Raw genomic sequence first — 57,671 nt, forward strand, 5'->3', positions numbered from 1 at the left:
GTACTTCGCGAACTCGGCGTCGTCGTCGAAGGTCTGGCCGGCGACCGGGTACGGATAGAAGTAGTCGTCCCAGTGGACGCCGTCGATGGCGTACTTCCGCACCGCGTCGAGCATCGCGTCCTGGACGAAGGCGCGGACCTCCGGCAGACCCGGGTTGTAGTACAGCTTGCCGCCGTACGGCACGACCCAGTCCGGATGCCTGCGCGCCGGGTGGGAGGCGATGAGCTTGGCGGGGTCGGTGTTGTTGGCGACGCGGTACGGGTTGAACCAGGCGTGCAGTTCGAGGCCGCGGGCGTGCGCCTCCTGGACCGCCGTGCCCAGCGGGTCCCAGCCGGGGTCCTTGCCCTGCGTTCCGGTGAGGACCTGGGACCAGGGCTCGTACGGCGAGGGCCACAGGGCGTCGGCGGTCGGGCGGACCTGGAAGAACACCGCGTTGAGGCGGCGGCTAACCGCCGTGTCGAGGTGGGTGATCAGCTCGGCGCGCTGCTGGGCGGCGGTCAGCCCCTGCTTCGACGGCCAGTCCCGGTTGGCGACCGTCGCCAGCCACATGCCCCGCAGCTCGCGGGTCGCGCGCTTGCCCTTGCCGTTCGACCGGCTCGGCTCCGCGCCGGCCAGTGCGGCCCCCGCCACCGCCCCGCCCGCCACGAGGGTCGACAGGGCCGTCACCGCGAACGCCCGCCGTGACATGCGCGCGTGCCGCGCCTTCCCACTCATTCCCGTACCTCCGCTGTGCGCTGTGTCGGACAAGTCACAGACCGTCCTCACCCGTCCCGGGCCACACTCCCATGGGAGGCCCGGAGAATTGGGCAATGGCCGCCGCAGGTAACGTGCAGGTTTGGCGCAGGCCCCGGACGGACGGAAGACCCCGGACAACGGCAGGCCCGCGAAGGCCGAACGGCCACTGAGGAAGATCAGTGAAAGGGACGATGTGACGGACAGCCCAGCGGGAGAGATCTCGCGCGTCGGAGTTGTGGGCTGCGGCCAGATGGGAGCGGGCATCGCCGAGGTGTGCGCCCGCTCCGGGCTGGACGTGAAGGTCGCCGAGACCACCGGCGAAGCCCTGGAGTTCGGCCGCACCCGGCTGTTCAACTCCCTTTCCAAGGCGGCCGAGCGCGGCAAGATCTCCGAGGCGGAGCGGGACGAGACGCTGGCGCGGCTCAGCTTCACCACCGACCTCGGCGAGTTCGCCGACCGCGACCTGGTGATCGAGGCCGTCGTCGAGAACGAGCAGGTGAAGACCGAGATCTTCCAGGTGCTCGACCAGGTGGTGACCCGCCCGGACGCGATCCTCGCCTCCAACACCTCCTCGATCCCCCTGGTGAAGCTGGCCGTTGCCACCTCCCGGCCCGACCAGGTCGTCGGCATCCACTTCTTCAACCCGGCCCCGGTGCAGAAGCTCGTCGAGCTGATCCCGGCGCTCACCACCTCCGAGGGCACCCTCGCCCGCGCCCAGCTGTTCGCGGAGAAGGCTCTCGGCAAGCACGCGATCCGTGCCCAGGACCGCTCGGGCTTCGTGGTGAACGCCCTGCTGATCCCGTACCTGCTCTCCGCGATCCGGATGTTCGAGTCGGGCATGGCCAGCCGCGAGGACATCGACAACGGCATGGAGATGGGCTGCGCCCACCCGATGGGCCCCCTGAAGCTCTCCGACCTGATCGGCCTGGACACGGTCGCCTCGGTCGCCTTCAGCATGTACGAGGAGTACAAGGAGCCCCTGTACGCCGCTCCCCCGCTGCTCCAGCGCATGGTCGACGCGGGCCGGCTGGGCCGGAAGTCGGGCTCGGGCTTCTACACCTACCCGTAAGGACATCACCCAGCGTCACGCTCGGGCATTACGTGGGCCCGGCACTCTTCGGAGTGCCGGGCCCACGGCATTCACACACCGTGTGCGCGCCGGACACGCATATGCCGCTCGCACACTCTCCCCGCGCGCCCACCAGGCGAGTTGACTCATCATGCGCATTCAAGGGATGTGACGACTACGGAAAGGAGCGGCAAAGTGACCGCCGACCCCGAACATCCCACGGCCCATGGAGAACTCGCAGAGTTACGCCGCCGCCTCGATGTCGCGTACGCACGCGTCGAGGGAGGGCTGGCCCTGCTCAGCCATCGCACGAAGGAGACGGACAAGGAAGTCGACGACCTGAGCACACGCGTCGTCCACCTCGAACACGGCCGATGGCCCCTGCCGGCCGTCGCGGCCCTCACCGCCCTCGGGGCGCTGGCCGTGACGGTCTGGCAGGCCCTCGGACGCTGAGCGTGCCCCAGGTGCCAGGTGCTCTAGGCGTCTTCGCCGAGCCTGAGATGGTGCAACAGCAGTAGCGCGGCCGCCATGTTGGCGGCCGGGACCTCCCCGCGGGCGACCATGTCGGGGACGAGTTTGAGGGGGATCCACTCCCGGCGGTCCGACTCGAAGTCGTCCACGGGGTGGCCGATGTACTCGCCCTCCTCGGCCCAGTAGATGTGGTGCCGGGCGTCGGTGAGCCCGTTGGACGGCTCGACGCTCATGAGATGCCGCAGCGGTCCCGGTCGCCAGCCCGTTTCCTCCTCCAGTTCCCTGGCCGCCGCGAAAGCGATGTCCTCGCCGTCCTCCACGATCCCGGCCGCGAGTTCCCACCCCCAGCTGTCCGTGATGAACCGGTGCCGCCAGAGCAGGAGCACCTCGTTGGCCTCGTTCACCACCGTGGCCACGGCAACGGGCCTCAGCCGTATCAGGAAGTGGTCGAGGTGCCGCCCGTCGGGCAACTCGACATCCGCGAGATTGACCCTGAACCAGCGGTTTTCATACACAGTTTGTTCGTTCTGTTTCGTCCACTGCACGGTTCTGCCACCTTCCGCCGAGTAGATGGCAATATGGCAGCAGGAGCGTTCTGACAGCAGGCGCACAGAATGCGATTCACCGCGCGGGTACCCGAGAATCCGCGCGCCAAAGGTGCCTGCCGAAAGGTGTCTAGAGCGGTACGCGCAGGGCCCCGTCGATCAGTTCGGCTGCCTCGGCCGTGCCCGCGCAGCCGTTGCGCACCAGGTGTTCGCGTACCGCCCGGAGTCTGTCACGCAGCCGCTGGGACTCCATTCCGCGCGCCTGCTCGGCCATCTGCACCGCGGTGGCCACGGCCTTGTCGGCGTCGCCCCGGCGCAGCTCGATCTGGCTGAGCATGGCGAGCCTGTGCACTCTGCCCCGGTCGTGCGCCGGGGTGTCCACCGCGGCCGTCGCATGCTCCCCCGCTGCCGCCAGATCACCGAGGAACAGCAGCGCCTCCGCCACCTGCACGTTGACCAGCCCCGGCTGGACATAGCCGGTCTCGTCGGGCTCGTAACCGCGCCGGATGCGTTCGGCGGCCTGCTCGGCCCGCCGGATGCAGGACAGCGCGCTGCTGCCGTCGCCCAGGTGCGCGTACGCCTTGGCCTGCATCGCGTAGAGGTCGGAGGCGAGCGCCGGTGTGATGTGCTTGCCCGCGGCCCGCAGCGCGGCCTCCGCGAAGGCGACCGCCTGCCGGAACTCCCGCATGAACAGGGCCTGGTTGACCAGCAGCCCGATGACGTACGCCCCGAGTCCCTGGTCCCCACTGGCCTTTGCCAGCCGCAGCGCCTGGTGGAAATAGCGCTGGGCGAGCCCATGGGCGTCGGAGTCGTACGCGCAGATGCCGGCGATCGCCACCAACCCGCCGGTGGCCCGGTGCAGTTGGCGGCCGGTGGCGTCGGTGTAGCTGCCTCGCAGCAGGGGCGCGGTCTCGGCGTTCAGGAAGCCGACGATCCGGGTGCGGGTCGCGACACCGCCGGCCTTGCGGTACATCTGCTCGTAGTGCGCGCGGGCCGAGCGGAGCATCTCGATGTCCGCCATGCTGACCTGGTGTCTGCCGCCGCGCGACACGTCGACGTCCTCGGGCGGGTTCTCCCACTCCCACACCGGCATCACGGCGGGCGTGCCGGTGACGGCGGGGGCGCCGAGGATGTGCGGGCGCTGCTGTTCGTCGGAGCGCCACAGCGCGGTCGCCCGCTCGACGAACCCGGACAGCGAGGTACCCGCCGAGCCGGTCGGACCGGCGGTGTCGCCCGGCACCCCGAGACCGATGTCGTCGAGTCTGACCGGGCGGTGCAGCCGGGTGGCGAGCACCTCGCAGATCAGGTCGGGCACCTGGCCACGCGGGCGCTGCCCCTTCAACCACCGCGCCACAGCCGTGTGTTCGTATCTCAGGGCCAGGCCCCGTGCCCGGCCCGCCTGATTGACATGGGCGGCGAGTCCCGCGTGCGAGATGCCCGCCTCGTCGAGGATCGCGTCGAGCAGGGTGTTGGGCTGCATGGATGCCCTCCGGTGGCTCGGTGCCGACGGTGCACCTACCGTGACCGTCAGCGTAGTGTGTCCGGGTTCACACGGGGTGTGATCGAAGTGCGCGAATTCGTAGCGTGCGCGCACTGTCGCGGAGAGTTGTCGTCCGGTTGACTGAAATGCCTCGCAAGAGGTCGCCGGGCCGCCGGCTCCCCCTCGTACAGTGCGGCGGCCTGGCTCCACCGGTTCAGCAGGATGGGTGCGGCTCGAATGTCGGCCGCAGGGTGCCACGCGACTGGTCGCGCCCACGCGGCGGAGCCGCAGATCGACACGGCCACGCGCCGCTGAAGGGCTGCAGCTCACGTGACTTGATGGGCAACCGGGGGTTCCTGTTGCCGGCTCAGGATGTGATGGCGGTCGTTGCGCAGCACAAGTACCGCTACGTCGTCCGCCGGGGAGCCGTTGGTGTGACGCAGCAAGCGGGAGAAGACCGCCCCCAACACCGCCTGTGGCGAGACCGGTTGGGTACGGACGGCGTCCGCCAGTACAGCCGGCAGGGGAAAGAACCGGCCATGGGTGTCGCGGGCGTCCTCGACGCCGTCCGTGTGGAGCAGCAGGGCCTCGCCGGGCAGGAGTCGGCCGCAGTGTTCGGCGGAGAGTTCGGCCGGCAGGGGGAACGGGCCCAGCGGAGGCATGGGTTCACCTGTCGTGAGTACGTCGGCACGGCCGCCGCCGAGCAGATACGGCGACGGATGCCCGCAGTTGAAGGCGCGCACCTCGCCGTCCCCGCGGATCTCCAGGAGCAGCACGGTGACGAACTCCTCGGAGACCGGACTGTCGGGATCCAGCGAGGCCGAGGGTCCCGCCGAGGGGTGTTCGCCGCGTGCCCGCTCCCTCAGGTGCCGGGCCAGCGCCCGCTCCAACCGCCGCAGGACGCTGCCCAGTTCGGCCTCGTCGTGCACGGCCTCGCGGAAGCTGCCGAGAACGGCGGCGACGGTCCCGATGGCGCCGATGCCGTGTCCGCGCACATCACCCATCACGACCCGTACACCGTGCTCGGTGGCGATGACCTCGTACAGGTCCCCGCCCACCACGGCACCCCGGTCGGCGGACAGCTGGGCGGCGGCGACCCGCAGCCCGTCGATGCGCTGCGGCAGCGGACGCAGCAGCACGCTCTGCGCGGCCCCGGCGACCTGCCGGGCCAGCCTCAACTCGCGCAGGAGGGTTCTGCGGACGTGGAGTACGAGCCCGGTCCCGACGGCGAAGAAGACGGCACTGGTGATGATGCGCGCCCCCAGCCCGTGCTGCTGGGCGACCGGACAGGCCAGTTTGTACGTGATCGCGGTGGCACCCCACACCGTGGGCAGCGCGATCGAAAGCACCCGCCGCAGAGGCCACCGCTCGACGCGCCGGACGACCTGCCGTTCGGGTGGCTTGCGCCGCTTCCGGCACCTCGCCCCCGCTCCCCCGATCCGGAACCCGCACCCCCGCCCCACCAACGCGGCCCGCAGCCGCCCCGACCGGAGCCGAACCCCGCAGGAAACCCCAGCCTTGATACGGATCATGCCGATGGCCCCCCAGTCAGGCCCTGACAACGCAAATCGGACCGGCCTCGAAAGACCGGTCCGATTCTGTCGACCACATGCCCCGAAGGGACCAGATCGCCCGAACTTGTCACTCAAATGAGTGAGGTGACGCATGGGGGGTGCGGGGCGCAGCCCCCACCCCCCATGGGCGCGGGGAACTGCGCGACCAGCCACAGCGCACCCGCAGCCGACATCCCCACAATCGGACCTAGCTCCTCAACACCGCCCCGGTCCGCTCACCCGCGAGAGCAACAGCCGCGTCCCGAGCGGCCGACGCCTCGTCAACGGTCAGCGTCCGATCAGCCGCCCGGAACCGCAACGCATAGGCAAGAGACTTCCGTCCCTCCCCCAACTGCTCGCCGCTCTCGTACACGTCGAACAGGCGGATGGACTCCAGAAGAGCCCCCGCCCCCTCCCGCAGCGCCGCCTCGACGTCCGCGTGCGGAATCTCGCGCGCGACGACCAGGGCGACATCCTGGGTGGCGACCGGGAACGTCGAGATCTTGGGGCCCTTGGGCACACCCGAACTCGCCGCCTCCAGCCTGTCCAGGTTCAGCTCCATCGCACAGGTGCGCGCGGGCAGATGCAGGGCCTTCAGGACGCGCGGGTGCAGCTCACCGGCGTACCCGATGACCTCCTCGGTGCCGTCGGCCACGACGACCAGCTCGGCGCAGCGGCCGGGGTGCCACGGGCCGTACTGGCCCGCGCGGACGAGGAGTTCGGTGCCGGCCTCGTGGGCCAGGCTCCGCGCCGCCTCGATCGCGTCGGCCCAGTCGGCCGGGCGGCCCTTGCCCCACCAGCCGGCCTGCTCGCGGGCGCCCGCGAGGACGACGGCGGCGTGCCGGGGCTGGACGGGAAGCGCGGCCGTGAGGGACGCGATCTCCTCGTCCGTGGGACGGCGGTCGACCGGAAGACGGCCCGCGACCAGCAGTTCGTCCTGCGGATGGAACACCAGCCCCGTCTCGAACAGCGCGAGGTCGTGGCTGCCTCGCCCGTCGTTCCGCCGCAGCGCGCCGAGCAGGCCCGGCAGCAGCGTCGTACGGAGTGCGGGCTCCTCGTCGGAGAGCGGGTTGGCCAGCTTGACGACCCTGCGCTTCGGGTCGTCGGCGGCGAGCCCCAGCTGGTCGAAGGCGTGCTCGCCGATGAACGGGTAGTTCAGCGCCTCCACGTAACCCGCTCCGGCCAGTGCCCGGCCGACCCTGCGGTGCAGGCGCTGCCGGTCGGTCAGGCCGCGGCCCGCCGGGGGCTTGGGCAGCGTGGAGGGCAGGTTCTCGTAGCCCTCCAGGCGGATGACCTCTTCGGCGAGGTCGTTCGGGTCCGTCAGGTCGGGGCGCCAGGACGGGACGGTGACGATCAGCTCGTCCTGCCCGTAGACGTCGCAGCCGACCTCCTGGAGACGGCGTACGACGGTCTCGCGGCCGTACTCGACGCCCGCGACCTTGTCCGGGTGGTTCGCCGGGATGGAGATCGTGCGCGGTGCGGACGGCGAGATGACCTCGGTGACGCCCGCGTCGGCGGTGCCGCCGGCGAGGAGGACCAGGAGGTCGACCGTGCGCTGGGCGGCGGCGGACGCGGCCTGCGGGTCGACACCGCGCTCGAAGCGCTTGGACGCCTCGGAGGCCAGCTTGTGACGGCGGGCCGTGCGCGCGATGGTGATCGCGTCGAAGTGGGCGGCCTCGATGACGACCTCGGTGGTGGTGCCCTCGGTGTCGTCGATCTCCGTGTTGGCGCCGCCCATGACGCCCGCGAGGCCGATGGCACCCCGGTCGTCGGTGATGAGCAGGTCCTCGGCGTCCAGCTTGCGCGTGACGCCGTCGAGGGTGGTGAGCTTCTCGCCCGGCTCGGCCCGGCGCACGCCGATGGCGCCCTGGACGCGGGAGCGGTCGTACGCGTGCAGGGGCTGGCCCAGCTCCAGCATCACGTAGTTGGTGACGTCGACGGCGAGCGAGATCGGGCGCATGCCCGCCTTCTGGAGGCGGCGCCTGAGCCAGATCGGGGACTTCGCGTCGGGGTCGAGCCCGGTCACCGTGCGGGCGGTGAAGCGGTCGCAGGCGAACGGGTCGGAGACCTCGACCGGGTAGCCGTACGCGTTCGGGGCCGGTACGTCGAGCAGCGCCGGGTCGCGCAGCGGCAGACCGTAGGCGATGGCGGTCTCGCGGGCGATGCCGCGCAGCGAGAGCGCGTATCCGCGGTCGGGCGTGACGGCGATGTCGAGGACCTCGTCGACGAGCTGGAGCAGCTCGATCGCGTCGGTGCCGACCTCGTGCTCCGGCGACAGGACGATGATGCCGCCGCTGCCGTCGTCGCCCATGCCCAGCTCGTCGCCGGAGCAGATCATGCCGTGCGAGGTGTGGCCGTACGTCTTGCGCGCGGCGATCGCGAAGTCGCCGGGCAGGACGGCGCCCGGGAGGACCACGACGACCTTGTCGCCGACGGCGAAGTTGCGCGCGCCGCAGACGATCTCCTGGGGCTCACCGGTGCCGTTGGCGGTGCCGACGTCGACCGTGCAGAAGCGGATCGGCTTCTTGAAGCCCTCCAGCTCCTCGATGGTCAGCACCTGGCCGACGACCAGGGGGCCCTTGAGACCGGCGCCGACCTGCTCGACGGTCTCGACCTCGAGGCCGACCGTGATGAGCTTCTCCTGGACGTCCCGGCCGGTCTGAGTCGCCGGCAGGTCGACGTACTCCCGCAGCCAAGAAAGCGGGACCCGCATCAGATCTCCATCCCGAACGGCCGGGTGAACCGGACGTCGCCCTCGACCATGTCTCGCATGTCCTCGACGTTGTGGCGGAACATCAGCATCCGCTCGATACCGAACCCGAAGGCGAATCCGCTGTACTTCTCGGGGTCGACACCGCACGCGACCAGCACGCGCGGGTTGACCATTCCGCAGCCGCCGAGCTCGATCCAGCCCTCGCTGGAGCAGGTCCGGCAGGGCCGGTCGGGGTTGCCGACGGACGCGCCCTTGCAGACGTAGCAGAGCATGTCCATCTCGGCGGACGGCTCGGTGAAGGGGAAGTAGTTGGGCCGCAGCCGCGTCTTCATGTCCGATCCGAAGAGCGACTGGACCATGTGGTCCATGGTGCCCTTGAGGTCGGCCATGGTCAGGCCCTCGTCGATGGCGAGGAGCTCGATCTGGTGGAAGACGGGGGTGTGCGTGGCGTCCAGCTCGTCCGTGCGGTACACGCGGCCGGGGCACACGATGTAGACCGGCGGCTCGCGGTCGAGCATGGAGCGGGCCTGCACGGGCGAGGTGTGCGTCCGCAGCACCACACCGGACTCGTCGCCGGTGGTCCCCTTGGGGCCCTCGACGAAGAAGGTGTCCTGCATCTGCCGGGCCGGGTGGTCCGGGGTGAAGTTGAGGGCGTCGAAGTTGAACCACTCCGCCTCAACCTCGGGGCCCTCGGCGACCTCGTACCCCATGGAGACGAAGACGTCCGCGACGCGCTCCATGAAGGTGGTCAGCGGGTGGCGGGCGCCGGCCTGCGCGCGGTCGTACGGCAGGGTGACGTCCACCGCCTCCTCGACCAGCACGCGGGTGTCCCGCTCGGCCTCCAGCTCGGTCTGGCGGCCGGCGAGCGCCTTGCTGACGGCGCCCCTCGCCTGGCCGACGAGCTTGCCGGCTGCGGCCTTGGCCTGCGGGGGCAGCGCGCCGATCTCGCGGTTGGCGAGGGCCAGCGGCGAGGTCCCGCCGGTGTGGGCGACCTTGGCCTCCTGGAGGGCGTCGAGGGAGTCCGCGGCGGCGAAGGCGGCGAGCGCCTCGTCCCGCATGCGCTCGATCGCTTCCGGTTTCAGGGCCTCGACCTCTACAGGGTCGTACGACTTGTTCGGTGCCGACATCTCTTCCCGTGCTTCCGGTTGGCTGGCGGATGGTCCCCGTCGTCTACGGCTCGGAGACGAATCGTCCACAGAGAGGGACGCAAAGGTGCCAAAGGCCGAGTCTAACGGGGGTGAGGTGTTCGAACGCGCCCGTGGGCCCTCGTCGGCGTTACTGAAGGTACGCCGGGGTGCTCACGGGCAGCATAAATCGGAACTCGGCGCCGCCGCCGGGGGCACGGCCGACCGTGATGGAGCCGCCGTGGGCCTCGACGATGCCCTTGACGATGTACAGCCCGAGGCCGGTGCCGCCGCGCTTGCTGCCCCGCCAGAAGCGGGTGAAGACGCGGTTCATGGACTCCTCCGGGATGCCGGGCCCTTCGTCGCTCACCGTGACCGACGTGGCGGTGTTCTGGTCGGCGTCCTCCTCGCGAAGGGACAGCGCGGCCGTGACCTCGATGGTGACGGTTCCCTCGCCGTGGCGCACCGCATTTTCCAGCAGGTTGCTGAGCACCTGGTCGACCTTGTCGGGATCCGCCCAGAGCGCCGGCAGCGGCTGTTCTATCCGGAGCAGGAACCGGTCGGCGGGCTGGCCCGCGGCCACGTACGCCTGGATGTGCCGTCCGACGGCGGCGCCCATGTCGACGGGCTGGCGGCGCAGTTCGAGCCGTCCGGAGTCGATGCGCGAGATGTCGAGCAGTTCGGCGATGAGCCGGGTGACGCGGTTGGCGTCGGCGTCGACGGTCTCCAGCATCAGCTTCTTCTGGTCGTCGGTGAACCGTTCCCACTTCGCGAGCAGGGTCGCTGTGAAGCCCTTGACGGAGGTGAGCGGCGAGCGCAGCTCATGGGCGACGATCGCGATCAGTTCGGCGTGGCTGCGCTCGGTGCGGCGACGGGCCTCGGTGTCACGCAGGGAGACGACGACCCGGCGGATCGGTCCGGTGGGGTGCGTACGGAGGTAGCGCGCCGAGACGAGCACTTCGCGTCCGCCGGGCAGCAGCAGGTTGCGCTCGGGCTGGCCGTTCCGGATCGCGAGCCCGCCGTACGGGTCGGTGAGCTGCCACCAGCGGCGGCCTTCCAGGTCTTCTAACGGCAGGGCCCGTTCGAGCCGCAGGCCGAGAGCGTCGGCGGCGGGGACGGTGGTGATGCGCTGGGCGGCGGCGTTGAAGCAGATCACGCGGCCGTGCTCGTCGGCGACGACGAGTCCGTCGGGCAGGTCGTCGGGGTCGATGCCCAGCTCGGCTCCGAGTCCGGCTCCGGGCCCGGCGGGATCACCGTGCGGGGAGGCGGGTTGGCTCCGCAATTCCCATGCCCCCAGTGTTCCGCTCGTGCCGACAGTCATCCCCGAACCCCACCTCTCGGACTGGCGCAGTGGGCCCCCGAGCCCGTCACCCTACTAGCTCTCGGTGACGGAGCGGCACCCTCCGGAGGCGCGCTGTGCACGGGCGGACGCGTAGAGACATACGGCGGCGGCGGTCGCCAGGTTCAGGCTTTCCGCCTTTCCGTGGATCGGGACGCGCACGACGGCGTCGGTCAGCGCGCGCGTCTCCTCCGGAAGCCCCCAGGCCTCGTTCCCGAACACCCAGGCGGTGGGGCCTCCCATGGTCCCCTTGTCCAGCTCGTCGTCGAGGTCGTCCGGGCCGGCGCCGTCGGCGGCGACAATCCGTACGCCGATGCCCTTGAGCCCGGCCACGGCCTCCTCGACGGGCACCCCGACAGCCACCGGCAGATGGAACAGGGAGCCCACGGAGGCCCGTACGGCCTTGGGGTTGTACAGGTCCACGGAGGCGTCGGTGAGGACGACCGCCTCGGCGCCCGCGGCGTCCGCGCACCGCAGCACGGTGCCGGCGTTCCCGGGGTCGCGCACGTTCGCGAGGACGGCGACGAGGCGGGGCCTCGCCCTGAGGATGTCCTCGAACGGGGTGTCGAGGAACCGGCAGATCCCGACGAGCCCCTGTGGCGTGACGGTGGTGGAGATGTCGGCGATGACGTCCTCGTCGGCGAGGTGGACACGGGCACCGGCGGCGCGGGCCTCCCCGACGATGTCGGCGTACCGCTCCGCGGCGTCGAGGGTGGCGAACAACTCGACGAGCGTCTCCTTGCCGTACACCGCGGCCTCCCGCACGGCCTGCGGCCCCTCGGCGAGGAACAGCCGGTCCTTGCCACGGAAGTTCCGCCTGGCGAGCCGTCGCGCGGCGGAGACGCGGGGAGAGCGAGGGGAGATCAGCTCGGGGGCGGCGGGCATGGGCACCTTTTCGAGGGTTCGGTTCATTGTCGGGTGCGGGTGGGTGGGGGCCGGTCGCGCAGTTCCCCGCGCCCCTGAAAAGCAGGGGCTGCGCCCCATGCTTCTCGGCCCGCAGGGGCCGTGTCTTTTAGGGGCGCGGGGAACTGCGCGAGAAGCCCCCACCGGCCGCAAGCCGACAACGCACCCAAAAACGCCCGGGCCCACAGGCGGCGAACACCTGTGGGCCCGGGATCACATCACACGCGGCTCAAAGCCAGCGCCAGCGTCACGCCGCCTTGGGCGCGTTGACGTCCGACGGCAGGGCCTTCTGCGCGACCTCGACGAGCGCGGCGAACGCGGGGGCGTCGTTGACGGCGAGCTCGGCCAGGATCTTGCGGTCGACCTCGATGTTCGCGGCGTTCAGACCCTGGATGAAGCGGTTGTAGGTGATGCCGTTGGCGCGGGCAGCGGCGTTGATGCGCTGGATCCACAGCCGACGGAAGTCGCCCTTGCGCTTCTTGCGGTCGTTGTAGTTGTAGACCAGGGAGTGGGTGACCTGCTCCTTGGCCTTGCGGTACAGGCGCGACCGCTGACCGCGGTAACCCTTGGCGGCCTCGAGGATCGCCCGGCGCTTCTTGTGTGCGTTTACTGCCCGCTTGACGCGTGCCACTTGTTACTCCTTGCAGCGGGGCCGTGGGTGTCGTCACACGGCCCGGTTTCGATGGGGTCCCGGTCTTCAGACGTACTTACGGCGCACAGACGCCGGTACGTCACTTGCCGAGAAGCTTCTTGATCTTCTTGGCGTCGCCCGGGGCCATCTCGGCGGTGCCGGTGAGGCGGCGCGTCACGCGGGACGACTTGTGCTCGAGCAGGTGGCGCTTGCCGGCACGCTCGCGGAGCACCTTGCCGGAGCCGGTGATCTTGAAGCGCTTGCTGGCACCGCTGTGCGACTTGTTCTTCGGCATAGCGCCGTTCTCTCCTCGTCAGTGGCGTCCCGGTGCCCGGTCGTGAAACCGGGCACGGTGGAACGTCATGTGTATGGGCTGGCATCCCCGGGCGTGAGCCCCGGGATCAGACCTCGGCGGACGCCGAAGCCGGAGCCTCGGCGGTCTCCTCGGCAATGTCCACGTCGTCGGCGGCGTCCACGTCGTCAACGACGTCCCCGTCGACTCCGTCGATCTCCGCGGCGTTCTGCGACTTGCCCGGGTTGGCCTTCGCTTCCGCCTTGCGGACCGCCTGGGCCTCACGGGCCTCGGCCATCGCCTCGGTCTTCTTCTTGTGCGGACCGAGAACCATGATCATGTTCCGGCCGTCCTGCTTCGGGTTCGACTCGATGAACCCGAGGTCCTCGACGTCCGTTGCGAGCCGCTGCAGCAGTCGGTAGCCCAGCTCGGGCCGGGACTGCTCGCGACCACGGAACATGATCGTGATCTTGACCTTGTCGCCCTGCTTGAGGAACCGGACGACGTGACCCTTTTTGGTGTCGTAGTCGTGCGGGTCGATCTTCGGCCGGAGCTTCATTTCCTTGATGACCGTGTGCGCCTGGTTCTTGCGCGCCTCACGGGCCTTCATGGCCGACTCGTACTTGAACTTCCCGTAGTCCATGAGCTTGCAGACCGGCGGGCGTGCGCTCGCCGCCACCTCGACCAGGTCGAGGTCGTACTCCTGCGCAAGCTCCAGGGCCTTGGCAAGCGGAACAATCCCGACCTGCTCGCCGCTGGGACCGACAAGTCGCACTTCGGGAACGCGAATCCGGTCGTTGATGCGGGGCTCGGTGCTGATGGATCCTCCTCGGTAGCACCACACGGCGGTCTGGCGGACAGCCGCGTATGTCTCTGATGACAGTGGGACCAACCACCGAGGCAGATGAAAAATGCCCCGTCGGGACACAGGCGGGGCTCCTGGCATACCGGAACACCGCCGCGGTCAACCGCGGGGCGCACATCGGGCGACTCCATCGTCCGTACGGAACGATGGTGGCCGCCTGACCGGGTGACCCGCCATCCGTGAGGACGGTCGGGTGGGAGATCGGAGCCTCCACTTGTGGGCCGGGCACGCAAGTGTCCAGCCGGTCGTTACAAAAGGTTAGCACCAAGTAGGAGGTGGTGCTAACCGTCGGGCAGCGGGCGCCCGCACAAGGCGGTCGGATTCCCGGGGCCTATCGTGTGGGTCATGAGTGAGACCCCTCCCCAGAGCGCTTCCCAGAATGCCGACTTCGACGCCATGACCCGCGACATCGCCGAGGTCCCGGCGGTCGAGGTGATCGTGACGGTCGCCGTGAACCTGATGAGCGCAGCCGCCGTGAAGCTCGGTCTGACCGACGAGGGCGACAAGTACAAGGACCTGGACGAGGCCCGCAAGCTGGTGCACGCCCTCGCCGGTCTGCTCGACGCGAGCACGACGGAGATCAGCTCCTTCCACGCGGCACCGCTGCGCGACGGCCTGAAGTCGCTGCAGCTGGCGTTCCGCGAGGCGTCCCTCGTCCCGGACGACCCGGGCCAGGGCCCCGGCGAGAAGTACACGGGCCCGGTCTACGGCTAGGACGGCCCGGAGTCCGGTCAGGACCGCACGTAGAGGGGCTCGCCGGGTGGCGTCGCTCCGGCCGGCAGGAGTGCCAGGTCGAGGCCGCGCACCAGGCGGGCCCTGAGCGTCTCGTCGGCGGCGAGGCGACCGGCGACCGCACGGGCGGCGTCGGTCGGTGGCGCGGCCGGGTCCAGTACGAGCGCGAGGGTGCCGTCGGCCTGTCCCGGCCCCAGATGGGCACGCAGGACAGTGGGCTCGGCGGCCACGACGGCCCGTACGGCGGCTACCACGGCGGGATCGGCGAGCGGATCGGCGGTCGTACGCCCCTCGGCGAGCGCGAGCAGAGCGGAGCCGCTCAGCTCGTAGGGCACGGGTCCGGCCAGGTCGAGGACGATCGTGTCCGCCTTCTCGTGCACGGCGGCCTGGATGGCCTGGTGCAGGGGTACGGCGACGGGGCGGGCGGCCGGGTCCCAGCGGGCGAGCGAGTCGGTGGACGTGAAGGCCGGCAGGGCGGTCCGGTCGCCGGCCTTGAGGGTCGGTACGGCCATGTCGCTGGTCTTCTCGTGGCGCAGCCCGTTCTCGTCCTCCTCGACCTCCCCGAGCACGGCGACGACGGGGACGAGCAGCCGGGCCCCCTTGAGGGCCGCCAGCACCGGTCCGACAGCACCGCGGTCCTCGGCCCAGGCGGCCAGCGCGGCGCTCAGCCGGGGGTCGGCGCTGCCGTCGTCGTCGGGGAAGCCGGAGTCGGGAATGTTCTTGTTCGCCACGGTGACCGACCCTATCGGGGGATCGCTCCTGGGCTTTCGCCGCCCCGGAAACCCGCCGTTCACCGGATTCACGGGATTCTCAGCCATCGCTGACACACATCTAACATTCGCCTAATCATCCGCACAGTCACGGCCGCCAGCATCACGGCATGGCCTCTGAGAGAGCTCCCCGCCGTCGGTCGCTCGTCCACATCGTCCTCACCTCCGTGGTCGTCATGGGCGGCACGGGCGTGGGCACCGCGTATGTGAAGGCACAGGCTCACGCGGACGTGGGCCGCGTAACGTCGGCGGCTGCAGCGCCTGTGGCGGCCGGAGCGAGCGAGGAGGCGTCGGTGGAACCCGTCGCGAATCCCACGGTGGAGGCGGAACCCGCGGTGGAGCCGGACACGCTGCTGTCCGCCGCGATGAAGCCGGTGACCGCGGCGGCCGAGGACGGGGCCGAGGTGTCCGTGGCCGTGCTCGACATCGCGTCGGGCGACAGCGCCGCCTACGGGGACGGCACGTTCGACACGGCGAGCATCGTCAAGGTGGACATCCTGGCGACGCTGCTGCTCCAGGCACAGGACGAGAACCGGAGCCTCACCGCACAGGAGAAGCGGTACGCCACCTCGATGATCGAGGTCAGCGACAACGCCTCGGCGTCGGCGCTGTGGACGGCGATCGGGAAGGCGGAGGGTCTCGCCGCCGCCAACAAGCGCTTCGGGCTGACGGACACCGAGGGCGGCGCGGGCATGCTGTGGGGCCTGACCCAGACCACGGCGGCCGATCAACTCACCCTGCTCCGGCAGGTGTTCGCGGAGAAGGGGGACAGCGGGGCGGCGTCGGAGCTCAACGAGGCGTCCCGGACGTATCTCCAGGGTCTGATGGGCTCGATAGCCGAGGACCAGGACTGGGGGGTGTCGGCCGCGGCTGCCACGAGTACCGCCGATCGCCGGTTCGCCCTGAAGAACGGGTGGTTGCCGCGTACGGCGACCGGACTGTGGGACATCAACAGCATCGGGCGGGTGACGACGGCGGACGGGCGGGAGTTCCTGGTCGCGGTGGTGTCGAACGGCAACACGACGAAGGCGAAGGGGATTTCGCTGGTGGAGTCGGCAGCGCGGGCGGCGGTGTCGGTGTTCGCCGCGGAGTCCGGTACCACCGACCAGTCCTGACGGGCGGTCAAGTCAGCTCAGCCAGCTCAGCTCAGTCGGATCACCGCCCGTGAACGCTCAGAAGCTGTCGTCGTACGAGTCGTAGGTGGGGTGGTCGACCGTCCTGCGGCGACCGCGCCACAGCGGGACCGCCGCGACCAGGAGCACGACGCCCAGGCCGCCGGCGACGGTGCCGGCCCAGTTGAAGCTGTCGTCCTCCACGGGAACCGGGTCCGGGCCCGCGCCGAAGTACTCCTTGCCGTACGCGGTCGACCTGAGTCCTTCCGGCTTGAGCCCCGCGGCCGCCCTGATGGCCGCCGCGGGGTCGATGAAACCGAAGCCCCGGGAGTCGTCCCGGCCGCCGTCCGGGGCGTTGCGGGCCGTGTCCTCCAGGAGCTTCTTGATCTGGGCCGGGGTCAGCCCGGGGTGGGCGGCCTTGATGAGGGCGACGGCGCCGGAGACGAACGCGGCGGCGGCGCTCGTACCCCAGCCCTCGTAGTAGCGGTGGTCGGGGGCGGCGATGACGACGTTGACGCCGGGGGCGCTGACCGTGGCGTACCAGCGGCGGGTGGAGAAGGAGGCGCGGGTGCCGTACTTGTCGACCGCCGTCGCGGCGATGACGCCCGGATAGGCGGCCGGGTAGGAGATGTGGTCGCCCTTCTCGCCGCCGTTGCCGGCCGAGGCGACGACGACGGCGCCCTTCCTCAGCGCGTACTGGACGGCCTCGTCCTCGGCGGGCTCGGGATGGGCGGACTTGGAGTCGTCGCCGAGGGAGAGGTTGATGACGTCGGCGCCCTGGTCGGCCGCCCAGCGGATGCCTTCGGCGAGGGCGTTGCCGCGGGTGTTGCGGGCCTTGCTGCGGGCCGAGTCGCCGTCTTCGAGGATCACGCGGACGGGCAGGATCTTGGCCTCGGGGGCAATGCCCAGGACGCCGTCCTCGTTGTCGTAGCCGTGGCCGTGACCGGCGATGATGCCGGCCATCGCGGTGCCGTGCTTCGCCCAGGAGGCGTCGCCCCGGCTCGCTCCGAAGCCGACCATGTCCTTGCCTTCGAGGACGTTGCCGACGAGATCGGGGTGGTCGGCCTCGACGCCGGTGTCGAGCACGGCGACCGTGATGCCCCTGCCCTTGGTCGTCCGCCAGGCCTCCTGGGTGTGCATGGCGTCCAGGGCCCACTGCTGGGCGCGGATGCTGTCGGCGTACGCGCTGGTGGCGGGCAGGAGGGTGAGGGAACCGGCGAGGAGCAGGACGAGGAGCCCGCTTCGGGCTGTGCGGGTGCGGGTCATGACGGCAGCTTCGCGGCCGAGCTGACGGTCTTTCGGAAGGCCCGTTCCACGCGGTCGGCCAGTCCCTGCGCCTCGTGGCCGAGGCCCGCCTGGGCGAGGGCCGTGGTGGAGCCGGACTCCATGGCCTCCTCGGCGGGCTGCGGGGCGTCGACGCTACGGCCGTCGGCCCAGCCGGAGACGGCGTAGGCGACGACGGGGGCGTCGGTGAGGACGGAGATGGTCCAGGAGGCCCGCTGGGCGTCGGTGAAGTCGTCGGCGACGGTGTTCTTCGCTGCGTAGGGGCGGGGCATCAGGTCCGTGCGGCGGTCGAGGTTCTCGGTGCTGAAGCGGGTGCGCAGGGCGCGCATCGCGGTGACGTCGGCCTTGGTGAAGAGCAGTCCGACGGTGGTGACGTAACTCTGTGTCTCGTCGGTGTAGGTGGCGCGCAGGAGGCGCTGGCAGCCGACGGGCGCGAGGGCCTTGCGCAGCAGCGGGTCGAAGGCGTCGGCGCAGCCGCTGTCCGGGGCGACGGCGATCCGGGTCCAGGTCCGGTCGGCGCCGCCGGGGCCGGCTCCGTCGCCCTCGATGGTGGGCGGGAAGAGCCGGTCCACGGGGACGCTGTGCCAGAGCGTCCCGGCGGCGGTGAACGAGGTGCGCGCACCGGCGTCCCCGGATTCGTCCCCGGTCAGCCAACTCCCGGTCAGCGCACCGCCGATGAGCCCGAGCCCGAGCACGGCGCAGGCGACGGCCAGCAGCGCCCGCCCACTGAAACTGAAGGGGCGGGACCTCGCTCCGGCGCCGTACACGTCGGGTTGCGCGAGCGAGACGACGGGCCGCCCGGAACCGACGGCACCGGCCTCGCCGTAGGAGGCGCTCCAGGAGAGGGCGGGGTCGGGCATCCCGGGCGCGGAGGGCGCCTTCACGGGGCGCGGAGGATCGACGGGCGCCGGGGGCATCCCGGCGGCGCCCGATGCCTCGGGCGAGTCGGTCACCGGCTGGTTGGGCAGGTAGGGGCGGCCGGCGGGGGTGTTCGCGGGACGCGAAGGACCTGCGGGCGCCGGGGGCGTCTCGGTGGCGCCCGAGCGGCCTTTCGGCGCCTGGGACACGTCCGCGCGATACGGGCGGCCGAGGGGAGCGGACGGAGCGCTCACGGAACGCGGCCGTTCGACGGGCGCCGGAGGCATGTCGGCGGTGCCCGGACGGCTGCCCGGTGCCTTGGGCGAGCGACTCTCTGGCGGGTTGGGCGGGTACGGGCGGCCGGCGGGGGTGTCGGCGGGACGCGAAGGATCGGCGGGTGCCGACGGCGTCCCGGCGACGCCCGAGCGGCCGCTCGACGCCTGGGACGTGTCCGCGCGATACGGGCGCCCGCCGGGAGCGGACGGGGCACTCGCCGAAGGCGAAGAACCGGCAGGCGACGACGGCGTACCGGCGGTACCCGGACGGCCGCTCGACGCCTGGGACGCGTCCCCGCGATACGGGCGCCCGGCAGAAGCAGGCGGAGCACTCGCCGACGGCGAAGAACCGGCAGGCGCCGACGGTGTGCCGGCTGCGCCCGGACGGCTGCTCGGCGGCTGGGGCGAGCCCAGGCGGTACGGGCGGCCGGGGGGTGCGAGGGGTTGGTCCGGGGTGGGCGGTGCGGCCTTCGGGGCGGCAGGGGGCATGCCGGTGGGGCGCGTCTGGTGGGCGGGGGTCGGTCTGCCGTTCGGGCCGGAGGGCGTCTCGCCGGTGCGTGGCGGGTTGTCCGGCCGCGGCGGGGCCTTGCGGAGGCGCCTGGTGGTCTCCGGCTCGGTGTCGGCGAGGGCGGCCGGGCGCCAGGGCGCGACGGGCGGCTGGTGCGTCGGGCGCGGCGGCAGGTCGGGCCGGGGGCGCGGGGCCGCCGAGGTGCGGCCGGCCGGGGGCGCGTCGGTGAGCCGGGCCGTGGAGGGCGGCGGGGGCGGGGCTATGGGGTCGGTGGCCTCCCGGGAGGAAGCGCGCAGGTGCGGGAACCGGGGTGGGGCAGCGTCCGTCGCGGTGTTCGACGTCGGCGAAGGGGCGGCCGGTGCGCCGGGAGGCGTTGAGCCGGATGTCACGGGGCCGCCGGTCGTGCCAGGTGTACTGGGCGTACGCCCGGACCTGCTCGCCGCGTCGCCGGTCGGGCCGGACTCCCGGCGGTCGCTCTCCACGCCGTTCCTGCCTGCTCCTGGCGCACCCGGAGCGTCCTCGGCGGTGCCGCCCGTACCGTCCGAGGCCGGCGGTTCGGTCGGTGGAGGGGTGGCCGGGCGCGGGGGAATGGAGGTGCGCCGCGCTTCCGTGCTCATGCACCCCCCGTTTCCTCGTACCGGCGCAGGGCCGCGGAGTCCGTGCGGCGCGGGACGCGGCCGTCCCGGGCACGCATACCCGCGCGGGCGGGCGGCCATCCGGGCGCGTACCTCCGCGCGCGGTGGCTTCCCCTGCGTGAAGCGTCACTCTACGGGTTGACAGCCACCGAACGGGAACCAGTCCGCGGCACCGGGGCTTCTGCCCGGATCGTCCCCCTGCGCTGCGGCAACCGTGTCCGGCAGGCCTCCTTCATGACGGCTCGCGCCGCTGCCCGGCCAGCCGGCGCACGGGGTGTCCAGGGGCGGCCTCCGCCCCGCCGGGGTGCGGCGGGGCGGAGGCTCCTCGGGTCCGCGCCGGTGCTCGGTCCAGGTGTTCCGACGTCTTCCAACGCCCGGAAGGCGTACGGCTGTTGCCTACACGGGTGTGACGTACGCGCCCGCGATGCCACCGTCGACCAGGAAGTCGGTGGCGTTGACGAACGAGGAGTCGTCGCTGGCCAGGAAGGCGACGGCGGCGGCGATCTCGTCGGCCTTGGCGAACCGTCCGACGGGGATGTGGACGAGCCGGCGGGCGGCGCGCTCGGGGTCCTTGGCGAACAGTTCCTGGAGGAGCGGGGTGTTGACCGGTCCCGGGCACAGGGCGTTGACGCGGATGCCCTCCCGGGCGAACTGCACGCCCAGCTCACGGGTCATCGCCAGGACGCCGCCCTTGGAAGCGGTGTACGAGATCTGGGAGGTTGCCGCGCCCATCCTCGCCACGAACGAGGCGGTGTTGATGATCGAGCCCTTGCCCTGGCGCCGCATGTACGGGATCGCGGCCTTGCAGCACAGGAAGACGGAGGTCAGGTTGACCTCCTGGACGCGCTTCCAGGCCTCCAGGCCGGTGTCCAGGATGGAGTCGTCGTCGGGCGGCGAGATTCCGGCGTTGTTGAACGCGATGTCGACGCTGCCGTAGGTGTCGTACGCCGTCTTGAAGAGCGCCTCGACCTGCTCGGGGTCGGTGACGTCGACCTTGACGAAGATCCCGCCCACCTCGTCGGCGGCGGCCTTGCCGCGCGTCTCGTCGACGTCGCCGCAGACGACGTGGGCGCCCTCGGAGGCTAGCCTGCGCGCGGTGGCGAGGCCGATGCCGCTGCCGGCACCGGTGATGACGGCGGTACGGCCGACGAGGCGTCGGCAGACGATGGCTTCGGTCGATTCGGTCACTGTGCGGGGCCTTCCGTGCTGATGAAGACGTTCTTCGTCTCGGTGAAGGCGGTGAGGGCGTCCGGGCCGAGCTCACGGCCGATCCCGGACTGCTTGAAGCCGCCGAAGGGGGTCGAATAGCGCACGCTGGAGTGCGAGTTGACGGACAGGTTGCCTGCCCGGACGGCCTGCGACACGCGCAGGGCGCGGCCGACGTCCCGGGTCCAGATGGAGCCGGAGAGGCCGTAGTCGGTGCCGTTGGCGAGTGCCACGGCGTCCGCCTCGTCGTCGAACGGGATGACGACGGCGACCGGGCCGAAGACCTCCTCGACGGCCACGCGCGCGTGCGGGTCGACGTCGGTGAGGACGGTGGGCGGGAACCAGAAGCCCGGGCCCGTGGGCGCCTCGCCCCGGATACCGGCCAGGTCGTCGGTGACGTACGCGCGTACGCGGTCCAGCTGGGCCCTGGAGATCAGCGGGCCCATCTGGGTCTTCTCGTCCGCCGGGTCGCCGACGAGGACGGACTCGACGGCGGGCGCGAGGAGGCCGAGGAAGCGGTCGTACACGGAGCGCTGGACGAGGATGCGGGTGCGGGCACAGCAGTCCTGGCCGGAGTTGTCGAGGAACGACATGGGCGCTGCGGCTGCGGCGGCCTCGATGTCGGAGTCGGCGAAGACGATGTTGGGGCTCTTGCCGCCGAGTTCGAGGGTGACGCGCTTGAGGAGTGCCGACCCCGTCGCCAGTACTTGTTTGCCCACGCCCGTCGAGCCGGTGAAGACGATCTTCGCGATGCCCGGGTGTTCGACGAGCGCGGCGCCCGCGACGGGACCGTGGCCCGGCAGCACCTGGAAGAGACCCTCGGGCAGGCCTGCCTCCAGGGCGAGTTCGGCCAGGCGGAGGGCGGTCAGCGGGGTGGTCTCGGCGGGCTTGAGGATCACCGCGTTGCCCGCGGCGAGCGCGGGAGCCGTGCCCCAGGCCGCGATCGGCATGGGGAAGTTCCAGGGCGCGATGACGCCGACGACGCCGAGCGGTTCGAGGATGGTGATGTCGAGGCCGCCGGCGACCGGGATCTGCCGTCCGGTCAGCCGTTCGACACCGCCCGCCGCGTAGTCGAGCAGGTCGCGGACGTTGCCGGCCTCCCAGCGCGCGTTGCCGATGACATGCCCGGCCTCCCGCACCTCCAACTGGGCCAGTTCTTCGAGGTGTTGATCGACGGTGGCCGCGAAGCGGCGGAGCAGCCGGGCGCGGTCGGCGGGCGCGAGGGCGGCCCAGCGGGCCTGGGCGTGCGTGGCCCGTACGACGGCCGCGTCGACGTCCTCCCGGGTGGCGGCGGGGACGGTGGCGACGACCTCCTCGGTGGCGGGGTTGAGTACCGCGAGCTCGCGCTCATGTTCGTACGACAAGAATGGACCTCTCACAGACATTTCAGAGACGTTCGAAGGAGCGGCGAAGCTCCCAGTCGGTCACCGCGGCGTCGAAGGCGTCGAGTTCGACGCGGGCCATGTTGCGGTAGTGGGCCACCACCTCGTCGCCGAAGGCGGCCTTGGCGATGGGGCTTTTCTCCCACAGTTCGGCGGCCTCGCGCAGGGTGGTGGGGACGTGTGCGTACTCACCGGCGTACGCGTTGCCGGTGCACGCCTCGGGCAGCTCCAGCTTCTGCTCGATGCCGTAGAGGCCGGCGGCGACCAGCCCGGCGACGGCGAGGTACGGGTTGACGTCACCACCGGGCAGCCGGTTCTCGAACCGCATGGACCGGCCGTGGCCGACGATCCGCAGCGCGCAGGTGCGGTTGTCGTAGCCCCAGGCGACGGCGGTCGGCGCGAACGAGCCGGGCTGGAACCTCTTGTACGAGTTGATGTTGGGCGCGTAGAGGAGCGAGAAGTCCCGGAGCGCGGCGAGCTGCCCGGCGAGGAAGTACCGCATCACCTCGGACATACCGCCCGGGTCGGCCGCCGTACCGGCCATGACGTTCGTGCCGTCGGCGTCGGCGAGCGAGAGGTGGATGTGGCAGGAGTTGCCCTCGCGCTCGTTGTACTTGGCCATGAAGGTGAGCGAGACGCCCTCCTGGCTGGCGATCTCCTTGGCCCCGGTCTTGTAGACCGCGTGCTGGTCGCAGGTGACGACGGCGTCGTCGTACTTGAAGGCGATCTCGTGCTGTCCCGGATTGCACTCGCCCTTGGCGGACTCGACGATCAGCCCGGCGGCCGTCATCTCGTTCCGGATGCGGCGCAGCAACGGCTCGATGCGGCCGGTGCCGAGGACCGAGTAGTCGATGTTGTACTGGTTGGCCGGGGTCAGCCCGCGGTAGTTGGCGTCCCAGGCCTGCTCGTAGGTGTCCTTGAAGACGATGAACTCGAGCTCCGTGCCGACCTTCGCGGTGAACCCGTGCTCGGCGAGCCGGTCCAGCTGACGGCGGAGGACCTGGCGGGGTGCGGCGACGACCGGGGAGCCGTCGTTCCAGGCGAGGTCGGCGACGAGGAACGCCGTACCGGCGTTCCAGGGCAGGCGGCGGAGCGTGGACAGGTCCGGGTGCATGGCGAAGTCGCCGTATCCCCGCTCCCATGAGGACATCTCGTAGCCGTCGACGGTGTTCATCTCGGTGTCGACGGCGAGGAGGTAGTTGCAGCCTTCGGTGCCGTGCTCCAGGACGTCGTCGAGGAAGAAGCGGGCGGCGAACCGCTTGCCCTGAAGTCGCCCTTGCATGTCGGGAAAGGCCAGGACGACAGTGTCGATCTCTCCGCTCGCGACGAGGGCGTGCAGCTCCTCGACGCTCAACGGGGGTGTGCGGTCTGCCACGGGAAAGCTCCTTCGGCTTCTGCGCGCTTTTTCGGCCGGGCCGGAAGCCATAAGGTATTGCGGAGAACCATTGCTTGGGAAGGGGGCACAGCGAGATGTCGCTGGACGCGGAGGGCGGCTTGGAGGACCGGTTGACGCCGGTACTGCGGCCCGTGCGGGCGGGCAACGGGTTCGAGGAGGCGCTGGAACAGATCCTCCAGGTCGTACGACTGGGCCTGGTACCGGGCGGTGAGCGGCTCCCGGCGGAGCGCGAACTCGCGGAGCGGCTCGGGATCAGCCGGGTGACACTGCGCGAGGTGCTGAAGGTGCTCCAGGACCAGGGGCTCGTGGAGTCGCGGCGCGGCCGGTACGGCGGCACGTTCGTACTCCCCCGGGACGGCGCGGGCGGCGAGGTCGAGTTGCGGCGCCGGATCAGCGCGGTCGACATCGAGGACGTTCTTCGCTTCCGGGAGGTGCTGGAGGTGGGTGCGGCGGGCCTGTGCGCGCAGCACGGGCTGTCTCCCGAGCAGACGGCCCGGCTGCGGGAGGCGCTGGCGCGCACCCAGGACGCGCCGCTGCCGGACTACCGCCGCCTGGACACCCTCCTCCACCTCACGCTGTCCGAGCTGTGCGGCTCACCGACGCTGACCTCGCAGTACGCGGCGGTACGGGCGACGGTGAACGACCTGCTGGACTGCATCCCGCTGTTGGTACGCAATCTGGAGCACTCGCAGCGGCAGCACGCGGCGCTGGTGGACGCGGTGCTCGACGGGGACGCTGACGGGGCGCGGGAGATGATGCGGGAGCACTGCTCGGGGACGGCGGCGCTGTTGCGGGGGTTCCTGGCGTGACCCGGGTGGGACATGGGTTGCCACCCGGAACGAAGGTCGGCAAAGGTATGGCTGTACGCCATTGAAAGCCGCACCGATTGCCCGCTGGATGCCAGGGAGACCCTCGTGACCACGACCGGACGACGACCGCTCATCGGCGTCAGCACATACCTGGACTCCAGGACGCGCTGGGGTGCGTGGGAGCTGCCCGCGGCGCTGCTGCCGGCCGGGTATCCGCGGCTCGTGCAGCGGGCCGGGGGCATCGCCGCGATGCTCCCGCCGGACGACCCGGCCCACGCCGCCGCGACGGTCGCCCGGCTCGACGGTGTCGTGATCGCGGGCGGTCCCGATGTCGATCCCGCCCGGTACGGCGAGGAACGCGACCCGCGTACGGGCCCGCCCGCCGAGGAGCGGGACGCGTGGGAACTGGCCCTGATCGAGGCGGCGCTGGCGACCGGCACCCCGTTGCTGGGCATCTGCCGGGGCATGCAGCTGCTGAACGTCGCCCTGGGCGGCACGCTGATCCAGCACATCGACGGCCACGCGGAGACACCTGGCGTCTTCGGCCACCACACCGTGAAGCCGGTACCGGGCTCGCGGTACGAGGAGGCGGTACCCGAGGAGACGTCCGTACCGACGTTCCACCACCAGGCGGTGGACCGCCTGGGAAGAGGTCTGGTCCCCTCGGCGTACGCGGCGGACGGAACGGTGGAGGCGGTGGAGGCAGAGGGTTCCGAGTGGGTACTGGGGGTGCAGTGGCATCCGGAGATGGGCGAGGACGTGAGGGTGATGGAGGCGTTGGTGGCTTTCAGCCGGTCCGGCACTTGAGGACACGGCACGCACCCCCAGCCCGTCCGGCGTTTGAGGACAAGGCCCCTTCAGGGCCGGAGGGGGGTCTGGGGGCGCAGCCCCCAGGAACGGGATGGGACGGGTAGGGGCGGCGGGGGCGAAGAACTCACCGCCCACCCACCCCTCACCCCCGCGTCAACCCCAGCAACTCCCGCGCCGGCCCCACCGGCCGATGCCCCGTCGGCCACACCGCCCGCAGCTCCCGATCCAGCCGCACCCCGTCCAGCGGCACACACACCAACCGCCGCGTGGCCAACTCCTCCCCCACCGCCAGTTCACTGAGCACCGCGGGCCCCGCCCCACCCACCGCCGACGCCTTCACCGCGGTCGTCGACGACAGCTCGATCAGCGGACGCGCCAACCCGCCCAACGCGGTGTCGAGCACCTGCCGCGTGCCCGATCCCTCCTCCCGGAGGATCAACGGCGTCACCGCCAGCTCCTCCGCCCCCACCGGCTTCCGCCGCCGCGCCCACGGGTGCCCCGGCGCCGTCACCACGATCAGCCGGTCCTTCGCGACGACCACCGAGTCCAGCCCGCTCGGTACGCCCGTCCCCTCCACGAAGCCGATGTCGGCCTCGTCCGACAGGACCCGTTCGGCCACCGCAGCCGAGTTTCCCGCGAGCAGCGACACCGCCGTCTCGGGCCGCAGCGCGCGCAGCGCCAGCAGCCAGCCCGGCAGGAGGTACTCGGCGATCGTCATACTGGCCGCCACCCGCAGCCGGGAGTCACGTCGCGCACGCAGGGCCTGCGCCCCGGCGTCGAACGCCTCCGCCGCCTCCACGACCCGCCGAGCCCAGTCGGTGACGAGCACACCGGCGTCCGTGAGCCGGGAGCCGCGCGGCGAGCGGTCCACGAGGGCGACGCCCAGTTGGCGTTCCATCGACCGGATGCGGCTGCTGGCGGCCGGTTGCGTGACGCCCAGCTCCTGCGCCGCCCGCCCGAGACTGCCCAGCCGCGCCACGGCCAGCAGCAGCTCCATCGCCCCGAGGTCCGGAACCCGCCGCGCGACCCCCGACGACTGCACGGCCCTGCCTTCCACATCACCCATAGATCCAGCTTATGTCCTCATTCACCGGAACCCCCTGGTGACCGTCCGTCCCCGGCGCGACGGTGAGGGCATGGCCACCGCAGCACCCGCCCTCACCCACCCGCTCCCCCGGCCCCGGCCCGCCCTCGTCCCCGACAGCCTCCGGCATCTCGGCCCCAACTGGTACGCCCCCGTGATGGGAACCGCCATCGTGGGTACCGCGGGCGCCGGTCTCCCCGGCGCGGACGGCGTCCCCGGACTGCGTACCGTCTGCACGGCCGTGTGGACCCTCTCCCTCGCCCTCCTGCTCGCGCTTCTCTGCGCCCGCTCCCTGCACTGGGCCCACCACCGCGACCAGGCCCGCGCCCACCTCCTCGACCCGGCGACCGCACCCTTCTACGGCTGCCTCGCCATGGCCCTGACGGCCGTCGGCGGCGGCGCCCTCGTCGTCGGCCGGGACTGGATCGGCCTCCCGGCCGCCCTCGCCCTGGACGCGGTCCTGTTCACCGCGGGGACGGTTGTCGGACTCGTCGCCGCCGTCGCCGTCCCGTACCTGCTGGTCGTACGCCGCGGGACGCCCAGCCCCGTATGGCTGCTCCCCGTCGTCGCGCCCATGGTGTCCGCGGCACTCGGTCCGCTTCTCGTCCCCCATCTCCCGCCGGGTCAGGGGCAGCGGACGCTTCTGTTGGCCTGCCTGGCCATGTTCGGCCTGAGTCTGCTGGCGACCCTCGTGGTGCTGCCGGTGGTCTTCGGGCGCCTCGTGACGACGGGTTCGCTCTCGCTCCCGCTCGCTCTCACCCCCACCCTGTTCCTGGCCCTGGGCCCGCTCGGCCAGTCCACCACCGCCGTCGGCAACTTCGCCGACCTCGCCCCCGACGTCGTACCCGTCCCGCGTTCCGCCGCCGCTGCCGCCGCCGTCCTCTACGGCGTGCCCGTCATGGGCTTCGCCCTGCTGTGGCTCGGCCTCGCCGGTGCGCTGGTGCTGCGCGCCCGGCGCCGGGGCATGGGCTTCACGATGACGTGGTGGGCCTTCACCTTCCCGGTGGGCACCTGTGTCACCGGTGCGGAGAGTCTCGGCCGGCACACCGGGCTCGCCGCCTTCCACGTCCTGGCCGTCGCCCTGTACGCGCTGCTCGTCGCCGCCTGGGCCGGCGCCGCCACCCGTACCGTCCGGGGTCTGGTCAGCGGTGAGCTGCTCGCAGGGCCTCGCCCAGTACGCGTGGCGCCTCTGCCAGTGACGGCCCGTACCAGGTGAGATGGCGCCCGCTGACGAGCGCGCAGGGCAGCCCCTCGAACTCCTCGGGACCGTCCTCGGCCGTGAAACGGTACGGCTCGTCCGGCAGCACGACCATCCCGCCGCGGGCGGCGACTCGCAGTTCCTCGACCGGTACCCGCGGATAGCGTTCGCTGTGGCCCGCGTACGCGTTGTCGACGCCCAGCCGCGCCAGGAGGTCACCCGCGAAGGTGTCCCGCCCGAGCACCATCCAGGGGCGCCGCCAGATCGGCACGACAGCGGTCGTACGGCCGTCGGCGGCCGTCCGCCACCATCGCTCCGGCGTCGCCCATGCCGTCTCCGCCTCGTCCAGCCACCGGGGGCGCGATCCCGCGCCGCACGCCGTCACCACCCGCTCCAGTTCGCGGAACGCCTGCGGCACGTCCCGCACTTCGGTGAGCAGCACCTCGACGCCCGCCGCGCGCAGGGCGGCGAGGTCCGGTTCGCGGTTCTCCTCCTCGTTGGCGACGACCAGGTCGGGCGCGAGTGAGACGATCCGCTCGACCTGGGGGTTCTTGGTGCCGCCGACGCGTACGACGCCGGCGCCGAGGTCCGCCGGGTGACTGCACCAGTCCGTGGCCCCGACCAGAACGCCGGGCACCGTGACCGCCACCGCCTCCGTCAGGGACGGCACCAGCGAGATCACTCTCATGGTCGTGCTCTCCAACTGCCGATCAGCGGATACGAGTTGACGGCGAAGGCCGGGTCGTGGAGCAGCCGCGGGAATTCGTACAGGGCGTTTCGGCACCCTGGCGGCTCAGGCACCGGGACGCTCAGGTACCGGACAACTCAGGCACCGGACAACTCAGCGCCGCCCGTCCTGCACCGCCTCGATGTGTTCGGCCACCGCCACCACGATCACCCGGGTGTCCGGCACCGTAGCCCGCCAGCGGTGCCGCACCCCGCCCGTCAGGTACAGCGTGTCGCCGCGGCCGAGCCGGTGTGCGCGGCCCTCCGCCTCGATCTCGACGGCGCCGTCGGCGACGTACATCAACTCGTCGTTGCGGTGCTGGAACTCGCGGCCGGCGTCGTGGTCGCCGGTGAACTCCATGGCGTGCAGCTGCTGGTGGCCGCGGACGAGGGAGCGCACCCGGGGCTCGTCGGGGGCGGGTTCCAGGGCGTCCGCGCGGACGACGTCCACGCTGCACGCCGGGTCGGCCGCCGCGAGGAGTTCGACAGCGGTGGTACGCAGGGCGTCGGCGACCTTCTCCAGGGAGCTGCGGCTGGGCCGCGCCCGCTCGTTCTCGATCTGGCTCAGGAAGGGAACCGACAGGCCGCTGCGTTCGGCCACGACGGCGAGGGTGAGCTCCAGCGCCCGGCGCCGCCGCCGGACGGCCGCGCCCACCCGCAGGGGCTGTTCTTTGTGGTCGCCCATAGCTCCGGCTCCCTCCTCGGCTCGTCGTCGCGTCCCGGTGGTGCACGTCCCATCACAGCGCATCGCGCCGCGTGTTCGGTGGCTGTTCGCCGGATCGTCCCCGAACCATGCACGACGCGTTCCCTGATGACTTCCTTGCACCCTACGCATGTTCGTCAAACCGTTTCACGCGCCCGTCACATCGGTGTCGCCCCCCGTCGGGCAGGACCCTCACGGTTCACGCCAGTGGAGGGGCCGCCGAGCCCCTCCCGGTACCCCTCCACGCGCACGGGCGACGGACCTGACCAGCGGGACCCGCCGACGGGGCGGAAGAGCCAGGTGATGGCCTAGCGCTCCGTGGTTGGCCGGATCCCTCTCGTACGCGGAACGTGTCCGTCCGGGAACGCGCCGAGGGGTGGGCCGCACCGAGACACCCGCACGCGCGCGTGCCTCCCGGTTCGACCCACCCCTCCTGAGAGCGGCTCCCTCAGTTGTTGGATACCCCGTTCGCGCCGCTCTTCCCCCCGGAATCGCCCGCCGGTGCCCATTTCTCGGCGAGCCCGGGGTTCGCCTTCAGCCAGGCCCGGACGGCGTCCTGCTCCCCGCCCTTGCCCGCCTGCTGGATGCGCGCCTCCAGACCGGTGAGCTGCTTCTCCGTCATGGAGAAGTTCTTCAGCCAGCCGCCGACCTCGGGGTTGTCCTCGGCGAAGCCCTTGCGGGCGAGTGTGTGCACGCCGTCGCCCTTGCCCCAGGCGCCCTTCGGGTCCTTGAGCTTCTTCAGGTCGTAGTCGCTGTACGCCCAGTGCGGCGACCAGAGGGTGACGGCGATCGGTTCCTTCTTGGCGTACGCGCGCTTGAGTTCGGCGAGCATCGCCGGGGTGGAGCCGTCGACGACCTCGTACTCGCCGTCGAGGCCGTACGCCCCCAGGACCTTGTCCTTGAGGAGGCCCATCATCCCGGCGCTCGGTTCGATGCCGACGATCCGGCCCTTGAACTTCGACGACTGTCCCTTGAGGTCGGCGAGCGAGTCGACGCCCTTCACGTACGAGGGGACGGTCAGCTCCAGGGAGGTGGGGCCGTACCACTTGCCCAGGTCCTCCAGCCGGTCGCCGTACTTCTTCCAGTACTCGGCGTGGGTGACGGGCAGCCAGGAGTCCGTCTGGAAGTCGATCTGGCCGGTGGCCAGGCCCGTGTACAGCGGGCCGGCCGCGTACTGGGTGGTCGTGACGTCGAAGCCGCGCTCCTCCAGGAGCTCCTTCCACAGGAACGTCGTGGCGATGCCCTCGTCCCAGGGGATGTAACCGATGGTGACCTTCTTGCCCTGGCCCACGTCCGTCCCGGTGGCCCGGGTGGTCTGCGCGGAGGAGCCGAAGACGCCGAGACCGCCGGCGACGAGCGCCAGGACGAGCACGCCGGCCAGCGCGACGACCGGGCTGGGGCGGTGGTTCCAGAGCTTCGGGGTGCCCGCGGTACGGGCCTTCGCGGCGGCGCGGCGGCCCAGCGGGGAGATCTGGGTGCCGAGGGCGCCGGTCATCCGGTCGAGGTAGATGGCGAGGACGACGATGCCGAGGCCCGCCTCGAAGCCGAGTCCGATGTCGAGCTGGCCGATGGCCTCGTTGACGGCGCCGCCGAGCCCGCCGGTGCCGACCATCCCGGCGATGACGACCATGGACAGGCCGAGCATGATGACCTGGTTGACGCCCGCCATGATCGTCGGGAGCGCGAGCGGCAGCTGCACGCGCAGCAGTGTGTCGCGGGGCGGGGTGCCGAACGCCTCGGCGGCCTCGACGAGTTCGGCGTCGACCTGCCGGATGCCGAGTTCGGTCATGCGTACGCCGGGCGCGAGGGCGAAGATCAGGGTGGCGACGACGCCCGCGGGGACGCCCATGCCGAAGAACAGGATCGCCGGGATCAGCAGCACCATCGACGGCATCGTCTGGAGCAGGTCCAGGACGGGCCGGACGACGGCGCTGACCGTCCTGGAGCGGGCCGCCCAGATGCCCAGCGGGATCGAGACCACCAGGGCGATCAGGGTGGCGACGAGCACCAGGGCGAGCGTCGACATGGCTTTGTCCCACAGGGCCATGGAGTCGACGAGCGCGAATCCGGCGAAGGCGAGCACGCCCGCGACCAGGCCGCGCAGCCACCAGGCGGCCACCGCGAGGATGCCTGCCAGGAGGAGGGGCTCGGGGGCGGTGAGCACCCCGTCGATGCCGTCGTACAGGCCCTCCACGACCGTCTTGATCGCGTCGAAGAGCCAGGACATGTGGTCGACGAGCCAGCTGACGCCGTCGTCGACCCAGTCGCCGAGCTGGAGCCTAGGCACGGGCGGTCACCTTCCCCTCGGCATGGGCGGGGACACTCGGGTGGTCGCAGGGCTCGGGGGCGCCCTGCCGGTCTCCCAGGAAGCCGACGAGGCGCTGCCGCCGTACGACGCCGACCAGTTCGCCGTCGTCGGTGAGCACCGCGACCGGGTGGGACAGTCGGGCGCTCAGCGCGCAGAGTTCGGTGAACGGCGTGTCGGGCGTCGCGGTCGGGCAGTCGCAGTCGGCCTCGTCGCCGCGTGTGTCCGGGTCCATGACGGCGCCCGTGGTGAGGACGCGGGAGCGGTCGACGTCCTTGGTGAAGGAGGCGACGTAGTCGTCGACGGGACGGACGAGGATGTCCTCCGCGGTGCCCGTCTGGACGATGCGTCCGTCACGCATGACGGCGATGCGGTCGCCCAGGCGCATGGCCTCGTTGAGGTCGTGGGTGATGAACACGATGGTCTTCTTGAGGGTCTTCTGGAGTTCCAGGAGCTGGTCCTGCATGTCCCGGCGGATCAGCGGGTCGAGCGCGCTGAACGACTCGTCCATGAGCAGCAGGTCGGCGTCGGTGGCGAGCGCCCGGGCCAGGCCCACGCGCTGCTGCATGCCGCCGGACAGCTCGTCGGGCCACGAGTTCTCCCAGCCGGCCAGACCGCACAGGGCGAGCGCCTCGTCGGCGCGGCGCTCGCGCTCGGCGCGGGGCACGCCCTGCACGGACAGGCCGTATGCGGCGTTCTCACGGACGCTCCGGTGCGGGAAGAGCGCGAAGTGCTGGAAGACCATGCTGATCTTGTTCGCCCGCAGCGCGCGCAGTTCGCGGTCGCCGAGCGCGGTCATGTCCTGGCCGTCGAAGCGGACGTGTCCGGCGGTGGGTTCCAGCAGGCCGTTGAGCATGCGCAGGAGCGTCGACTTGCCGGAGCCGGACAGGCCCATGACGACGAAGATCTCGCCGGGTTCCACGGTGAAGGACGCGTCGATGACTGCGGCGGTGGTGCCGTCGTCGCGCAGTGCGTCGCGGTCGGCTCCCTCTTCGAGCCGGGTGACCGCGTCGCCGGGTCGTCTGCCGAACACCTTGTACAGATGCTCGGCCTCAAGCCTGGATGACAAGGGTGCTCCTCGGTCGTGTGCTTCGGTCGTGTCACTTCGTCGTGTCACTTCGGTTCACGTTCTTCGCTTACGACGGTTGTGCGAACAACTGGGTGTGTCCGTGGCCGCACCTGCCCCTGTCCGACGTGGGCAAACGAAGGAGTGGGCCAGTTCACAGGACTTCGCACACGTAACGGGATGCCTGGTGGCGGGGTCCTCGGGGACGTCGGAAAGTGGCGCGCGGGCTGACTGTCAGTGGTGTACGGCATGATGCGAGGCGTGACCGGACGACTGATGCTCCTCGACACCGCCTCGCTCTATTTCCGCGCCTATTTCGGCGTCCCGGAGTCCGTGAAGGCTCCGGACGGCACGCCGGTGAACGCCGTGCGCGGGCTGCTCGAATTCATCGACCGGCTGGTCAAGGACCACCGGCCCGACCTCCTGGTCGCGTGCATGGACGCGGACTGGCGTCCGCAGTGGCGGGTCGACCTGATCCCCTCGTACAAGGCCCACCGCGTCGCCGAGGAGCGCGAGGTGGGACCGGACGAGGAGGAGGTGCCGGACACCCTGTCGCCACAGGTGCCGATCATCGAAGCGGTGCTGGACGCGGTGGGGATCGCGCGCGTGGGCGTCGCGGGGTACGAGGCGGACGATGTGATCGGCACCTTCACCGGCCGCGCCGAGGGCCCCGTCGACATCGTCACCGGCGACCGGGACCTGTACCAACTGGTCGACGACGCGCGGGGGGTGCGTGTCCTGTACCCGCTCAAGGGCGTGGGCTCCCTGCAGCTGACCGACGAGGCCTGGCTGCGCGAGAGGTATGGGGTGGACGGAAGGGGGTACGCGGATCTCGCGCTGTTGCGCGGCGATCCGAGCGACGGATTGCCGGGCGTGCCCGGTATCGGCGAGAAGACGGCCGCGAAGCTGCTGGCCGAGTTCGGTGACCTGGCCGGGATCATGGCTGCGGTCGACGACCCGAAGGCGAAACTGACGCCGTCACAGCGCAAGCGGCTCGACGAGTCACGGCCGTACGTCGAGGTGGCGCCCAAGGTCGTCCTGGTGGCCGGCGATGTGCCACTGCCGGACGTCAACACGGCGGTGCCGCGCACCCCTCACGACCCCGCGATGCTCGATGCGCTCGCCGCCCGCTGGGGACTTGGGGGTTCACTGGAGAGATTGCTCACGACACTCGGACACTGATACGCCCGCGCACCGTCCCTGAGGCACTATGCACTCGTACCTCACCACCAGGCACAAGGCCCCACCCGAAGAGAGCGACATCACCGCTTCAGAGAGCCTCGCTCTCGTTTTGAGGCATCTTTGCGAAATCGATCGCCTCGGGCAGCGGGATTTCACCAGGGGGAGATGCTAACTTAGGTAAGCCTAAGCAAGGGAACAGGGAGGCCGTCATGGCAGAGCGCCCGGAACGCAGGGCTCCGAAGCTCCACTCCGCGCAGGTCGTCCGCACCGAGCGACTGACCCCACACATGCAGCGCGTGGTCCTGGGCGGCGACGGCCTCGCCGAGTTCTCGGCCGGCACCCGCACCGACCACTATGTGAAGCTGCAGTTCCCAGCACCGGGGGTCACCTACCCCCAGCCCTTCGACCTGCAGCGCATCCGCGAGGAGTTCCCGCGCGAACAGTGGCCGGTGTCCCGCACCTACACCGTGCGCGCCTGGGACCCCGAACTGCGCGAGCTGACCCTCGACTTCGTCCTGCACGGCGACGAGGGCCTGGCCGGCCCCTGGGCGATGCGCGTCCAGCCGGGCGAGACAGTGGTATTCGGCGGCCCCGGCGGCGCCTACGCCCCCGACCCCGACGCCGACTGGCATCTGCTCGCCGGGGACGAGAGCGCGCTGCCCGCGATCGCCTGCGCCCTGGAGGCCCTGCCCGACGGCGCCAAGGCCTACGCGTTCGTGGAGATCTCCGGCTCCGAGGAGGAGCAGAAGATCGACTCCGACGTGGAGGTCCGCTGGCTGCACCGCGGTGAGCGGCCCCTCGGCGAGGCCCTTGTCGAGGCCGTACGCGCCCTGGAGTTCCCCGCGGGCCGCGTGCACGCGTTCGTGCACGGCGAGGCGGCCTTCGTGAAGGAGCTGCGCCGGGTACTGCGGGTGGAACGCGAGATCCCGCGCGAAGACCTCTCGATCTCCGGCTACTGGCGTCTCGGCCACAACGAGGACGGCTGGCAGGCGTCCAAGCGGGACTGGAACGCACAGGTGGAGGCGGAGCAGGAAGCCGCCGAACCGACGACCTCCTGAGCTTCCGCAGGTTCACACGAGTTCGAGGGGCCCGGGACCCGCGACGGTCCGGGCCCCGATTGTCCGGCCCCCCGCGCGGGGCCGGACCGACGGCGCACCGCCCCAACTGAGCGGGTCTCCCCCCGTCGGGGCGGCCGGGCGGCTTTGAACTCCTCTCCCCCGACGTCAAGTTGATGTTCCTGCTGGAGAGGGTCGCGAGCGGCCGCACGCGCATGTCGGTCCGGGCGATCTCCGCACCATCCCTCCCCCGGCCACGAAGCCACGCACGCGGACCTCTTCCGCGCCGACGCCATGCCACCGAGCCTCGACAAGACGCCCGGTCGGCGAGCCGCCCCCGGTGCGTGAGGACTTGGGTCCCGCCTCGACACGGCCGCGACATCCCTGCGAAACAGCGCATCCCTAATTTCTGTCACCCGACAGGAATACCGCGCCGAAGGCAGGTCCCGCCGTGACCACGACCGCTCCCTCCGACGTCCGCCCCGATCCGCCGGAGCCGTCCGACGACCGTTCCCTGACCGAGTTCGGCTACCGCCAGGAGTTGCACCGCAGCCTGGGCCGGTACGCCTCGTTCGCCGCCGGGTTCTCCTTCATCTCGGTCCTGACGACGGTCTTCCAGTTCTTCGCCTTCGGGTACGCGTTCGGCGGCCCCGTCTTCTTCTGGGCCTGGCCGGCCGTACTGATCGGCCAGTTGCTGGTCGCCGCTTGCTTCGCGGAACTGGCCGCGCGCTATCCGATCTCCGGTGCGATCTACCAGTGGTCGTCACGGCTCTCCACCCTCACCTTCGGCTGGTTCGCCGGCTGGATCATGGTGATCGGACAGATCGTGGTGGTCGCGGCGGCGGCGCTGGCACTCCAGGTCGTCATGCCGGCCATCTGGTCCGGCTTCCAGCTGGTCGGCGACGACCCGGCCCCGACCTCGGCGAGCGGCGCGGCCAACGCGGCGATTCTCGGCGTGCTCCTACTGGCCCTGACGACCTTGGTCAACGTCCTGGACAACCGCGTGATGTCCCTGATCAACCGGGTCGGTGTGACCGCCGAGATCATCGGCGCCGTCCTGATCATCGTGCTCCTGTTCACCCACTCCGAGCGCACTCCCGGCATCACCTTCCACACCGGTACGGCACTGGAGTCCGGCCTGACCGGGGCACTGCTGGTGGGCTCGTTCACAGCGGCGTACGTGATGATCGGGTTCGACAGCGCGGGCGAGATGAGCGAGGAGACACACCATCCCCGGCGCACCGCACCCCGCACGATCCTCACCGCGCTCGCCTCGGCGGGCCTGCTGGGCGGCCTGATCATCCTCGCCGGCCTCCTCGCCGCACCGAGCCTCACCGACGGCCGACTCGGCGTCGAGGGCCTGAGCTACGTCCTGACGAGCAGCCTCGGCGACGGGGTGGGCCGCGCCCTGCTGGTCGACGTGGTGGTGGCCATCGCGGTGGCGACCCTCGCGATCCAGACGGCGGCCAGCCGGATGCTGTTCTCGATGGCACGCGACGGCCAACTCCCCTGCTCGGCCCGCCTCGCCAAGGTCAACCCGCGCACGGGCATGCCGAGCGCCCCGGCCGTGGTCGTCGGCGTCCTGGCGGCGGCCCTGCTCCTCCTCAACTTCGCCTCCCCGGAAGCGTTCCTGGCCATCGGCACCACCTGCATCGTGATGCTGTACCTGGCATACGCGATGGTGACCGGCCCACTCCTGATCCAGCGCCTGCGCGGAACCTTCACGTCCGAAGGCACCGACGAGACCGGCAAGCCCCTCTTCTCCCTGGGCCGCTGGGGCATCCCCGTCAACGCCCTCGCCCTCCTCTACGGCCTCTTCATGACCATCAACCTGGCCTGGCCGCGGGCGGCGGTGTACGACCCGGCGGGCGGGCACTGGTACTTCCAGTGGTTCACTGTGCTGTTTTTGGGGGTCGCGGTGGGGGGTGGGGTGGTGTACCGGGTCGTTCGCGAACGAAGCGTGCGCCACGACCTGGAACCTGCCCGGGCTCCGGCGGAAACTCCTCAGTAGGAGTTCCGTACCCCTTTCGCTTGCCTCACGACGGTACGCATGAACAGCCCCTTGGGGCCGAGGGCGAGCGCGTACGGCGCCGCTTTGACCTTTCGGCCCGGGATGGGCTCAAGTCGCCATCGGGCGGCAATGGTTGCCAGCGCCAGGGTCGCCTCGGTCATCCCGTAGGAGTCACCGATGCACTTGCGGGCGCCTGCCCCGAAGGTGAGGTGGGCGCTGCGGGATATGGCCTTCGCCCGCTCGGGCCCCCACCGGTCGGGGTCGAAGCGCTCCGGGTCGGTGTACAGGTCGGCGCGGTGATGCATCTGGTAGGGGCTGATGACGACGTCGGTGCCAGCGGGGACGTGCCGGCCGCCGAGTTCGGTGTCGACCGTGGTGGTACGGGTCAACAACCAGCCCGGCGGGTACAGGCGCATCGTCTCGGTGATGATGTTCCGGGTCTCCTCCAGCCGGGGCAGATCCTCGAAGGTGGCCACCCCGTCGGTCAGCACCGCGTCGACCTCGGCATGCAGCCGCTCCGCTGTGCGGGGGTGGCTCCCCAGCAGGTACAGGGCCCAGGCGAGGGCTTTGCCGATCGTGTCCGTGCTGGCGAAGAGGAACGACATGACCTGGTCCCTGACTTCGTCGTCGGACAGCCGCGCTCCCACTGCCCCGGGGGCAGCGAGGTCGTCCTGGGCCGCCAGCAGAAGGGACATCAGGTCGCCGTGGTCCGCGTTGTCGGCTCGGTATGCGGAGATGATGCGGTGGATGGTCTGCCGGGAACGGGCCTGCGCGCGGTCGTAGCGGCGCTTGCCCGGAGTGGGGACGGCATCGACATGGCGTGGCAACAGCATGCGCCGGAACACACCTTCTTCGAGGGTTGCCAGGTCTGCGGCCAGCGACTCACGAAGTGCGGCGGGCGCGGCGGAGAATATCGTGGCTGCGGTGGTGCGCAGGCTGATCGCCGTGGTCTCGGCCAGGACGTCGACTGTTCGGCCGGACTGCCACGTCTCGACCACCGCGCGGGCCTGTGCGCTCATCTCCCGGGCGTATCCCGGCAGGCGTGCCTGGTGGAAGGCCGGCTGGATCATTCGCCGCTGTCGGCGATGGTCCTTGTGCGGGCAGGTCCCGAGGCCGTTGCCGAGGAACTCCCTGCTGCGATCGAACAGGAAGCCACCCTTGTCGAAGGTCCGGTCGTCCACGAGGACCCGGCGGGTGAGTTCGGGGGCGCAGACCACGAGAGCGCTGAAGGGCCCGATCCGAATCGCGACGATGTCGCCGAAGGCGGGCAGCGAACGCAGGAATCGCAGCGGGTCGCGCAGGAACCGCAGCGTGTGGCCGAGCAGTGGCACTGCCCCCGGCGCGGTGACGAAGGAGTAGTCGGCCTGCATCATCAGTCCTCCACGGTCATCACGGGCGCCGCCGCGGAGGGGCGGGCGGTGCCCGGTCGGAGAACCGGCGCCGCCCGCCCGGTACCGGCCGAGCACCCGCTGCGAAAGGCGGATACGCCTCCACCCGAACGGATCAGATCGCGCCGTGCCTCAAGGACGTCGGGACTTCGTGGACTTCGGCGGGAAGCTCTTCTCCGGCGGCGGCCCAAGGCCGACGGCTCAGTCCGTCAGCGGCAACCTCCTCGGAAGTGACCGCGATCCCGTGCGTCCACCGCGCGGCGGGCAACACCCCGTTCCCAGGAGGAAACTGCCCTGTCGCATCAAAACGCAAGCCGAGCGCACGAGGGCGCACAGAGGCGTGAACTCCTTGCGCACAGGTACCAACTTGCCGCTTCCGCCCTCACTGCGGATTCGTGCGCCCTCCACTTGGGACGAGGACTTGCAACTACCGGTCACACAAACCCCATTGTGAGACACATCGAAGCTCGGAGGGAACTACCGCGCGCGCAGGGGCGCACAACTGTGCGCTTTGCACCGCATGGCGGGAGGGAAGGTTATCCCCGACTCTGTCCCTTGACATGCCTTGATCGGAACCCCGATGGCTTTCGTCTGCGCTGCGGAGATGAGCTGTTATGCATAGCTTCCGTAACACATGTCCCTCTCCGGAAACACCGGTGTCGGCCTTCGAGACACAGCGCTGTCTCGACCGGGCCGCCGCAGCCTGTATGGCAGCGCAGCAGCCCAACGGCTCCTGGGCGACCCCCGCGCGACCCCGCATCCTGGAAAACGCCCTCGCCGCCTTTGCCCTGACCGAGGGAGGACGCGGATTTCCGCACCAGGACCGTCTGTACGCGTGGCTGCGACAGGCCGAACCCCAACGACATGACGTCTTCACAGCGGCAGCGGACGACTGGCTTCGCACGCTCGTCCTTGATGGCACCCGATCTCCCTCCCTGCCCGTGTTACCCCTCGTCGACGCCGCACACCGGCGACGGTTGACCCTTCTCCAGACCCTCGGCGTGGCCGCGGGCGCGCCGGACTGCCCACCGCTCGCGCTCCTCTCCCACGCCACGTCGGCACTCGGTCATGACGCCGGCGCTTCGCTGACGGGTTGGCACCGGGCCCAGATCCTGTCGGCCGCGATCATCGCCAGGCATGCGGCCGGCCTGCCGGTGAACGACGGCCTCGTTGCCGCCCTGATTGCCGAACAGTCCCCGGACGGCTCGTTCCACGCAATGCCACTGGTCACCGCCATGGCCTGCCTGGCACTGACCCGGGCCACACCGGGGCGACCTGCCACGCTCCGTTGCGCAGACAGGCTCCTGGCGGACCAGCACGCGGACGGTACGTGGCGGTTCACCACGTTCGACGTCTGGGACACCGGCCTGATGGTTCGTTGTCTGCGCGGGCACTCCGACTTCGACACTCACGCCCGGCCCAGGGCATTGGACTTCCTGGCCCGCGTCCAATCTCCCCAAGGAGGGTGGGGGAGTGTGTCGGGAGCGATCGCCGGCGCCGGTCTGGCCTGCGACGCCGACACCACGGGGAACACCCTGCTGGCTCTGGCCGGCACCAACCAGGGCCGCCGCGCATGGCCGGCGGCTGCCGACTACGCGCGTGCCCACCAGGACGACCGGGGGCTGTGGACCACGTGGACCACGACCTCGGACACCATGGCCCAGGACACCATCGCGCACATGGTCGCCGGAATACGCGCCCACGCCCCCGAGGAGGTCGAAGTCCGGCGGGCGACCCGCTGGCTCCTGCGGCAGCACCGCTGTTCAGGTCGCTGGACCGCCGACTGGTACATCTTCCCCGGCTACCCCGCCGCGGAGATCAGCCCTGTCGTGGGCTGGCACACCGGCGCGGTCCGCTCCGAGGCCAGGGCCCTGGCGGCGACCCAGAACAGTGACGGCGGCTGGCCCGTCTTCCCCGGCGGGGGCAGCTCGAGCCCAGCGGCGACAGCCCTCGCCGTGACCGTCCTCACCCGCTCGCACACCGGCACGGTTCACGCGCTCGAACGTGCGGCACGCTTCCTCGTCGAAAGCCAACTGGACGACGGCACCTGGATCGAGCCGGACCCTTCCATGTGCGGCCCACGGCCGTTCCTCACCGACGTGGCGTCCCAAGCGCATGCCCTGACCTGTCGCGGGCTCCTGGACCTTCTGCGAGAGCCGCTCGCGACCCCTCTTTCCTAGCCGGAGCCCTCGGACCCGAACAGACCACGTTCACTGCGCGAGCACCTCGCTCAACCGCTGCGGGCCGGCCCCGACCGGCCCGGACGGATGCAACTTCGCCCGCCGTCGGCCGACCGAACCCCCGGGCCGACGGCCAGGAAGGGAGTACCGATGAAGGAGCAAGCGCACAGCCCGTTCCCCATACCCTCGCTGTGGTGCCCGATCCCCGGCCAGATCCACCCCCAGCGCGCTTCGATCACCGAGTTCCAGTTGGAATGGAGCATCCGTCACGGACTCGCCGCAGGCAGCAACGAGATCGCACGCCTCGTCAGCGCGGACATCGCCGGCCTCGCGGCACGCTTCGTTCCACGTGCCACCCTGACCGGTGCCCAGACCATGGCCGCTCTCCTCACTCTGACGTTCGTCATCGACGACCTGAACGACGACGGACGGCTGCGCGGCCTGCCCGACGACTTCGCCCGTTACGCCCCGGTGCTCTCCGACGCGCTCGGCCCGGGCCTGCCCGCCGAACCTGCCGATCCGCTGGTTCGGGCGCTGCACGACATCGGTCGAAGGCTGAGGCGTACGGTCTCCCCGGCTCTCGCCGCACGGCTCGTCCGGCACTTCCGTGTCACCCTCGCCGCCGAGGTGCGCGAGAGCACGAACAACACCCGTCACCTGGCGCCCGACCTGGACATGTACGTACAGAATCGTCTCGCCACCACTTGGGTGCTGCCGCTCACGGACCTTGCCGCCGCCGTGGACGGCGTCGAACCGACCCTCGCGGACCTGGACCGACCCGGGGTGCGGGCCCTGACGGAGATGACCAGCCTCATCCTGGGCTGGGACAACGACATCTGCGGCTACGCCAAGGACCGTCGCGACGGGGGCGAGGACGTCAACAACCTCCCAGACGTTCTCGCCCGTACGACAGGTGCCGGACCCGTCCGAGCCCTCGCTCAGGCCGCCTCCATGCGCGACGAGGTGCTGGCGAACTGGCTGCGATTGCGCAGCGAGGTCGACGAGACCTCGGGCCCCGCCCTGTCCGGCTATCTCGCGAACCTGGCGTCCATGATCCGCGGGCACCTCGACTGGGCTGCTACCTGCCCCCGCCACACCGTCCCCCAAGGCGGTTCCGTCGTGCGCATCCCGCCCTCCCGCCACGCCTACGACGCCTCCGCCCCGGACCCGCTGAGGATCCCCTCGATCGCCTGGTGGAGCGACCTGCCGGGTGCCGTCGCCGGGTAGACGGGCCGCCGCCGGAGTCCTCCACCACTCCTCGAACTTCTCGGACGCCTCGTACGCTTGATCCGATGAGACGCCGCACTCCACCCCCACCCTCTCCCCTGCCGCAGCGTGACGGGGTGGATCCGGTGCGGCTGCGATTGCCGGCCGGGGACGCCTGGGCGACCGTACGGGACCATCTCGTGACACGGCTCGCGGCCGGGCCCGGGGTCGTCGACGAGATGTTCGACGAGGGCCGGATCGTGGACGTCACGGGGTGTCCGGTGTCGCGGGAAACGACGTACGTGCCGGGGATGTTCGTGTGGTTCCACCGTGAACTGCCCGACGAGGAGCGGGTGCCGTTCGCGGTCGATGTCGTGTATCGCGACGAGCACGTGGTGGTGGCCGACAAGCCGCACTTCCTGGCCACCACCCCCCGCGGCAGCCACGTCGCCGAGACGGCCCTGGCCCGGCTACGGAGGGAGCTGGGGATCCCTACGCTCGGCGCGGCGCACCGGCTCGACCGGCTGACGGCCGGACTGGTCCTGTTCACCGTGCGGCCCGAGGAGCGCGGCGCCTACCAGACGCTGTTCCGCGACAAGCGGGTGGCGAAGGAGTACGAGGCTGTCGCCCCCTACTCCCCGACACTGGTCCTGCCACGCACAGTGATCAGCCGGATCGTGAAGGAACGGGGGGTCCTGACGGCCCGCGAGGTCGAGGGCGAGCCCAACGCCGTCAGCCGGGTCGAGTTGCTGGAGCACCGGAACGGGCTCGCCCGGTACCGGTTGACACCGAGCACCGGGCAGACACACCAACTAAGGGTGCACATGAGCGCGTTGGGGGTGCCGCTCCTGGGAGATCCTCTCTATCCCGTAGTGGCCGACCCCGTGGCGGCCGGTGACTTCCGACGCCCCCTGCAACTCCTCGCGCGGGTAATGGAGTTCACCGATCCGGTCACGGGGCTCGAGCACCGGTTCGCCAGTCGACGTGCGCTGCGGGCCTGGTCGTCGTACGAGCGGTGGGCCGGGTAGACCGGGTGCCCCGTCGGCTCAGTCGCCACGCCACCAGCGCAGCAGGCGCCGGAACAGGCTTGGCCGACCGACCGGTGCGGGCACCGTGTCGTGCTCGTCGGTCGAGGTGACGGGTTCGGGAGCCGTGGCCGGTGCCTGCTGGTTGTCGACGCGCCAGTTGTCCGGCCTCTGCCGGGGAACCGGATTGGCGTGGGGCCCCTCCGTGGGGTCCTGTTGGGGCTTCGGCGCGAACTTCACCGGCAGTTCCACCAGGTGCCGGTTCGAGATGGACTCCCGCCAGTGCAGTTCGTCCTCCTCGCAGGCGAGTTGGACGTCCGGAAGGCGCGTAAGCAGCGCGTCGACGCCGACGTCGGCGATCGCACGGCCGATGTCCTGGCCCGGGCACTCGTGGGATCCACCGCCGAAGGCGAGGTGGGACCGGTTGCCCCGCATGTTGGCCTTGAGGTCGGGACGGACGCGCGGGTCGACGTTGCCCGGGGCGATTCCGAAAAGGAGGCCGTCGCCCTTGCGGATCCGCTGTCCCCCCAGCTCGGTCTCCTGCTTGGCGAAGTAGGCGAAGATCGTACTGAACGGCGGCTCGTCCCACAGGGACTGTTCAACCGCCTCGGGCACGGTCATCTGACCGCCGTTCAGGCGGGCACGGAAGCCCGGGTTGGTGAGCACGATGCGCAGCACGTTGGCGAGGAGGTTGGCGGTGGCCTCGTAGGCGGCGTAGAGCACCACCCGCAGGTGCTCCCGGACCTCGTCGTCCGTGAGCCCGGCCGGGTGCCCGATCAGGTGGCTGGTGAAGTCCTCCTGAGGCTGTGCACGGCGTCGGGTGGTGAGCCGGCCGAGAACCTCCATGACGTACGTGTTGCTGGCGATCGCGGTCTCGGTGCCCTTGAGCGCGTCGCGGGCGGACTGCACCAGCCGGTCGTTGTACTCCTCGGGCATGCCGAGGATCTCGCACATCATCGCCATCGGCAGGTATTCCGCAAACTGGCCGACCAGATCGGCCGTGCCCTTCTCGCAGAACTTGTTCACGAGGTCCTGGGTCGCGCGTTTGATGTGTCGGCGAATACCCCGGTGGTCGATGGTGGACATCGCGCCGACGACCGCACCGCGCAGTCGAAGGTGCTCGTCGCCCTCGGCGTGGCAACAGATCGGCTGCCACGCAATGTGGGGCATGAGCGGGTGGTCGGGCTTGATGTCGCCCTCTTGCTGGGGGCTCCACAGACGCGTGTCCCGGCAGTACTGCGAGGGCGTGCGCACCATGTGCATGTTCTCGCCATGCCCGAGCACCACCCAGATGGGCACATCGTCATGGAGCAGCGCAGGCGCCACCGCGCCGTGCTCGGCCCGCAGTTTCTCGTACACGGCGCCCAGGTCCTCCGCCTCGGGGCCGTACAGCCGGCGCAGTCCGCCGGGGCCGGTGCCGTGGGCGGGGCAGCCGGGGGGTGGACTGAGGGCGGTGTCGTCCGTGTCGGTCAGGGAGTGGGGATCAGGTGTCACGGTGATCGCTCCGAAACTGAAGTGGATCCGGTGTCAGAAGAGTTGGTGGATTGCCGGGTCGCGAGTTCCCGGACTTTGAAAAGGCCGGACTTGGAGATGCCGGGCTGTGAGCCGCCGGATGGCGGGTCCCCGCCCTCAGACAGACGCCTTCGTCAGTTCCAGCGAGTGCAGAAACCGCATCAGCGTCATGAGCGTGTCCCGGCTGGAGGCCCGGCGACGTGCGTCGCACTCCACGATGGGGATCTCCGGGGCCAGGTCGAGAGCCGAGCGCAGGTCCTCGATCGGGTAACGGGGCGCGTCCGGGAAGGAGTTGACGGCGATGACGAAGGGCACGCCCCGTTCCTCCAGTCGCCCTATGACGTCGAAGCTCACTTCCAGGCGCCGGGTGTCGATCAGGACGACCGCACCGAGGGCGCCTTCGAACAGGCCGTTCCACAGGAACCAGAAGCGTTCCTGGCCCGGGGTGCCGAACAGGTACAGCACCAGTTGGTCGGTGATGCTGATGCGGCCGAAGTCCATGGCCACGGTGGTGGCGGTCTTGGAGTCGGAGCCGTAGTTGTCGTCGACGCCGATGCCGGCCTGCGTCATGGTCTCTTCGGTGGTCAGCGGCCTGATCTCGCTGACCGAACCGACCATGGTCGTCTTGCCGACGCCGAACCCGCCCACGATCACGATCTTCACCGCGGCCTGGGTGCTGTGCGGCAGCCGGTCCTCGGTCCGTGGACCCGTGATGGTGTCAGAGCTTTTGAAGTCCATGCATCACCGCTTCGAGGAGGGAACGGTCGGCCAGCGACTGGCGGATGAGCGGATCGCGCGCCTGAACCAGTTCGGCCGTCAGCAGCTCGGTGAGCAGGACGGTCACCACGCTGAACGGCAGGTTGAGGTAGGCCGAGAGCTCGGCCACTGACAGAGGTGCCTTGCAGAGGCGGAGCAGCGCCGACTGCTCCGGCGGGGCGGCGGGCGGGGGTTCGGCGCACGCCACGATTAACGTGACGAGGTCGAGGGAGGCGCGCTCACCGCCCGGGGTAGCGCCGGTGAGCACATAGAGCCGTTCGGGGTTCTTCCGCTCCCCCTCCTTGCCCTTCGTGCCCTCCTGGTCCGTTCCGCCGTCCGCACCGGGTGCGCTCTGCTGGAGCTGCTCCGGCGGAGGTTCCTGCTTGATCGGGCAGCGCCGTCGGCGCTGCGGAGGAGTCATACGGTCTGCCCGTTCCGCCGGGGCGGGCTGGTGAGGTGGGCACCGATCCGGACCACCAGGTCGCGCATGTGGTTGCTCATGTTGCCGGGCTCGGCGACCACGTTGGCGAGGACCGCGAGATAGGCGTTGGGGCCGGCGGCCATCAGGTAGAAGTAGCCGCCGGTGACCTCGATGATGACCATGCGCATCGTGCCGTCGCTGTCCGGGATCTCGTGCGCGACGGCGCCCGCGAGGCTCTGCAGCCCCGCACAGGCGGCGGCGACACGGTCGGCGGCGTCGGGGTCGCCGCCGTAGCGCGCGATGCGCAGGCCGTCGGCGGAGAGCACCACGATCTGCTGGATACCGGGTACGCCGTCGGCGAGCTCCTTGAGCATCCAGTCGAAGTTGGCTCGCTGCGAGATCACTTGAGGTCCCCCTCGTCGTCGGCCTCGGCGTGGGCCGGCTGCTGGTTGGTCGCGCTGGCTGCGGTCGGGTCTTCCCGGTGGCCGCCGAAGGCCGCCCGGTCGTCCGGGTGGCCGTCGAGGGCCCTGGAGCCGGCGGGCGGGAACCCGGGGAAGTCGACCGCGTCGTCCGGGTGGCCCGAGAACGTCGTCGGGTCGTCGGGGTTCCTGGTGAAGGCCGTGGGGTCCGGGTCGCCCTTGAGGCCCTCCATGAACGCCTCGACCCACAGGCCCGGCAGAGGCTCCTCTTCCTTGTCCTTCTTCTGCGACTCGGGCTCCCACAGCTTGCGGAGCTCCGGGTCGGCGTCCATCTCGGCCTCGGCGGCCCTGGAGCGGGCGTACCGCTCGCTGAGCGGGGTCTTGACCCGGCTGCGGCGCTGGGGAAGACCGTTCTCGGTCCACTCGGTGACCTCCGGGACGTCGTCCTCCATGGAGACCGACGCCGGGATCCGCGGGCCCGTGGTGGGGCGGCGCTTCTTGGGCGGGCGCTTGGGGCCTTCCAGCGCACCGAGTTCGATCTTGGGTGCGGCTGTGGCGCCGATACCGTGGGCGAGGCCCGGGGCGGGGTCGCTGGTGAGCATGTCGGACGGCACGACCAGAACGGCGCGGACACCGCCGTACGCGGACTGCCTGAGCGAGATCTGCATCTTGTACGACTCGCACAGGCGCCCCACGACGGCGAGGCCGAGGCGCGGGGACTCACCGAGGTCGTTGAGGTCGAAGCCGGCCTGAGCGCGGGCGATCATGCCCTCGGCGCGCTTGCGCGACTCCTCGCTGAGGCTGACGCCGGCGTCCTCGATCTCGATGGCGATACCGGTCTGCACCTCGGTCGCGGTGACGTGCACCTTGGTGTGGGGCGGCGAGTAGCGCGTGGCGTTGTCGAGGAGTTCGGCCGCCGCGTGGATGAGCGGTTCGACGGAGTTGCCGTCGACGTTGACCTTCGCGATGGAGGTCAGATCGATGCGGCGGTACTCCAGGATCCGGGACATCGCGCCGCGCAGCACGCTGTACAGCGCGACGGGCTGGGGCCACTGGCGTCCGGGCCGGCCGCCGCCGAGCACGGAGATGGAGTCGGCGAGGCGGCCGATCAGCGCGGTGCCGTGGTCGATGCGCAGGAGGTCGTCGAAGACCTCGGGGTTGCGGCCGTGGTCCTCCTCCATCTCCCGGAGTTCGTTGGCCTGTTGGTGGACGATCGCCTGAACGCGCCGGGCGATGCTGACGAACGCGCGCTGCGATCCGTCCCGCATTGCCTCTTCGCGGTCGATGATCTCCAGTACCTGCTCCAGCAGATTGCGCTGCGGGACGGGGAGTTCGCGGTACGGAGAGTCCGGCCCACGCAGTTCGCGAATCACCCCTGTGGGTGAACCGGCCACGCGCAGCAGATGGAGCCCGTACGGCAGGACCTCCTTGCCGAACCGGTCGAAGTCCTCGTCGTGGGCGGCGATGCGCCGCTCCAGATACGCAGTGTGACGGGCGTGCTCGGCCCGCAGGGTACGGACGGTTCGGCCGCGGCGGACCACTTCGGCGGCGACCGCGACGACCAGGACCGTGGCGATGGCTCCGCACCAGCCGACGGCGGCGCGGGCCGGCCCCGTCACCAGGGCGACGGCGGCTCCGGTCGCCCCGGCCATCGCTATGGCAGGTAGCAACAGCACGCGCGCGTAGGGAAGTTCACGGCCACCGGGAGGCGATTGAACACTCACCATGTATGCCCTCTGAGACAAATCGGCTGGGGTTGGGGGAGCTTGCTGTGGGGTACGTCTGGGGATTGTCTGGATCTTCGGTATTTTTGGGAACAAGCGCACGAATACATCCCAACTCGGTGCGCTGCGGGCGAGCTTAGTCCGACCGGATCAACGCCGTGTCATATTCGGCAAGCCTCTGAAATACCCCTCCCAAGTGGAGTACTCTCAGCCCATTTGCACGCTGCGGATGCAATCGCACACAGTGCGTTACGACGCAAGGGCGTACGAGAACCACTCACCGTGACGGGTGAATGCGGGCCTCAGGAGGCCCTCGTGGCTGCCGCGGCCCTCAGATACCGGCGATGCGCAGCGCCGCGTCCGCCGTGGCTTCCGCGAAGACCGAGACCGGGCGCTCGGGGTCGGAACGATGCACGAGGATGACGCCCTCGATGAGCCCGAAGAGCAGATCCGTCCGCAGATCCAGCTCACTCTTGGCGAGCGCGCCCCCGGCGGCCGTCGCCGCCAGCAGCTGCCGGTAGGCGTCCTTGAGTTCGGCCCGCACGGCGTGGAAACCGGCGAAGCGTTCGGCGCGCACCTCGGGGAGGAGGTAGAGGCCGCCGAGGTTGTGCGGGCCGCCGCAGAGCAACTCGACGTCGGTGCGGCACAGCTCCCACAACCGGTCCTCGGCCGGGGTCGTGTCATCGGCGAGCAGCCCACGGGCGTACGTCAACGAGGGGGTGACGGTGGACTCCAGGAGCTCGGCGAGCAGCTCCTCCTTGCCGGAGACGTAGTGGTACATGGACGCCTGACGCATCCCCGCCCGCTCGGCGATGATCCGGGTGGTGGTGGCCGCATAGCCGCGGGTGGTGAACAACTCGGCCGCTGCGGAACGCAGTTCGGCCCGTGGGGTGAGCCCACTGTCCGGCCGCTGCGAGACCCGCGGCCTGCCGACCCGCCGTCCGCCCGGCCCGCCCGTCGTTCCCATGTGTTCGATCCTCGCATACCGGCCGGTCCGATGATCTCCGTGAGCAATCGGTAACCGGGTGGCAACGCACGGGCAATTCCAGCGTCTCGCCGTCCGTCTAATTTCTGTCGCGCGACAGAAATTAGGCAGCAGGACAGACACAAGCACCACGAGAAGCGCACCAGAAGCAGTACGAGAAGCAGTACGACTTCGGAGCCGGAGGACCCGCGATGGGGACATCGACCACGTACGGAGCCCGCGACCACGCCCGCGCCCAGGAGGGCGCCCGGGCCGAGGCCATGCCCGTCGTCCCGGCCGCCGACTGGCCCGCGCCGCCCTGTGCGGCGGGCCATCTGGTGTGGGCCGAGACGGTGGCGGGCGGCAACTACACGCACCGGGTACTGGCCCGCGGCACCGAACTGCGCCTGACCGACCTGAGCGGCGACGCCTGCGCCCATCTGCTGCTCTTCGTCGCGGACCGGCCCTGGGAGCGGCTGAACGTCGCCGACACGGTCAAGGTCCAGTGGAACGCCTACCTCGGCGAGGGGCAGTTGCTCCTGTCCGACCAGGGCCGGGTCCTCGCCTCGCTGGTCTCCGACACCTCCGGGCGCCACGACGCGCTGTGCGGCACCTCGACCCTCGTACGCAACACCGGCCGGTACGGCGCCGGCACCCCGCAGTCGCCCTCCCCCGCCGGCCGTGAACTGTTCAAGCTGGCAGCGGCCAAGAACGGCCTCCGACCGCGCGATCTGCCGCCCTCGCTCTCCTTCTTCCAGGGCGTGGAGGTACGCGAGGACGGCGCCCTCGACTTCACCGGCTCGGCCGGACCGGGCGGCAGCGTGACGCTGCGCGCCGAGCAGGACGTCACGGTGCTGATCGCGAACGTCCCGCACCCCGCCGACCCGCGCGACGACTACGTCAGCACCCCGCTGGAGGTGCTGGCCTGGCGCGCCGAGGCGACCCGCCCCGGCGACCCGCTGTGGGAGGCCACGCCCGAGGGCCGCCGCGCGTTCCTGAACACCGCCGAATTCCTTGCCGCGAGGGGGCTGGCATGACCACCACACCGATCGTCCGGACGACCGTCGTTCCGGCCCGCGCCGCCTGGTCGTCCGTCGTCCGCGCCGGCGGGACGCTGACCATCACCGACCTGCACGGCAACCAGGCCGTCGACTTCCTCGTGTACGACGCCCACGACACGTCCGTGCGCTACAGCGCGCCCGACACGATCCACGCGCAGGGCGGGATCTTCCTCACCACGGGCAGCGTTCTGATGTCGAACGAGCACACGCCCCTGATGACCGTGGCCGCCGACGACGTCGGCCGCCACGACACGGTCGGCGGCGCCTGCTCCAAGGAGTCGAACACCCTGCGGTACGGCCACCACACCTGGTCGCAGCACGCGTGCGTGGACAACTTCCTGGCCGAGGGCGCCAAACACGGCCTGGACAAAAGGGACTTGGTCTCCAACATCAACTGGTACATGAACGTGCCGGTGGAGAAGGACGGCACGCTCGGCATCGTGGACGGCCTCTCGGCCCCGGGACTCTCACTCACGCTCCGCGCCGAGTGCGATGTGCTGGTCCTGGTCTCCAACTGCCCCCAGATCAACAACCCCTGCAACGGCTTCGACCCGACCGAGGTGGAGATGACCATCACCGAGGCGGGCACCGAGGCGGGCCCGGCATGACCTTCGACACGCTGCTGGTCGCCAACCGGGGCGAGATCGCCGTGCGCATCATCCGTACGGCACGGGAGTTGGGCCTGCGTACGGTCGCGGTGTACTCCGACCCCGACCGCTCCGCCCCGCACATCCGGCTGGCCGACCAGGCGGTGCGGCTCGGTCCGGCGCCCGCGAAGGAGTCGTACCTCGACGCCGACCTGGTGCTGGCAGCGGCCAAGGAGACGGGCGCGGGGGCGATCCATCCCGGGTACGGCTTCCTTTCCGAGGACGCGGACTTCGCGCGGCGCTGCGAGGACGCCGGGATCGTGTTCGTGGGGCCGACGCCGGGGCAGCTGGAGCTGTTCGGCGCCAAGCACACGGCCCGGGCGGCGGCCGAGGCGGCGGGAGTGCCCCTCGCACCCGGCACCGGACTGCTGGCCTCGCTCGACGAGGCGTACGAACAGGCTGCCGCCATCGGCTATCCCGTGATGCTCAAGGCGACCGGCGGGGGCGGCGGCATCGGCATGTCCGCCTGCGCCTCGGCCGCCGAACTCGCCGACGCCTGGGAGCGGGTGCAGCGCGTCGCCGCCGCCTCCTTCTCCTCGGCCGGTGTCTTCCTGGAGCGGCTGGTCGAACGCGCCCGCCATGTCGAGGTGCAGGTCTTCGGCGACGGCGAGGGCCGGGTCGTGACCTTCGGCGACCGCGACTGCTCGCTCCAGCGCCGCAACCAGAAGGTGGTGGAGGAAGCCCCGGCGCCCGGGATTCCCGCGCATGTCCGAGCCCAACTGGCATCCTCTGCCTCCGACTTGTGCGCCTCGGTCGGCTACCGCTCCGCCGGAACGGTGGAGTTCGTGTACGACGCCGCCCGCGAGGAGGCCTACTTCCTGGAGGTCAACACCCGTCTCCAGGTGGAACATCCGGTCACGGAGGAGATCTACGGCGTCGACCTCGTCGCCTGGATGCTGCGGCTGGCCCGCGGTGAGCGGGACGTCGTACAGGACCCGGGCACCCCACGCGGTCACGCCGTCGAGGCCCGTGTCTACGCCGAGGACCCCTCTCGTGAACACCGGCCCAGCGCGGGCCTGTTGACGCGGGTGGAGTTCCCGGGCGGGGTGCGGGTCGACGGCTGGGTGGAGACGGGCACCGAGGTGACCACGTCGTACGACCCGATGCTCGCGAAGGTGATCGCGTACGGCGCCGACCGGGAGCACGCGCTGCGCCGGCTCGACGAGGCACTGGCCCGCACCCGGGTCGACGGCATCGAGACCAACCTCGGCCTGGTGCGGGCGGCTCTGGCGAACCGGGACTTCCGCGCCGCGACGCACTCGACGGCGACCCTCGCCGGCGTGAGCGATCCGACTCCGCGCATCGAGGTCGTCTCGGGAGGGACTCTCACCACGGTCCAGGACTGGCCGGGCCGCACCGGCTACTGGCAGGTGGGTGTGCCGCCGTGCGGCCCGATGGACGACCGTTCGTTCCGGCTCGGCAACCGTGCCCTGGGCAACGACGAGGGCGCCCCCGGACTCGAATGCACCCTCCAGGGACCGTCGTTGAGGTTCACGCATCCCACGACGGTGTGCGTGACCGGGGCCCCGGCACCGATCACGCTGGACGGATCACCGGTCGCCCAGTGGGAGCCGGTGACGGTACCGGCGGGTGGAGTACTGCAGATCGGTGCTCCGACCGAACAGGGCCTGCGGACGTACGTGCTGTTCGCGGGCGGCGGCCTGGATGTGCCACCGTTCCTCGGCAGCGCGGCCACCTTCACGCTGGGCAGGTTCGGCGGCCACGGCGGCCGGGCGCTGCGCACGGGGGACGTCCTGCACGGCGGAGCGGCTACGGCGTCGGGCGCCCCGGTCCCACCGACCGACCGTCCGGAGTTCGCGTCCCCCTGGCACATCGGCGCCGTCGAGGGCCCGCACGCGGCACCGGAGTTCTTCACCGAGGAGGACATCCACGACTTCTACGCGGCCGACTGGAAGGTCCACTTCAACTCGGCCCGCACCGGCGTACGACTGGTCGGCCCCAAGCCCCGCTGGGCGCGCACCGACGGTGGCGAGGCGGGCCTGCACCCGTCCAACATCCACGACACGCCCTACTCCGTGGGCGCCGTCGACTACACGGGCGACATGCCGGTCCTGCTGGGCCCGGACGGCCCCTCGCTCGGCGGCTTCGTGTGCCCGGCGACGGTCCTCAGCACGGAACGCTGGAAGCTGGGCCAGCTGCGCCCCGGCGACACGGTCCGCTTCGCACCGGTGGACACAACAGGCGTGCAGCGGGCGGCGATCGTGGACGGCGGCGTGCTGGCCCGGGACGGCGACATCACGTACCGGCGAAGCGGCGACGACAACCTGCTGGTCGAATTCGGGCCCATGCAGCTGGACCTGGCGCTCCGGATGCGCGTCCACGCCCTGATGGAGGCGGTGACGGAGCTGCAACTCGACGGGGTGACAGACCTGACGCCGGGCATCCGCTCGCTCCAGATCCAGGCGGACCCGGCCGTGCTCCCCCAGCCCGAACTGCTCGCCGCCATACGGCAGACGGCGACCGCCCTGCCCCCCGCGGACCGCCTCACGGTCCCCTCCCGCACGATCCATCTCCCCCTCTCCTGGGACGACCCGGCGACCCGTGAGGCGATCGCCCGCTACATGGCGGGCGTCCGCGACGACGCGCCCTGGTGCCCGTGGAACATCGAGTTCATCCGCCGAGTGAACGGCCTCGCCTCGGTCGACGACGTGTACCGCACGGTCTTCGAGGCGGAGTACCTCGTACTGGGCCTGGGAGACGTCTACTTGGGCGCACCCGTAGCCACCCCGCTGGACCCCCGCCACCGCCTGGTGACGACGAAGTACAACCCGGCCCGCACCTGGACGGCGGAGAACTCGGTGGGCATCGGCGGCGCCTACCTCTGCATCTACGGCATGGAGGGTCCGGGCGGCTACCAGTTCGTCGGCCGTACGACCCAAGTGTGGTCGGGCTGGCAGCAGCGCGGCGCGTTCGAGCCGGGCTCACCATGGCTGCTGCGGTTCTTCGACCGCATCAAGTGGTACGCCGTCGAGCCCGACGAACTCCTCGAACTGCGCGCCGACATCACTTCGGGCCGCTTCGTCCCCCGCATCGAGGAGGGCGTCTTCTCGCTGGCGGAGTACGAGGGTTTCCTGGCGGAGAACGCGGACTCGATCGCGGAGTTCCGCTCCCGCCAGGGCGCGGCCTTCTCGGCGGAACGGGACGCGTGGGAGGCGGCGGGCGAGTTCACGAGGGCGGAGGCGGCCACGGTGTCTCCGGCACCCTCCCCCGAAGTGACGGTGCCGGCCGGGGGGCGCCTGATCGAGGCCGAATTCGCCGCGTCGGTATGGCAGTTGAACGTGTCGCCGGGCGACGAGGTGACAGCGGGCCAGCCGCTCCTGGCCCTGGAGGCGATGAAGATGGAGTCCCGGATACACGCCCCGATATCAGGAGTGGTCCACGAGATCCTGACCAGACCGGGTGCCCAGGTGGAGGCGGGCACAGCCCTGATGGTCCTGACCCCGCCCGCCTGACATACGGCCCACGTAGATTCTCGCCCCCGCCTCCCTTACCCGTCCCATCCTCGGGGGGCTCCGCTCCCGAACTCCCGCTCCTCAAACTCCCCCGGAGGGGGGACCCCAAGGGGCGGGATCCTTCAGCCCGTCCGGCGTTTGAGGACGAGGCCCCTTCAGGGCCGAAGCGGGGGTCTGGGAGCGCAGCCCCCTGAACAGGAACGGGACGGGTAGGGGCGGCGGGGGCGAACCCCCTTCACCCACCCGCAGCCGACAGCACCACCCCAGCCCAAGGAGCACCGATGTCGACCATCCTCACCCGAGTCCGTACGGCCTACGCCCGCATCGACGCCGTGGACCGCCCCGAGGTATGGATCGACCTGCGCCCCCAGCCCGAGGTCGAGGCAGAAGCCACCCGCATCGACGAACGCCTCGCCGCAGGCGACCACCTCCCCCTCGCCGGCAAACTCTTCGCCGCCAAGGGCAACATCGACGTCCAGGGCCTCCCCACCACCGCCGGCTGCCCCGCCTACGCCTACCACCCCGAGGCCGACGCCCCGGTCGTCGCCCGCCTCAGACACGCCGGTGCCCTCCTCCTCGGCACCACCAACCTCGACCAGTTCGCCACCGGCCTGGTAGGCACCCGCTCCCCCTACGGCCCCGTCCGCAACGCCCACGACCCCACCCGTATCAGCGGCGGATCGAGCTCCGGCTCCGCCACAGCCGTGACACTGGGCCTCGTCGACTTCGCCCTCGGCACCGACACCGCCGGCTCCGGCCGCGTCCCCGCCGCCTTCAACGGCATCGTCGGGCTCAAGCCGACCCGAGGCCTGGTACCCACCACCGGCGTCGTCCCCGCCTGTGCCTCCCTCGACTGTGTGACCGTCTTCGCCCGTACGCTCCCCGAGGCCGAGCAGGCACTCGCGTACATGGCGTCCCCGTCCGACCGCGACCTCCCGCCCCTCCCCCAGCGCGCCCCCGGCCCCTGGCGCGTGGCGGTCCCGCCGCTCGCCCAACTCGGCGAACTCGACCCGGGCTGGGCACAGGCGTACGAATCCGCGGTGGCCCAACTCCGCACGGCAGGTGTCTCCATCCACACCCTCGACCTCACGCCGTTCACCGAGGCCGCCGCGATGCTGTACCAGGGCGCGTTCGTCGCGGAGCGCTACACAGCCGTGGGTGCCTTTGTCGACAAGTTGCTCGCCGAGGGAGGTGAAGCCGGCGCGACCCTCGACCCCACCGTCGCCGGCATCATCACCCGAGCCCGCGACATTCCCGCCCACCAGCTCTACGCCGACCAGGAGCGACTGGCCGCCCTGCACACCCGCGCGCTCGCCGAACTTGCCGACGCAGACGCCCTGTTGCTGCCCACGGCCCCCGGTCACCCCACCCTCGCCGAGGTCGCCGCCGACCCGCTCGGCGCGAACGCCCGGCTTGGCCGCTTCACCAACTCCACGAACCTCTTCGACCAGGCCGCGGTCGCCGTACCAGCGGGCAAGGTCGACGGTCTCCCCTTCGGCGTGATGCTGATCGGCCCGGCGTTCACCGACGAACGGCTCGCCACGATCGCCCGCCTGCTCCGGCCCGAGACCCGCCTCGCGGTGGTCGGCGCGCATCTCGCGGGCCAGCCACTGAACCCTCAGCTCCTCGCCCTGGGCGCCAGGCTGGAACGTACGACCACGACGGCCCCCGTCTACCGTCTGCACGCCCTCCCCACGACCCCGCCGAAGCCGGGCCTCGTCCACGTCGGCGAGGGGGAAACCGGCGGAGCGGCCATCGAGGCCGAGGTGTGGCTACTCCCCGCCGAAGGCCTCGGCCGCTTCCTCGCCGCCCTCCCCCGCCCGATGGCCCTGGGCCGCGTCGAACTCGCCGACGGCACCCACGTATCCGGGTTCCTGTGCGAACCGGCCGCCCTCGAAGGCGCCGAGGACATCACGACGTACGGCGGCTGGCGCGCGTACCTGGACGACCGTCCCTGACCGCCCGGTCTCGGGCACCCGAGCGCAACCAGCGCCGGACGCACGGGAGACCGGCAGCGCAGACGCGCCCCAAAGGGCACGGTGCCGAGCCGGCCTGCGGTTCCACCGGGTGGGTCGAGCGGCTACGGTGAACCGCCCGCACCCACCATCCGTCCACCGGGCCGGACCACAACCCGCCGGACCGCCGGGGGCTACCCCACCGACGAGTAGGCGACAACCCCCCGCAGCAGCCCTTCCACAGCCTTGCGCGCGTTCTTCGCGACCGACGACCCCTCCGCGCCGGAGACAGGCGCCGCGGCCGAGATCTGGCCGAGGACGTCGATGACCTGCTTGCACCACCGGACGAAGTCGCCGGCCGGCATCTCCGCCTCGCGCAGCACCTCGTCCAGGCCCTTGCCCGAGGCCCACTCGTAGGCCGCCCAGGCGAAGCCGAGGTCGGGCTCGCGCTGGCCGACGCCCTCGCTCTGGGTGATCCGGAACTCCTCCTCCAGCGCGTCGAGCCGGCCCCAGATACGGACCATCTCGCCGAGCGCGGCCTTGGCCTTGCCGGACGGCACCTTCGGCGCCATGGCGTCGTCGGCGGCCCGGGACTCGTACACCAACGCCGAGACGCATGCGGCGAGTTCGGCGGGCGACAGCCCGTCCCACACGCCCGCCCGCAGGCATTCACTGGTCAGCAGGTCCAGCTCGCCGTAGAGCCGGGCGAGCCGCTTGCCGTGCTCGGTCACCTCGTCGGCGCGCAGATAGTCCAGCTCGGTGAGCAGGGCGACGATGCGGTCGAACGTGCGGGCGATGGTGTTGGTGCGGCCCTCGATACGCCGTTCCAGCTGCGAGGTGTCGCGCAGCAGCCGGTAGTAGCGCTCGGCCCAACGGGCGTGGTCCTCACGGTCGTTGCAGCCGTGGCAGGCGTGGGCGCGGATCGCGGTGCGCAGCCGGGCGATCTCACGGTCGTCGGCCGCCTGGGCCCGCTGCTTACGGGCCCGCTCGGGCGGGATGTGCCCGGCCTTGGTGCGCAGCGCGGACGCGAGGTCCCGACGTGACTGCGGCGAACGCGGGTTGAAGGACTTGGGGACCCGCATCCGCTCCAACGGCTCGACGGGCACAGGGAAGTCCATCGACGCGAGCCGCTTCACCTGACGTTCGGCCGTGAGCACCAGCGGGCGCGGTCCGTCGTGCTGCTCGAAGCCGCGGTGGCCGTTGGACCGGCCGGCGGGCAGCCCCGGGTCGAGGACGAGCGCGAGACCCGCGTACTTGCCCGTGGGAACATGGATGATGTCACCGGGCTTGAGCTTCTCCAGCGCGACGGCGGCCTCGGCGCGCCGCTGGGCGGCGCCCTGCCGGGCCAGGTCGGTCTCCCGGTCCTTGAGGTCGCGGCGCAGTGCCGCGTACTCCTCGAAGTCGCCCAGGTGGCAGGTCATCGACTCCTTGTAGCCGTCCAGGCCCTCCTCGTTGCGCTGCACCTGCCGGGAGATCCCGACGACCGACTTGTCGGCCTGGAACTGCGCGAACGAGGTCTCCAGCAGTTCGCGCGAGCGGTGCCGCCCGAACTGCTCCACGAGGTTGACCGCCATGTTGTACGACGGTTTGAAGCTGGAGCGCAGCGGATACGTGCGCGTGCCGGCCAGTCCCGCCAGGTGGTCGGGGCTCATACCGCGCTGCCACAGCACCACGGCGTGACCCTCGACGTCGATGCCGCGGCGGCCGGCGCGGCCGGTCAGCTGGGTGTACTCGCCGGGGGTGATGTCGGCGTGCTGTTCGCCGTTCCACTTGACGAGCTTCTCCAGCACGACCGAGCGGGCGGGCATGTTGATGCCGAGCGCGAGGGTCTCCGTGGCGAACACGGCCTTCACGAGGCCCTGTACGAAGAGTTCCTCGACGACCTCCTTGAACGTGGGCAGCATGCCCGCGTGGTGGGCGGCGATGCCTCGCTCCAGGCCCTCCAGCCACTCGTAGTACCCGAGGACGTGCAGGTCCTCGTTGGGGATGGAGGCGGTGCGCTCCTCGACGAGGGCACGCACCCGCTCCCGCGCCTCGTCGTCGTTCAGCCGAAGTCCCGCGTACAGGCACTGCTGTACGGCGGCCTCGCAGGCGGCGCGGCTGAAGATGAAGG

General features: G+C 71.0%; 47 protein-coding genes (2 of these 47 only partly in view). 17 read left to right on the forward strand and 30 right to left on the reverse strand.

Features of this window, described 5'->3' with window-relative positions:
- A protein-coding gene (locus OHN74_RS07400) for a glycoside hydrolase family 10 protein (protein WP_327693724.1) crosses the window boundary here: on the reverse strand, positions 1-714 show its 5' portion. It extends 561 nt beyond the left edge of the window; 714 of the gene's 1,275 nt are visible here — the first part of the coding sequence; its start codon is at positions 712-714; its stop codon lies beyond the left edge, outside the window.
- A gap of 214 nt (positions 715-928) precedes the next feature.
- Between OHN74_RS07400 and OHN74_RS07405 the strand changes: the two genes are divergently transcribed.
- Together OHN74_RS07405 and OHN74_RS07410 are read left to right on the forward strand one after the other, a co-directional pair.
- Positions 929-1,804 (forward strand): 3-hydroxybutyryl-CoA dehydrogenase, encoded by an 876-nt coding sequence (locus OHN74_RS07405; RefSeq protein ID WP_327700031.1) that lies wholly within the window; start codon positions 929-931, stop codon positions 1,802-1,804.
- Positions 1,805-1,999: 195 nt separating this feature from the next.
- The gene (locus OHN74_RS07410) at positions 2,000-2,257 is read left to right on the forward strand and encodes a hypothetical protein (RefSeq protein WP_327693725.1); all 258 of its coding nucleotides are present in this window, start codon (positions 2,000-2,002) and stop codon (positions 2,255-2,257) included.
- Between the two features lie 23 nt (positions 2,258-2,280).
- Here the strand turns inward: OHN74_RS07410 and OHN74_RS07415 are convergent, their stop codons facing one another.
- From OHN74_RS07415 to infC, 10 genes are all read right to left on the reverse strand, one after another.
- Entirely contained in the window at positions 2,281-2,820 is a 540-nt protein-coding gene (locus OHN74_RS07415) for an NUDIX hydrolase (RefSeq protein WP_189146296.1), read from the reverse strand.
- Positions 2,821-2,950: 130 nt separating this feature from the next.
- Positions 2,951-4,300 carry a transcriptional regulator gene (locus OHN74_RS07420; protein ID WP_327693726.1) on the reverse strand — a complete coding sequence of 450 codons (1,350 nt, stop codon included), beginning with the start codon at positions 4,298-4,300 and terminating at the stop codon, positions 2,951-2,953.
- A 326-nt stretch (positions 4,301-4,626) separates the two neighbouring features.
- On the reverse strand, positions 4,627-5,640 hold the full coding sequence (locus tag OHN74_RS07425) for a PP2C family protein-serine/threonine phosphatase (RefSeq protein WP_327700032.1): 1,014 nt from the start codon (positions 5,638-5,640) through the stop codon (positions 4,627-4,629).
- 421 nt (positions 5,641-6,061) lie between these two features.
- Complete coding sequence (pheT, locus tag OHN74_RS07430) at positions 6,062-8,566, reverse strand: phenylalanine--tRNA ligase subunit beta (protein ID WP_327693727.1); 2,505 nt, start codon at positions 8,564-8,566, stop codon at positions 6,062-6,064.
- Positions 8,566-9,693 carry a phenylalanine--tRNA ligase subunit alpha gene (gene pheS, locus OHN74_RS07435; protein ID WP_327693728.1) on the reverse strand — a complete coding sequence of 376 codons (1,128 nt, stop codon included), beginning with the start codon at positions 9,691-9,693 and terminating at the stop codon, positions 8,566-8,568. The genes pheT and pheS overlap by 1 nt, the downstream gene beginning before the upstream one ends.
- A 148-nt stretch (positions 9,694-9,841) precedes the next feature.
- Positions 9,842-11,011 carry a sensor histidine kinase gene (locus OHN74_RS07440; RefSeq protein ID WP_327693729.1) on the reverse strand — a complete coding sequence of 390 codons (1,170 nt, stop codon included), beginning with the start codon at positions 11,009-11,011 and terminating at the stop codon, positions 9,842-9,844.
- 54 nt (positions 11,012-11,065) lie between these two features.
- Positions 11,066-11,914, reverse strand: coding sequence for a TrmH family RNA methyltransferase (locus OHN74_RS07445; RefSeq protein WP_327693730.1), 849 nt, complete (start codon positions 11,912-11,914; stop codon positions 11,066-11,068).
- 265 nt (positions 11,915-12,179) lie between these two features.
- The gene (rplT, locus tag OHN74_RS07450) at positions 12,180-12,563 is read right to left on the reverse strand and encodes a 50S ribosomal protein L20 (RefSeq protein ID WP_189146302.1); all 384 of its coding nucleotides are present in this window, start codon (positions 12,561-12,563) and stop codon (positions 12,180-12,182) included.
- A 100-nt stretch (positions 12,564-12,663) separates the two neighbouring features.
- Complete coding sequence (gene rpmI, locus OHN74_RS07455) at positions 12,664-12,858, reverse strand: 50S ribosomal protein L35 (RefSeq protein ID WP_073499621.1); 195 nt, start codon at positions 12,856-12,858, stop codon at positions 12,664-12,666.
- Positions 12,859-12,964: 106 nt separating this feature from the next.
- A complete protein-coding gene (infC, locus tag OHN74_RS07460; protein WP_327700033.1) occupies positions 12,965-13,699 on the reverse strand; it encodes a translation initiation factor IF-3 in 735 nt (244 codons plus the stop codon).
- A 366-nt stretch (positions 13,700-14,065) separates the two neighbouring features.
- On the opposite strand from infC, the gene OHN74_RS07465 reads away from it, so the two are divergent.
- Positions 14,066-14,434, forward strand: coding sequence for a DUF1844 domain-containing protein (locus OHN74_RS07465; RefSeq protein ID WP_327693731.1), 369 nt, complete (start codon positions 14,066-14,068; stop codon positions 14,432-14,434).
- A gap of 17 nt (positions 14,435-14,451) precedes the next feature.
- Here the strand turns inward: OHN74_RS07465 and OHN74_RS07470 are convergent, their stop codons facing one another.
- Positions 14,452-15,183 (reverse strand): SseB family protein, encoded by a 732-nt coding sequence (locus OHN74_RS07470; RefSeq protein ID WP_327693732.1) that lies wholly within the window; start codon positions 15,181-15,183, stop codon positions 14,452-14,454.
- Between the two features lie 149 nt (positions 15,184-15,332).
- Here OHN74_RS07470 and OHN74_RS07475 point away from each other — a divergent pair, with 149 nt between their 5' ends.
- Positions 15,333-16,337 carry a serine hydrolase gene (locus OHN74_RS07475; protein WP_327693733.1) on the forward strand — a complete coding sequence of 335 codons (1,005 nt, stop codon included), beginning with the start codon at positions 15,333-15,335 and terminating at the stop codon, positions 16,335-16,337.
- Positions 16,338-16,394: 57 nt separating this feature from the next.
- Here the strand turns inward: OHN74_RS07475 and mycP are convergent, their stop codons facing one another.
- The 5 genes from mycP to OHN74_RS07500 form a co-directional block, all read right to left on the reverse strand.
- Positions 16,395-17,600 (reverse strand): type VII secretion-associated serine protease mycosin, encoded by a 1,206-nt coding sequence (mycP, locus tag OHN74_RS07480; protein WP_327693734.1) that lies wholly within the window; start codon positions 17,598-17,600, stop codon positions 16,395-16,397.
- Positions 17,597-19,876 (reverse strand): hypothetical protein, encoded by a 2,280-nt coding sequence (locus OHN74_RS07485; protein WP_327693735.1) that lies wholly within the window; start codon positions 19,874-19,876, stop codon positions 17,597-17,599. Before OHN74_RS07485 ends, mycP begins: the two co-directional genes overlap by 4 nt.
- A 414-nt stretch (positions 19,877-20,290) precedes the next feature.
- A complete protein-coding gene (locus OHN74_RS07490; RefSeq protein ID WP_327693736.1) occupies positions 20,291-21,082 on the reverse strand; it encodes a 3-oxoacyl-ACP reductase in 792 nt (263 codons plus the stop codon).
- Positions 21,079-22,485, reverse strand: a complete 1,407-nt coding sequence (locus OHN74_RS07495) for an aldehyde dehydrogenase family protein (protein ID WP_327693737.1) — start codon at positions 22,483-22,485, stop codon at positions 21,079-21,081. Before OHN74_RS07495 ends, OHN74_RS07490 begins: the two co-directional genes overlap by 4 nt.
- A 1-nt stretch (position 22,486) precedes the next feature.
- A complete protein-coding gene (locus tag OHN74_RS07500; protein ID WP_327693738.1) occupies positions 22,487-23,857 on the reverse strand; it encodes a glutamine synthetase family protein in 1,371 nt (456 codons plus the stop codon).
- A gap of 95 nt (positions 23,858-23,952) precedes the next feature.
- On the opposite strand from OHN74_RS07500, the gene OHN74_RS07505 reads away from it, so the two are divergent.
- Both OHN74_RS07505 and OHN74_RS07510 read left to right on the forward strand, forming a co-directional pair.
- On the forward strand, positions 23,953-24,687 hold the full coding sequence (locus tag OHN74_RS07505) for a FadR/GntR family transcriptional regulator (protein ID WP_327693739.1): 735 nt from the start codon (positions 23,953-23,955) through the stop codon (positions 24,685-24,687).
- A 105-nt stretch (positions 24,688-24,792) separates the two neighbouring features.
- Entirely contained in the window at positions 24,793-25,494 is a 702-nt protein-coding gene (locus tag OHN74_RS07510; protein WP_327693740.1) for a gamma-glutamyl-gamma-aminobutyrate hydrolase family protein, read from the forward strand.
- A gap of 145 nt (positions 25,495-25,639) precedes the next feature.
- Here the strand turns inward: OHN74_RS07510 and OHN74_RS07515 are convergent, their stop codons facing one another.
- Complete coding sequence (locus OHN74_RS07515) at positions 25,640-26,563, reverse strand: LysR family transcriptional regulator (RefSeq protein ID WP_327693741.1); 924 nt, start codon at positions 26,561-26,563, stop codon at positions 25,640-25,642.
- A gap of 70 nt (positions 26,564-26,633) precedes the next feature.
- Between OHN74_RS07515 and OHN74_RS07520 the strand changes: the two genes are divergently transcribed.
- Positions 26,634-27,797: a TDT family transporter gene (locus OHN74_RS07520; protein ID WP_327693742.1), complete on the forward strand. Its 1,164-nt coding sequence runs from the start codon at positions 26,634-26,636 to the stop codon at positions 27,795-27,797.
- On the opposite strand, the gene OHN74_RS07525 is transcribed toward OHN74_RS07520, so the two are convergent.
- From OHN74_RS07525 to OHN74_RS07540, 4 genes are all read right to left on the reverse strand, one after another.
- Positions 27,724-28,467: a helical backbone metal receptor gene (locus tag OHN74_RS07525; protein WP_327693743.1), complete on the reverse strand. Its 744-nt coding sequence runs from the start codon at positions 28,465-28,467 to the stop codon at positions 27,724-27,726. The two genes, OHN74_RS07520 and OHN74_RS07525, sit on opposite strands and share 74 nt — an antisense overlap.
- Before the next feature lie 153 nt (positions 28,468-28,620).
- A complete protein-coding gene (locus tag OHN74_RS07530) occupies positions 28,621-29,190 on the reverse strand; it encodes a helix-turn-helix domain-containing protein (protein ID WP_327693744.1) in 570 nt (189 codons plus the stop codon).
- Between the two features lie 466 nt (positions 29,191-29,656).
- Positions 29,657-31,495: an ABC transporter permease/substrate binding protein gene (locus OHN74_RS07535; protein ID WP_327693745.1), complete on the reverse strand. Its 1,839-nt coding sequence runs from the start codon at positions 31,493-31,495 to the stop codon at positions 29,657-29,659.
- On the reverse strand, positions 31,488-32,582 hold the full coding sequence (locus OHN74_RS07540) for a quaternary amine ABC transporter ATP-binding protein (RefSeq protein WP_327693746.1): 1,095 nt from the start codon (positions 32,580-32,582) through the stop codon (positions 31,488-31,490). The genes OHN74_RS07535 and OHN74_RS07540 overlap by 8 nt, the downstream gene beginning before the upstream one ends.
- Positions 32,583-32,831: 249 nt before the next feature.
- Here OHN74_RS07540 and OHN74_RS07545 point away from each other — a divergent pair, with 249 nt between their 5' ends.
- The 3 genes from OHN74_RS07545 (at position 32,832) to OHN74_RS07555 (ending at position 36,827) form a co-directional block, all read left to right on the forward strand.
- Positions 32,832-33,761 carry a 5'-3' exonuclease gene (locus tag OHN74_RS07545; RefSeq protein WP_327700034.1) on the forward strand — a complete coding sequence of 310 codons (930 nt, stop codon included), beginning with the start codon at positions 32,832-32,834 and terminating at the stop codon, positions 33,759-33,761.
- Between the two features lie 209 nt (positions 33,762-33,970).
- A complete protein-coding gene (locus OHN74_RS07550; protein WP_327693747.1) occupies positions 33,971-34,819 on the forward strand; it encodes a siderophore-interacting protein in 849 nt (282 codons plus the stop codon).
- Positions 34,820-35,267: 448 nt separating this feature from the next.
- Positions 35,268-36,827, forward strand: coding sequence for an amino acid permease (locus OHN74_RS07555; RefSeq protein ID WP_327693748.1), 1,560 nt, complete (start codon positions 35,268-35,270; stop codon positions 36,825-36,827).
- Here OHN74_RS07555 and OHN74_RS07560 read toward each other — a convergent pair.
- Positions 36,821-38,200 (reverse strand): cytochrome P450, encoded by a 1,380-nt coding sequence (locus tag OHN74_RS07560; protein ID WP_327693749.1) that lies wholly within the window; start codon positions 38,198-38,200, stop codon positions 36,821-36,823. The two genes, OHN74_RS07555 and OHN74_RS07560, sit on opposite strands and share 7 nt — an antisense overlap.
- Positions 38,201-38,871: 671 nt before the next feature.
- Between OHN74_RS07560 and OHN74_RS07565 the strand changes: the two genes are divergently transcribed.
- From OHN74_RS07565 to OHN74_RS07575, 3 genes are all read left to right on the forward strand, one after another.
- Positions 38,872-40,395: a prenyltransferase/squalene oxidase repeat-containing protein gene (locus OHN74_RS07565; protein ID WP_327693750.1), complete on the forward strand. Its 1,524-nt coding sequence runs from the start codon at positions 38,872-38,874 to the stop codon at positions 40,393-40,395.
- Between the two features lie 150 nt (positions 40,396-40,545).
- On the forward strand, positions 40,546-41,622 hold the full coding sequence (locus tag OHN74_RS07570) for a terpene synthase family protein (RefSeq protein ID WP_327693751.1): 1,077 nt from the start codon (positions 40,546-40,548) through the stop codon (positions 41,620-41,622).
- A 65-nt stretch (positions 41,623-41,687) separates the two neighbouring features.
- Positions 41,688-42,629 carry an RluA family pseudouridine synthase gene (locus tag OHN74_RS07575; RefSeq protein WP_327693752.1) on the forward strand — a complete coding sequence of 314 codons (942 nt, stop codon included), beginning with the start codon at positions 41,688-41,690 and terminating at the stop codon, positions 42,627-42,629.
- Between the two features lie 18 nt (positions 42,630-42,647).
- On the opposite strand, the gene OHN74_RS07580 is transcribed toward OHN74_RS07575, so the two are convergent.
- From OHN74_RS07580 to OHN74_RS07605, 6 genes are all read right to left on the reverse strand, one after another.
- Entirely contained in the window at positions 42,648-44,120 is a 1,473-nt protein-coding gene (locus tag OHN74_RS07580; RefSeq protein WP_327693753.1) for a cytochrome P450, read from the reverse strand.
- 135 nt (positions 44,121-44,255) lie between these two features.
- Complete coding sequence (locus OHN74_RS07585; RefSeq protein ID WP_327693754.1) at positions 44,256-44,876, reverse strand: GTP-binding protein; 621 nt, start codon at positions 44,874-44,876, stop codon at positions 44,256-44,258.
- Positions 44,857-45,315 carry a DUF742 domain-containing protein gene (locus OHN74_RS07590; RefSeq protein WP_327693755.1) on the reverse strand — a complete coding sequence of 153 codons (459 nt, stop codon included), beginning with the start codon at positions 45,313-45,315 and terminating at the stop codon, positions 44,857-44,859. Before OHN74_RS07590 ends, OHN74_RS07585 begins: the two co-directional genes overlap by 20 nt.
- A complete protein-coding gene (locus OHN74_RS07595) occupies positions 45,312-45,719 on the reverse strand; it encodes a roadblock/LC7 domain-containing protein (RefSeq protein WP_319094099.1) in 408 nt (135 codons plus the stop codon). The genes OHN74_RS07590 and OHN74_RS07595 overlap by 4 nt, the downstream gene beginning before the upstream one ends.
- Positions 45,716-47,461: a sensor histidine kinase gene (locus OHN74_RS07600; RefSeq protein ID WP_327693756.1), complete on the reverse strand. Its 1,746-nt coding sequence runs from the start codon at positions 47,459-47,461 to the stop codon at positions 45,716-45,718. The genes OHN74_RS07595 and OHN74_RS07600 overlap by 4 nt, the downstream gene beginning before the upstream one ends.
- Before the next feature lie 328 nt (positions 47,462-47,789).
- Positions 47,790-48,425 carry a TetR/AcrR family transcriptional regulator gene (locus tag OHN74_RS07605; RefSeq protein WP_327693757.1) on the reverse strand — a complete coding sequence of 212 codons (636 nt, stop codon included), beginning with the start codon at positions 48,423-48,425 and terminating at the stop codon, positions 47,790-47,792.
- Between the two features lie 209 nt (positions 48,426-48,634).
- Between OHN74_RS07605 and OHN74_RS07610 the strand changes: the two genes are divergently transcribed.
- The 4 genes from OHN74_RS07610 (at position 48,635) to atzF (ending at position 55,561) form a co-directional block, all read left to right on the forward strand.
- Entirely contained in the window at positions 48,635-49,459 is an 825-nt protein-coding gene (locus OHN74_RS07610; protein ID WP_327693758.1) for an urea amidolyase associated protein UAAP1, read from the forward strand.
- Entirely contained in the window at positions 49,456-50,091 is a 636-nt protein-coding gene (locus tag OHN74_RS07615; protein WP_327693759.1) for an urea amidolyase associated protein UAAP2, read from the forward strand. The genes OHN74_RS07610 and OHN74_RS07615 overlap by 4 nt, the downstream gene beginning before the upstream one ends.
- Complete coding sequence (locus OHN74_RS07620) at positions 50,088-53,603, forward strand: 5-oxoprolinase/urea amidolyase family protein (RefSeq protein WP_327693760.1); 3,516 nt, start codon at positions 50,088-50,090, stop codon at positions 53,601-53,603. Before OHN74_RS07615 ends, OHN74_RS07620 begins: the two co-directional genes overlap by 4 nt.
- A 281-nt stretch (positions 53,604-53,884) precedes the next feature.
- Positions 53,885-55,561 (forward strand): allophanate hydrolase, encoded by a 1,677-nt coding sequence (atzF, locus tag OHN74_RS07625; RefSeq protein WP_327693761.1) that lies wholly within the window; start codon positions 53,885-53,887, stop codon positions 55,559-55,561.
- Positions 55,562-55,752: 191 nt separating this feature from the next.
- On the opposite strand, the gene OHN74_RS07630 is transcribed toward atzF, so the two are convergent.
- Positions 55,753-57,671: the 3' portion of a DEAD/DEAH box helicase gene (locus OHN74_RS07630; RefSeq protein ID WP_327693762.1), read on the reverse strand. 943 nt of this gene lie beyond the right edge of the window; only the last 1,919 of its 2,862 coding nucleotides appear in the window; its start codon lies beyond the right edge, outside the window — the gene reads right to left on this strand; it ends in the stop codon at positions 55,753-55,755.

The organism is Streptomyces sp. NBC_00459 (genome assembly GCF_036013955.1).
In the GTDB taxonomy this organism is placed as follows: Bacteria; Actinomycetota; Actinomycetes; order Streptomycetales; family Streptomycetaceae; genus Streptomyces.

What these genes read in the sequence shown, in the direction of transcription:
- OHN74_RS07620 (WP_327693760.1), top strand. Translation starts at nt 50,088, where the DNA reads ATGACCTTCGACACGCTGCTGGTCGCCAACCGGGGCGAGATCGCCGTG.
- OHN74_RS07570 (WP_327693751.1), top strand. Translation starts at nt 40,546, where the DNA reads ATGAAGGAGCAAGCGCACAGCCCGTTCCCCATACCCTCGCTGTGGTGC.
- OHN74_RS07560 (WP_327693749.1), bottom strand. Translation starts at nt 38,200, where the DNA reads ATGATGCAGGCCGACTACTCCTTCGTCACCGCGCCGGGGGCAGTGCCA.
- OHN74_RS07600 (WP_327693756.1), bottom strand. Translation starts at nt 47,461, where the DNA reads ATGGTGAGTGTTCAATCGCCTCCCGGTGGCCGTGAACTTCCCTACGCG.
- pheS (WP_327693728.1), bottom strand. Translation starts at nt 9,693, where the DNA reads ATGTCGGCACCGAACAAGTCGTACGACCCTGTAGAGGTCGAGGCCCTG.
- OHN74_RS07530 (WP_327693744.1), bottom strand. Translation starts at nt 29,190, where the DNA reads ATGGGCGACCACAAAGAACAGCCCCTGCGGGTGGGCGCGGCCGTCCGG.
- OHN74_RS07575 (WP_327693752.1), top strand. Translation starts at nt 41,688, where the DNA reads ATGAGACGCCGCACTCCACCCCCACCCTCTCCCCTGCCGCAGCGTGAC.
- pheT (WP_327693727.1), bottom strand. Translation starts at nt 8,566, where the DNA reads ATGCGGGTCCCGCTTTCTTGGCTGCGGGAGTACGTCGACCTGCCGGCG.
- OHN74_RS07505 (WP_327693739.1), top strand. Translation starts at nt 23,953, where the DNA reads ATGTCGCTGGACGCGGAGGGCGGCTTGGAGGACCGGTTGACGCCGGTA.
- OHN74_RS07420 (WP_327693726.1), bottom strand. Translation starts at nt 4,300, where the DNA reads ATGCAGCCCAACACCCTGCTCGACGCGATCCTCGACGAGGCGGGCATC.
- OHN74_RS07495 (WP_327693737.1), bottom strand. Translation starts at nt 22,485, where the DNA reads ATGTCTGTGAGAGGTCCATTCTTGTCGTACGAACATGAGCGCGAGCTC.
- OHN74_RS07440 (WP_327693729.1), bottom strand. Translation starts at nt 11,011, where the DNA reads ATGACTGTCGGCACGAGCGGAACACTGGGGGCATGGGAATTGCGGAGC.
- OHN74_RS07485 (WP_327693735.1), bottom strand. Translation starts at nt 19,876, where the DNA reads ATGAGCACGGAAGCGCGGCGCACCTCCATTCCCCCGCGCCCGGCCACC.
- OHN74_RS07445 (WP_327693730.1), bottom strand. Translation starts at nt 11,914, where the DNA reads ATGCCCGCCGCCCCCGAGCTGATCTCCCCTCGCTCTCCCCGCGTCTCC.
- OHN74_RS07545 (WP_327700034.1), top strand. Translation starts at nt 32,832, where the DNA reads ATGCGAGGCGTGACCGGACGACTGATGCTCCTCGACACCGCCTCGCTC.
- OHN74_RS07475 (WP_327693733.1), top strand. Translation starts at nt 15,333, where the DNA reads ATGGCCTCTGAGAGAGCTCCCCGCCGTCGGTCGCTCGTCCACATCGTC.
- OHN74_RS07465 (WP_327693731.1), top strand. Translation starts at nt 14,066, where the DNA reads ATGAGTGAGACCCCTCCCCAGAGCGCTTCCCAGAATGCCGACTTCGAC.
- OHN74_RS07610 (WP_327693758.1), top strand. Translation starts at nt 48,635, where the DNA reads ATGGGGACATCGACCACGTACGGAGCCCGCGACCACGCCCGCGCCCAG.
- OHN74_RS07590 (WP_327693755.1), bottom strand. Translation starts at nt 45,315, where the DNA reads ATGACTCCTCCGCAGCGCCGACGGCGCTGCCCGATCAAGCAGGAACCT.
- mycP (WP_327693734.1), bottom strand. Translation starts at nt 17,600, where the DNA reads ATGACCCGCACCCGCACAGCCCGAAGCGGGCTCCTCGTCCTGCTCCTC.
- OHN74_RS07615 (WP_327693759.1), top strand. Translation starts at nt 49,456, where the DNA reads ATGACCACCACACCGATCGTCCGGACGACCGTCGTTCCGGCCCGCGCC.
- OHN74_RS07525 (WP_327693743.1), bottom strand. Translation starts at nt 28,467, where the DNA reads ATGAGAGTGATCTCGCTGGTGCCGTCCCTGACGGAGGCGGTGGCGGTC.
- OHN74_RS07520 (WP_327693742.1), top strand. Translation starts at nt 26,634, where the DNA reads ATGGCCACCGCAGCACCCGCCCTCACCCACCCGCTCCCCCGGCCCCGG.
- OHN74_RS07585 (WP_327693754.1), bottom strand. Translation starts at nt 44,876, where the DNA reads ATGGACTTCAAAAGCTCTGACACCATCACGGGTCCACGGACCGAGGAC.
- rpmI (WP_073499621.1), bottom strand. Translation starts at nt 12,858, where the DNA reads ATGCCGAAGAACAAGTCGCACAGCGGTGCCAGCAAGCGCTTCAAGATC.
- OHN74_RS07550 (WP_327693747.1), top strand. Translation starts at nt 33,971, where the DNA reads ATGGCAGAGCGCCCGGAACGCAGGGCTCCGAAGCTCCACTCCGCGCAG.
- OHN74_RS07605 (WP_327693757.1), bottom strand. Translation starts at nt 48,425, where the DNA reads ATGGGAACGACGGGCGGGCCGGGCGGACGGCGGGTCGGCAGGCCGCGG.
- OHN74_RS07515 (WP_327693741.1), bottom strand. Translation starts at nt 26,563, where the DNA reads ATGGGTGATGTGGAAGGCAGGGCCGTGCAGTCGTCGGGGGTCGCGCGG.
- atzF (WP_327693761.1), top strand. Translation starts at nt 53,885, where the DNA reads ATGTCGACCATCCTCACCCGAGTCCGTACGGCCTACGCCCGCATCGAC.